Origin of the sequence: Martelella sp. NC20, assembly GCF_013459645.1 — a bacterium.
Classification (GTDB): Bacteria; Pseudomonadota; Alphaproteobacteria; order Rhizobiales; family Rhizobiaceae; genus Martelella.
The window spans coordinates 3,045,339-3,103,009 of sequence record NZ_CP054861.1 but is presented as its reverse complement, the minus strand read 5'-3'; the positions used below and the strand labels follow the sequence as shown (position 1 = coordinate 3,103,009).

The window sequence follows — 57,671 nt, the reverse complement described above, 5'->3', positions numbered from 1 at the left end:
AGTTGCACCGCGTCCGCCATCGAAAACGCCCGCAGCATGGAATAGTTGCTTATATTGACAAGTGCTGCCGAGACGAGAAACAGGCCGAAATCGGCAAGGCTCATGCCGCCCCACGCAAACCATGCCGGGATCGCGGCGATGCCTGCCATCAGCACATACATCCAGAACAGCGCCGGCACCGTCGCCTCGCTCATTGCCACCTGTTTCAACACCACGTTCTTGATGGCGAGCGCAACCGCGCCCGCCAGCGCGACGAGGCCCGCGAGCTGAAAGGTCTCCGTACCGGGACGCAGGATCAGAAACGCGCCGCCGAGACCGAGACCGACCGCGAACCACCGCCGCCAGTCGGCGCGCTCCTTCAACAGCACGATCGCCAGCGGAATGAAGAACAGCGTTTCGAGCTGCAACAGCGCCGCGGCAACCGTGAACGGCAACAGCGATAGCGACGTCACGATCAGGAAGCTGACGACGACGCCGATCGCGGCGCGCAGCACCAGCAGCCGTGGCCCGATGATGCGAAACCCCGCCGCGCCCTGGCCGAGCGCCACCGGCAGCATCATCAGCGCCGACAGGCCATATTGCATGAACATCACCACCAGCGGCGCGTGGCGGGCCGTGAGCGACTTGGAAAACGTGTCGACGAGCGTAAACGCGGCGACCCCGCAGAGCATCAGAAAGGTCGCGACAAGTCGCGTGCTGGGGCGCCGGACAGCGCTGGGAATAGACATGGCTTCTCCTGCCAAAGCGAATTTGGGCCAAAGCAATTTCGAAATGCTTCCTGGAGGAGCCCTCGTCCGCTTGACAGGAAGAACAGCGCAGGAAAAGCGCGATGGTGGGGCACAGAGCCTCGCCATCCTTGCGGAGGGGCAAGGATAGGAAAGGGCGGCGCGGAAGGCAAGCCCCCGCCTACCGCTCCGTCAGCTTGAACTCGATACGGCGGTTCTGCGCGCGCGCTTCGGGCGAGTTGCCCTCCGCGATCGGCTGATATTCCGCAAAGCCCGCGGCCACCAGCCGCTTTGCCGGAACGCCCTCGGACATCAGGTAGCGCACAACGGCGTTGGCGCGCGCCGACGACAGTTCCCAGTTGTCGGCGAACTGGCCGCCGGGCCGGATCGGCACGTCATCGGTATGGCCGTCGACACGCAGAACCCAGTTGATGTCCTCGGGAATTTCCGGAGCGATCTCGAGCAATGCTGCGGCGAGTTTGCCGAGTTCCACGCGGCCGTCATCATTGAGTTCGTCCGAGCCGGACGGAAACAGCACTTCCGACTGGAACACGAAACGGTCGCCGACAATGCGGATATTCTCGCGATCGGACAGGATCTGCCGCAGCCGCCCGAAGAAGTCCGAACGATACCGGTTCAACTCCTGCACCTTCTGTGCCAGCGCCACATTCAGCCTGCGGCCGAGATCGGCGATCCGCGCCTGCGAGGCGTCGTCCTTGGCCTCGGAGACCTCAAGCGCCTCCTCGACGGCGGCAAGCTGGGCCCGCAGCGCCGTGATCTGCTGGTTGAGAAGGGCGATCTGGTTCTGGGCCCGCGCCGAAAGCTGGCGCTCGGCCGCGAGGTCCTCGGACAGCGCGCCGATCTGCGCCTGTGCGCTGTCGCTCGCGCCGGCGCCGGCCTCCAGCAGCGCCTGCAATCTGGTGCGCGCGGCCTCCGCCGATGACAGCGACGCCTGAAGCGAGGCGATCACGTCCTCGGCATCCTGGTTGTTGCCTTTTTCGAGCGCGAGAAGCTGGGTCAGTTCCGCGATCTGGCTGTTGAGCCGGCTCAGCACTTCATCCTTGCCGGAGATCTCGCGCGTCAGGATGAACTGGCCGATCACGAACACGGTGAGCAGGAACATGATCGCCAGAAGCAGCGTGGCGAGCGCGTCGACAAAGCCCGGCCAGTAATCGACGCTGCGATTGGAACGGCGGTTGCGGGCAAGCGCCATGGTCAGCGGTCCCCGAGCTTGTCTGTCAGGCGTTGCAGGGTGCGGCGCAGTTCCTGGGATTCCTCCTGCTGCGCCTCGATCCAGTCGCGCAGCATCTGCTGCTCGTTACGCATGTTCTTGACGACGCCCTGAATGCCCTCGGCAAGCTGCGCCATCGCCGGCACCGAGCTTGCGCCCGCGCCGTTTTCGGCGATCCGGCGCAGTTCCTCCGCGATGATCTCGAACTGCTCGCTGGAGCCGCTGGCAACGCCCTCGAGCGCCGGAGCGAGGTCGGAGGTCACGTCGGTCACCGACGACAACCAGTTTTCGAGCTCCATGTAGAAGCGGTTCTGCGCGCGCCCGGCCTGAAGGTCGAGAAAGCCGAGAACGAGCGATCCGGAAAGGCCGAGCAGCGAGGACGAGAACGCCGTGCCCATGCCCGACAACGGACCCGCAAGGCCCGCCTTCAGGGCATCGAGTACATCGGAGGAATCGCCGGCGTTCGGGTCGAGGTTCTGAATGATGTCGCCGATCGAGCCGATCGTGTTGAGCAGGCCCCAGAAGGTGCCGAGCAGGCCGAGGAAGACGAGCAGGCCGACGAGGTAGCGCGAGGTATCGCGCTGCTCATCGAGGCGGGTGGCGATCGAATCGAGGATCGAGCGCAACGAATTGGTCGAAAGCGCCATGGTCTGGCGGCTGCCGATCAGCGCGCGCATCGGCGCCAGCAGTTTGGGGTCGCGCCCGACGCGGTCGGCGCTGCCGGCGGCGCGGAACGAATTGAGCCAGGCAACCTCCCGGCGCAATGCCAGCACCTGGGTAAACACCATCAGGATGCCGATCAGCAACACGCCGAGGATCAGCCCGTTGAGGCCGGGATTGGTCATGAACGCGGTATGAGCCTGACGGTAGAGTATGGCGACGCAGAAGCCGATCAGGATCAGGAAGATGACCATCGTCCAGACAAAGGACATCGGGCTCGACATTTTCAGCGCGTAGCCCGGACGCGGCGGGGCGCGCCGGTCATCATGCTCGAGTTCGAAATCCGACATATTCGCCAATTCCTCCGCTCTGCGCTCGACTTCGGCACGGCCGAAAGCGGCTGTTCCTTCAATTCCGCCTCACATGACCCTCTGTCCGAAAACGTGTCGAGGGATGTGCGAAGCGGCAGGCTTTGCAAGCTCTATTCGAAAACGACGGCGATTTGAAGGGTGCGGCGCGCAAAACCGCAAAGCGTCTATTTTTCGAGGCGACGCTGGACCTGATCGTGAAGCGCGATGCGGATCATCTCGTTGCCGGCAATGACGCTGCCGGTTTCGATGCATTGCTGACCGCCCTTCATGTCGGAGACGAAACCGCCGGCCTCGCGGATCATGATCAGGCCCGCCGCCATGTCCCAGGCATTGAGCCCCTCTTCCCAGAAACCGTCCATGCGGCCGGCGGCGACATAGGCGAGATCGAGCGATGCCGCGCCGAGACGACGGATGCCGGCGACCTCTCCCATCACGTGGCGCAGTTCGACCAGGAACTTGCCGTGGTGGCCGCGGCCGAGATGGGGAACACCGCAGCCGATCACCGCATCGGAGAGCTTCCTGCGCGCCGAGACCCGGATGCGACGGTCGTTGCAGAACGCGCCGCCGCCCTTTTCGGCCACGAACAACTCGTCGAGCGCGGGGTTGAAGATCACGCCGGCGACGATTTCGCCGGAACGCTCAAGCGCGATCGAGACGGCGAACTGGGGAATGCCGTGCAGGAAATTGGTGGTGCCGTCGAGCGGATCGACGATCCAGCGGTGCTGGCCGTCGCTGCCCTTCTCCTCGCCGCCTTCCTCGCCCAGAAAGCCATAGGTCGGCCGGGCCCGCATCAGTTCGGTATGCACGATCTTTTCGGCTTTCAGGTCCGCCTGGGTGACGAAATCGGACGGGCCCTTGACCGAAACCTGCAGGTTCTGAACCTCCCCGAAATCGCGCGTCAGGGAGCGCCCGGCTTTAAGGGCAGCCTGCACCATGACGTTGAGAAGAGCTGAACGGGCCATCGGGCATATTTCCTTGGTTCTGCGCGCCAAGCGCGGTGAGCAATGCGCAGTGCTTTGGTGATACGGCGGTTCATGATCACAGAACGCGGCTGATTTCAAGGCCTGCAGACCTAAATCGAATCACTCTGAAGCGCATCGTCTTTTGAGCGTTCGGTCTTGTTCGACGACATATCGAGCACTTCGGTACGGTTGCGCCCGGCACTCTTGGCGCGGTAGAGCGCCCGGTCGGCAAAGTCGAGCGCCGCCGCAAGCCGCGTCTCGCCAGCCGTAAAACCGGCAACGCCGGCGCTTATGGTGATCGAAAAGCGCTGGCCCTCGAACGTGAATTCCAGCTTTTCGATGGTTGTGCGGATCTGTTCGGCAACGCGGTAGCCGTTTTCGACCGAGGTCGCCAGCAGGATAATGGCGATCTCCTCGCCGCCATAGCGCACGGCGAAATCGGAACGCCGGATGCGGGTGCCGATCGTGCTCGCCACCTGTTTCAGCACCTCGTCGCCGCGCGGATGGCCATAGCGGTCATTGACCGCCTTGAAACGATCGATATCAAAAAGGATGACGCAGCCGGCCTTCGCGTCTCCCGTCGTTTCCCGATCGATCGTGAATTCGAGCTGGGCAAGGGCGCGGCGATTGTAAAGACCGGTCAACGGATCGCGGTCGGCGTTGAACTCGATATCATGCAGATAGGACGTCGCGCGTCTGGTCGATTCCAGAGCCGATCCGAGCAGGACCGTGCCGACGGTATTGATCACGATCATCGGCATACCGATCACGGCAAAAAGATCGGCAGCCCGGACGAACCCTGCCACCAGCAACGACAGGACATAGAGATTGCTGAAACAGCCGAGCAGCAGAAGAGACCGAAAGCGCAGTGTTTTCGGTCCGAACAGGGCAAAGCCGATGCCGACCGAGCCGGCCATCGCTATTCCGACGACCCCGGCGGCCACCCCCTGCCCACCGATCCATATGCGCGCCGCGGCCACGGTAGCGCTGACAAACAGGCCGGCAACCGGCCCTCCGAAGACGGCCGAGAGAACCACGAAGACCGCGCGGGCATCGAACACATAGCCGGGCTGCATTGCGATCGCATTCGTCATCGCGGCGATCGCCCCGCCGGCGAATACGACAGCGCTAGCATAGGTTCTATAACGCGGCAGGCGAACATGACGCAGGATAAAGCCGTAGCCAAGGACGATCAGCGCCCCCAGTCCAAGGCTTGTGATTAGCTCACCGACGATATCCAGGCGCCCCAAAAAATTTCCCCCAACCTCCACTGCTCACACCAATCAGATGTAGTCACAACCTGTCACTCGGGAAAATACACAATCTCACGCGCAAGGAACAGGGAAATTGATAGTCTGATGCGCGTTCCCGCGCGTTTTCCGGCACATCCGGCTAGTATCGCCGCGCCAGCGCGCGCGACCGGCGGACAGCCGCCGCCCGGGTCTCGTCGCCGAGACCGTCGAGAAGTTCTTCCATCTCCGGTTCGACAAGCCCCAGCCGCCGAACGCTCAGATAAAAGGTTGCCGCCGTCTCGGCATCCTGGCGAACCCCGATGCCCTCACGGTAGAGGTAGGCGAGCCTGCTCATCGCCGCCGGATTGCCGTTGAGCGCGGCGCGGCGCAGCCAGTCGACGCCCTGTTCGATATCGCGCGGCATCCCCTTGCCGTTGATCAGAGCCAGAGCGAGATCGAGCTGGGCGGTATCGTGCTCGCCATCGGCGGCGCGGCGCAGCCAGAAGATCGAGAGCGCCTTCTTTTCCTCCGGAAGATCGTCCAGAACCGGATAGATCTGCGACAGCGCATACTGGGCGTCGGCGATATCGGCATCGGCCGATGCCTCGAACCACGGCAGAGCAAGCTTCAGCCCGTCTGTGCCCGGATTCTGTTCGATTAGCAGGCTGCCATAGTTGAATTCGGCAAGCGGATCGCCGGCTCTGGCGGCCTGTTGCAACAGGGCTGCGCCCTTTTGCCGGTCCGCGTCCTCGCCGGAGGTCAGAAGCGCCATGCCATACCGGTTGAGCGCGAAGGGTTCGCCGCTTTCGGCCGCCATCCGGTACCATTCCAGCGAGGGACCGGCTTTGCTTTCGGCGATCAGCCGGCGTTCCACCAGTTCGCCGATCAGGGTTTCGGCGCGGGCATCGCCGCGACCGGAGCGCTGGAGCGCGGCCTCGTAGGCGGCCTCGTAGGCGCCGCGCTGATAGGCGCCATAGGCCAGATCGACAGGCCCGGCATAGGCCGGTTCGGGCGGCAGGTCGGGAAGCTCGGCCTCCGGCTGTCTGGCAAGAGCGAGGCGATAGGGCGTGGGCCTCTCGGGCTCGAGGCCGGGCGGCAGCAGCCGCCCGCCCCGGTAAAGCGAAACCCGGTCGCCGGCAACCAGTTCCGGATCGATCGCAAACTGCCCCATTGTCGCGGAAAGGCAGACGCCCGGCGCAAGCGCCAGAAACATCGCGGCGGTGATGACGGAACGAATGGTCATAGCCTTTCTAATCGTCAAACCGTGGCGCTTTTTCGTCGAGCATGGCATTGATCTCAGCCACCATGGCGGCCGGCCCGCCGGGGGCGTCGAACACGGCCTTGCCGACGGCGACGAATTCCGCGAAGGTCAGCGCAACATCGACGACGCCTGCCGGATCGCTCCCGGCCATCACGATGCAGGGAATTTCCACCATCGAGGCCCACCACTCGCCAAGATCGAGGTTTTTCGGATGCGGGCCCGCATGGGTGTCGCCGTCCAGCTTGCCGAAGAAGACATAGTCGGGATTGGCCTCGCCCACCTCCAGCGCCGCGTGGCGGTCCTTCAAACCGCCAGCGCCGACGATCAGGCGCGGCGAGAACCGCTCCATCGCATCGGCAAGCTCGCCGCGGGCCACATGAATGCCGTCGGCCCTGACGCGAGCGGCGACGCGGGTGTCGCCGGCAATCAGCGCCGCCGCGCCGTGATCCTGGATAACCGGCACCAGACGTTCCGCGCGGCTCTGGAAGGCCTCGATGTCCTCGCCATATTGCGGCAGAATGACGGAGGCCACGTCGCCGCCGCGCAACGCATCTGCCAGACGCCGTTCCTGGTCGCCGGCATCGGCGATTTCGGGCACCACCAGCACCAGCCGGCAACGATCCTGTTCGACAGTCATATCGGTCCATCCCTTTTGCGCCCGCACCGGGGGCCTCGCCATCCCCGGATAAATCCGTTAGAGCGGAGTTTCAACAGGTGCTTTGATTTCATGCTTCCCGATCCGATCTTTTATGCAGCGGCAATACCCGCGGTAATTCTCGTGGGCCTTGCCAAGGGAGGCATGGGCGGCGCCCTTTCACTGCTCGGCGTGCCGATCCTCACCTTCGTCGTCGAACCGGCGACAGCGGCTGCGATCATGCTGCCGATCCTGATCGTGATGGACATCGTGGCGCTGTGGACATGGCGCCATCACAATCACTGGCCGACGCTTGCGATCCTGCTGCCCGGCGCGCTGATCGGCACGGCGCTCGGGTGGTACACATTTTCCACCGTGCCCTTCGCCCTTACCCGCATGCTGGTCGGGATCGCGACGCTCGCCTTCGCCGGCAAGTATTTCTACGATCGCTGGAAGCCGGGCGAAAAGATCGAAAAGCCGCCCGCGCCGCAGCGACCGGTCGCCGCCACCTTCTGGAGCGGCATCGCCGGTTATACCAGCTTCATCTCGCATTCCGGCGGCCCGCCGTTCCAGATCTATACGCTGCCGCTCAAGCTGGACCCGAGAAGCTATACCGGGGCGAGCGTACGCTTCTTCGCGATCCTCAACTTCATCAAGCTGCCGCCATATTATTTCCTGGGCGAACTCGCCGCGCCCAACCTCACCGCATCGGCGAGCCTTTTGCCCTTTGCCGTGATCGCGACCATCGCCGGCGGCATGATCATCAAGCGCATGCGGATGGACGTGTTCTATCCGCTGATGTACGCCATGGCCGGGCTTGCCGGGCTGAAGCTGGTTCTGGATGGATTTTAAGGCGCGTCCGGGAAAGTCGACACCGGCTTTTCCGGACGCGCGGAAAACAACAAAGGCAAAGCGTGTTCCGGCTGAAACGCCGGAGCCGTCTATTCTTCTTCCGGCGCGCGGATCATGCCGAGCGCGATCATGTAGGTGTCGAGAACGGCTTCCTCTTCCATCCGCTCCTGCTCGTCCTTCTTGCGCAAGGCGATGATACGGCGCAGCGCCTTGGTATCGAAGCCGGTGCCCTTCGCCTCGGCGAAGACATCCTTGATGTCGTCGGCGATCGTCTTCTTTTCTTCTTCCAGACGCTCGATCCGCTCGATGATCGAACGCAACTGATCGCGCGCTATGCCGTGTGCATCGTCGGCCATGCTCAACTCCTTGTGACACTGAAAATTGTGTGGGCCCTGCCTGCCGAAAACCGCGTGTAAGGTCAAGGCCGATAATGCGGGAGGAACCGATTGTTCCACTCAATCGCGAGATCGGGCGCGAGATCCGGCGCGATATCCGGCGCGCGGTCGGGCAGCTTCGAACGCGGCCTTCTGGCCGTCCGTCGCCTCGCCTTGGTGAAGGGCCTTCCATTCCTCATAGGGCATGCCGTAGATGATTTCGCGGGCATCGTCCTTGCTGATAGGAATATTATCCTCGGCGGCGGCCTCGCGATACCAGTTGGCAAGGCAGTTGCGGCAAAAGCCGGCAAGGTTCATCAGGTCGATGTTCTGCACATCCGCGCGCGCGCCGAGATGGGCGACGAGCCGGCGGAACGCGGCGGCTTCCAGATCGCGCTTCTGTTCTTCGCTGAGCTTTTCCATGTTCGTCTCCGTCTTGCTTTCTCAGGCCCGTGAGGGAAAATGCCGCGGCACATGCATCGCATCATCGGCATTCAAAGCGGCCAAAATGGGGGCGATCCGCCCCGCCCAGAGCGAAACGCCGCCGGGCTCGGCGATCAGGTCCTGGCGCACTTCCAGCAATGCGTGGGCGATGCCCTTTTCCATGCAGTGCCGGTTCATCGTATCGCCCTTCAGCGCACCGTCATAGGGCTCGTTGTCCCCGACGATCACGCCGTCTATGGCGGCCAGCCCATCGATCAGCGGCCGGACCGCGCGCGGATCGCCGTCCCACAAGACGCCGGCATGCCATGGCCGCGCCGCGCCTTTCCAGAAGGGCGTGAACGAGTGCAGCGAGATCACCAACGGCGGCCGCCCGGAGGCCCCGGTCGCCTTTTCAACAACGGCATCGATCGTATCGTGATAGGGCCGGTGATACAACGAAAGCCGCCTTTCGCGTTCATCCGGAGAGAGCGGATGGTTTGCCGGGATGATCGCGCCGTCGGAGAGCCTCATGATCAGCGTCGGATCGTCCTCGCCGCGATTTGGATCGATCAGCAGCCGCGAAAACGTGGCCATGACGGCGGGACAGGTAAGTTTTGCGGCAAGCGCGCGCGTCAATGCCTCGATCCCGATATCATAGGCGATATGACGGTCGAACACGGAGCGATCGAGGCCGAGATCGCCGTATTCCTCAGGCACTGCGGCCATGGCGTGATCGGCCAGCAGCACCAAACCGCTGTCATATTCCCCATCTAAAATTTCAAATGCACACATGTTCGGCATGGATATCCGGTCGGAATTTGCGATAATGGGTGATGGCACACACGACCGGCTCTCGGCAAGCGTGTGTTGCGTCATTTGCCTCGCCCGCCGCGGGGCTCTATGATAACGCTGTAAATCGATTGAATGCGTACCCATCACGGATCGTCCCACGAGATCAGGCTCCCATGCTGTCAACTCCGAAACGTCTTCCCATCGCCTCCCCCAACAAAGCCTTTCAGGGGCACGGCCTGACGGTCGCCGGCATGATCGCCGCCGGCCTGTTCGCCGCGGCCTTCTGGTCGCCGCGCGCGGCGCACGCGGAATTTCGCGTGTGCAACGACACGGCCAACCTCGTCGGCGTGGCGGTCGGCTACCGGGCGGAAGATGGATGGACCTCGGAAGGATGGTGGCAACTCCCGGCCACCACCTGCGCGACCGTCGTGCCCGGCCCGCTTCAATCGCGCTACTACTATCTCTACGCCGAGGATGCCTCCGGAAGCGGACGCTGGACCGGCTATACCAACATGTGCGTCGCCGAAGATGAATTCGAAATCACCGGCGTCCAGGACTGTTTCGCGCGCGGTTACCAGCAGATGGGTTTTAGCGAATATGACACAGGGCGGGAAGAGAGCTGGACCGTTCAGCTTTCCGACACGCCCTCCACCCAGGAAAGTCAGAATTGATGAGACGTCACAGAAAAGTAAAGATTCTCGCCACGCTCGGCCCGGCCTCCTCGGAGGAAGAGCAGATCGAGGCGCTGCACAAGGCCGGCGCCGACCTGTTCCGAATCAATATGAGCCATGCCAGCCACGACCTGATGCGCACGCTGACCAAGCGTATCCGCAACGTCGAGGCGCGCTGTGGCCGGCCGATCGGCATTCTTTGCGACCTGCAGGGCCCCAAGCTGCGTGTCGGCAAGTTTCTCGACGGTAAGGTCGAGCTCGAGGTCGGCCAGACCTTCACGCTCGACGACCGCGACGAACCGGGCAATGAAAAGCGCGTGTTCCTGCCGCATCCGGAAATCCTGCAATCAGTTCAGCCCGGCCACCGGCTGCTGATCGATGACGGCAAGCTGCAGCTTCGCGCCGAAAAATGCGACGGCCGGAGCATCGAATGCACCGTGATCGCCGGCACCGGCATCTCCGACCGCAAGGGCGTCAGCCTGCCCGATACGCTGCTCGGCGTCGGCGCGCTGACGGAAAAGGACCGCGCCGACCTCGACGCAGTGCTGGAAACGGGCGACGCCGACTGGGTGGCGCTTTCCTTCGTTCAGCGTCCCGACGATCTTGCCGAAGTCCGCAAGATCGCCCGTGGTCAGGTCGGCCTGATGTCGAAGATCGAGAAGCCGCAGGCGATCGAGCGGATCGAGGAAATCATCGAGATGAGCGACGCGCTGATGGTCGCCCGTGGCGACCTCGGCGTCGAAATGCCGCTGGAAACCGTGCCCGGCCTGCAGAAGAAGCTGATTCGCCTGTGCCGCGCCGCCGGCAAGCCCGTGGTGGTCGCCACCCAGATGCTGGAATCGATGATCACCTCGCCGGTTCCCACCCGCGCGGAAGTCTCCGACGTCGCGACAGCCGTGTTCGAAGGCGCTGATGCCGTCATGCTTTCGGCAGAATCGGCCGCCGGCGACTATCCGGTCGAGGCCGTCAGCACGATGGCATCGATCGCAAGGACCATCGAGCGCGAGCAGCTTTATCCGCAGATCCTCTACGCCCAGCGCCCGCAGCCGGAGGCGACGGGCGCGGATGCGATCTCGCTGGCGGCGCGCGAGATCGCCGAAACGCTGAAGCTGACCGCCATGGTCTGCTACACCGCGTCCGGCACCACCGGCCTGCGCGCCGCGCGCGAGCGGCCGAACGTGCCGATCCTGGCGCTGTCGCCGGTGGTCAAGACCGCCCGGCGGCTTTCCGTGGTCTGGGGCCTGCACTGCGTGGTCGCCGACGAGCCGACCGATCTTGAATCCATGGTCGACGGCGCCTGCCGGATCGTGGTCGATGAAGAAATCGGCAAGCCCGGCGACCGGATCATCATCTCCGCCGGCGTGCCGCTCGGCACCCCCGGCGCCACCAACATGCTGCGCATCGCCTATATCGGCATGGATGGCCGTTCGGGCGTGTGAGGTCTTGAGGGGCGGCGGCTTAGCGGCCGCCGTCGCTCGATAGACGTGGAGTTGCGTGAGCGCCTTGCGGCTTGCTCCCAATATTCTCTCCCGCTTGCGGGAGAGATGTCGCGACAGCGACAGTGAGGGTGAAGCGGCATTTCCAAACGTGAGGGCGTCCGGGTGGATAGACTCGACCCTCACTGTCGCTGTCGCGACATCTCTCCCCTCCGGGGCGAGAAGACTGGGGGGCTTTGCGGTTAAACCGAATGCGACGGCGCTGCCCTTGAGCGGCATTTGAGTCTACGGTCTGCTTGACTTCATCAGTTCCATAAAAAAAGAATCCCCTGCCCTACAGCAACCCCAGCTCCGCCAGTTCGGCGCGCAGGTCCTCCGGCATGTCGCCGCCGCCATCGCCGAAGTCGAGGTCGCGGGGGGCGTCCTCCGGTTTGAGGTAGCGCCAGCCCTGGAAGGGTTTTCGGGGCACGGGAACGGTGTCGATCACCTGCGGCGCCAGGATGAGGTCGCAGCGCTGGATGCCCTGGCCATCGGTATGATTGGCGATGTCGAGCAGCGCCTGGCGGGCGCGGATCTGGCCGCTGATGACCCAGTAGAGCGAACCGCCATCGATTAGTTCCTCGCGACGCTTCGGCGTCATTCGCGTGGTGTGGATGCTGTGCGGCTCCTGGCCGAGCGCGATTGCCGCCATCGCGCGGCGCGACACCCATTCGCGCAGATCGTCAATGCCGGTGGCGCCGACGCAGAGTTTGAGAAGATTGAGGCTCATGCCCTCATCAAACGCCGGGGGACCGCACAGTCAAGGGTGAAGTTCGGCGGGCTTCAGCAATCCACCACATTGACGGCGAGCCCGCCGGTGGAGGTCTCCTTGTATTTTTCGTGCATGTCGCGGCCGGTCTGGCGCATGGTCTCGATGCAATTGTCGAGCGGCACGAAATGGCTGCCGTCGCCCTTCAGCGCCAGCGAGGCGGCGGTGACCGCCTTGACCGCGCCAAGCGCATTGCGCTCGATGCAGGGCACCTGAACCAGGCCCGCGATCGGATCGCAGGTCATGCCGAGATGATGTTCCAGCGCGATCTCGGCGGCGTTTTCAACCTGTTCCGGCGTACCGCCCATGGCGGCGGCAAGCCCGGCGGCGGCCATCGCGGCGGCCGAGCCGACCTCGCCCTGACAGCCGACTTCCGCGCCGGAAATCGAGGCATTGGTCTTGATGATGCCGCCGATCGCGGCCGCCGTCAGCAGGAAATCACGGACCGCGGCTGTGCCCATCGGCTTCTGGAATTCACGGAAATAGCGCAGCGTCGCCGGCACCACGCCGGCCGCGCCATTGGTCGGCGCTGTCACCACCCGGCCGCCGGCTGCGTTTTCCTCATTGACGGCCATGGCGAACATCGACAGCCAGTCATTGGCCATCATCGGGTCGAACTGGTTGGAGAGCCGCGCCTGCGACAATTTCTCGTAAAGCTTGCCGGCGCGCCGCTTGACCCGCAGCCCGCCGGGCAGTTCGCCCTCGCCCTTGAGACCGCGATCGATACAGCCATCCATCGCCGTCCAGAGCAAATCCAGCCCGGCATCGAGTTCGCCGCGCGGCATCCGCGCCTCCTCGTTGGCGCGTTTCATGGCGGCGATGCTGAGGCCGGAGCGGCCCGCCATCTCCAGCATTTCCTTCGCGGAGCGAAACGGGAAAGGCGTATTCTCATCGGTCTTTTCGGCTGCGGGAAAGGTTTTTTGCTGTTTCCACGCCGCAAGCTCGGTATCGGAGAGCACGAAACCGCCGCCGATCGAATAGTAGACCTGGCGCAGCAGGACATTGCCATCGGCGTTGAGCGCGTAAAAGGCCATGCCGTTGGCGTGGCCCGGCAGCGCTTGCCTGCGGTCGAAGATCACATCCTCGTCGCAATCGAACAGGTAGGCGGGGTGGCCCGACGGTTGGACTTTTCCGCTTTTCCGGATTGCTTCGAGAATCTCCGGCATCTCGTCCGGATCGACGGTATCCGGCCGCTCGCCGGCAAGACCGAGGATCACCGCGCGGTCGCTGGCATGGCCGACGCCGGTATAGGCGAGCGAGCCGTGCAGGCTCACCCTCAGCCTGGAAACAACGGTCCCGGCAGGCCGCGGCCAGTCGTTCGATGCGAGCAGGTCGACAAACCGGTTGGCCGCCGACATCGGTCCCATCGTGTGGGAACTCGACGGGCCGATCCCGATCTTGAAAACCTCGAATACCGACAGAAACAAACCGCCACCTCCAGATTTCGCGCCCGACACTACGCCATCTTCAGCGAAAATGGCACCGCCACGCAGGCTTTGGACCGACATGGCCCGCATGCGTCTACGACATCGCAAACCGCAGAATGTGGCGGGAGGATAGCGGAAATGAAAACAACGGCGGCCCGAATGGGCAGCACCGTTGTTCTCTTCAAATTCCGGGCCGATCAGACGGCGACGATAAGATAGGCAAGTCCGAGAATAGCACCAAAGCCGATTACAGCCCTGAGGGTCACACCCCAACAGGATTTGTGTGCGGTATCTACCATGATTACTCCGATTGACATGACCCGGCACGCCCTTGGGAGAATGCGTGCGGATGGTTACCGCTTTATTAAACTGTCACATAAACTGCAATGGGTATTCGTGGAAAATTTAGAAAATGTCCGCTTGCAATGGTAAAAGACAGGAGACAAAACGGTAACGACGCGATCGAAAACGTCGTTCGCCATCCGGATCGGACAGCCGAAAAGCGCAGGCAGAAAGTTAATGACGACAGTCGATCTATTCGCGCTTATCTTCTTCCTGGGCTGCTGGTTCCTGTTCGACAGCCTCGTCAGCGGTCGTTTCCGCCCGTTCTCCCGCCGCAGCCTGACCGAGGTGATGTCGATCCACCGCAAGCGCTGGATGCTGAACGCGCTGACGCGGGACCTGAAGATCATCGACACCCAGATCATGGCGGGGCTGCAGAACGGCACGGCGTTTTTCGCCTCGACCTCGATCTTCGCCATCGGCGGCTGTTTCGCCTTGATGGGGGAAGCCGACACGGCGCAGTCGCTGTTTCAGGACCTGCCGCTGGTGGCGCCGAGCACGCGCGCGGCCTTCGAGATGAAGGCGGGCGGGCTCGCGGCGATCTTCGGCTACTCCTTCTTCAAGTTCGGCTGGTCCTACCGGCTGTTCAACTACAACACCATCCTGTTCGGATCGTTGCCGATGATGGCGGAGACCGAACGCGACAGGGGACGGGCCGAACGGCTTGCGGCCCGGATCGCCGAGGTCAACATCATCGCCGCGCGTCATTTCAACACCGGGCTCAGGGCGATCTTTCTGTCGATCGGCTATCTCGGCTGGTTCCTCGGCCCTTACGTCTTCATGGCCACCACCGCATTCGTCTTCATGATCCTGTTGCGGCGGCAATATTTTTCGGATGCGCGAACAACCGTCATAGCAGCCCTTGAGGGCGCGGAGGAAATGTCTTGAGCGAGAATGCCAAACGGCGGATTCATGCCATCGACGCCGCGCGCGGGATCGCGCTGGTCGCGATGGCGGTCTACCACTTCACCTGGGACCTCGATTTCTTCGGCTATGTCCGTTCCGGGCTCGCGACCACGGGCGGTTGGGCGATCTTTGCCCATCTCATCGCCGGCAGCTTTCTGTTCGTGGCCGGCTACAGTCTGTGGATGGCGCAGGGCACGCGTCTGCGGATGGCCTCTTTCCTGAAGCGGCTCGGAATACTGGTGCTGGCCTCGCTGGCGATTACCATCGTCTCCTGGTTCACGACGCCGGACGCGGTGATCTATTTCGGGATCCTGCACAACATCGCCGTCGCATCGATCATCGGCCTGTTGTTCCTGCGTGTTCCAGCGCTCGTGACGCTGGCCGTTGCCATTGCCGCGGTCATGCTTCCGCATTTCGTGAGGTTCGATGTGCTGGATCCGCGCTGGCTCGCCTGGATCGGCATGGCGGCGCACCCGCCGTCCTCGAACGACTATGTGCCGCTGCTGCCCTGGATCGGACCGTTTCTCGCGGGGCTTGCAATCTCGAAGCTCTCACTCGGCTGGCTGAAACGCCAGAGGCAGATACCGAAGGGCGAGAACATTCTCACCTTTTTCGGCCGCCACAGCCTCGTCTTCTACCTGCTGCACCAGCCAATCCTGTTCGGGCTCGTCTATGGCGCGACGCTGGTGATGCCGCCCGATCCCTCCCCCGCCTATCTGTCGAGCTGTCAGGCGAGCTGCGAGCGCACAGATGATGCCGCCTTCTGCGCGTCCTACTGCGCCTGCACGCTCGACACGCTCAAGGATGAAGGCCTGCTCGGCCCGCTGATGCGCAACCAGACCACGGAGCAGGACGCGGTCGCGCTCGGCCGCATATCGATGATGTGCAGCAGCCGCTAAATTTTCAAATGGGGAGAAACGTCAGGTGCCGACGCCGATTTCAGCGAGCCGGCCAAGGCAGTTTTCCTCGGCCAGATCCAGCTCGCCCATCAGTTCGTCGATGTCGCGCCGCTTCTGGCGCAGCGATTCGCGCCAGGCCTTGATCGATTCCATCGTCTTCTTGAGCTCTTTCGTTTCGCTGGGAAGGCCATGGAACAGGGCCAGCACGTCCTTGATCTCGGAGAGCGACAAACCGATGCGGCGGCTGCGAAGGATTTCCTTGATCATCACCCGCTCGCCCTCGCTGTAGAGCCGTGTCCGGCCGCGCCGCTCGGGCTGCAAAAGGCCCTCATCCTCGTAGAACCGAAGCGTCCGGGTCGATACCCCGAACTCGCGCGTCAGTTCCGAAATCGAATAATGCCTTCTCTGCACGTTCCCGCCCCGTCATACTTTATTCAAGCAATTCTAAATGTAAGTGCCGACATAACTAGATATTAAACCACCATGTCGCAATTCCCAAAAACGAGAAAAAACCGATCACATCCGTGGTGGTGGTCACGAAAACGGACGATGATATGGCGGGGTCGGCGCCGGCCCTGTCGAGAAGCAGCGGAATCAGGATACCGGCCATGGCGGCGGCGAACATGTTGATGATCATCGCGGCGGCCACGACGCCGCCAAGCTGGGGATTGTCGAACCAGTAGCCTGCGGCAAGCGCGATCAGCAGCGCAAAGGCAAGCCCGTTGAAAATGCCGACGCCCGCCTCCCTGCGGATGATCCGCGCGGCGTTGTAGATATCGAGGTCGCGGGTGGCGAGCGCGCGCACCGTCACGGTCATGGTCTGGGTGCCGGCATTGCCGCCCATGGAGGCCACCACCGGCATCAGCACCGCGAGCGCGATCATCTTGCCGATCGATTCGTCAAACAGGCCGATCACGCTGGCGGACAGAAACGCGGTGCCCATATTGATCAGCAGCCAGCCGAAACGCGAGCGTATCGCACGGAAGATATTGTCCGACAGTTCCTCGTCGCCGACGCCGCCGAGGCGCTTGATATCCTCATCGGCCTCTTCATGGATCACATCGACGACGTCGTCGATCGTCAGCACGCCGACGAGGCGGTCATTGCTGTCGACCACGGCGGCGGAGAGAAGGTCGTACTGCTCGAACACCTGCGCCGCCTCCTCCTGATCGAGTTCGGCGGCGATCGGGTGGTTGGTGTCGTGCATGATCGCTTCGATCTTGACCTGACGCTTGGTCCGCAGGATCTGGTCCAGATAGACGGCGCCGAGCAATCGGAATGTCGGATCGACCACGAAAATCTGCGAGAAACTCTCGGGCAGTTCCTCATCCTCACGCATGTAATCGATCGTCTGACCGACGGTCCAGAACGGCGGCACGGCCACGAACTCGGTCTGCATGCGCCGACCGGCAGAGCTTTCGGGATAGTCGAGCGATCGGGCGAAGCGGATCCTTTCGGTAAAGGGCAGCTTGGAGAGAATCTCCTCGCGATCGTCGTCGGCGAGGTCCTCCAGAATGTAGACGGCATCGTCGGAATCGAGCGCGGCCAGGGCGGTGGCGAACTGTTCGGGGGGCAGCGATTCGATGATGTTGAGACGGATCGCCTCATCGACTTCCGTCAGCGCGGTAAGGTCGAAATCCTCGCCCAGCAGCCGCACAAGTTCCGGACGGTTTTCGTGGGAAAGCGCCTCGATGACATCGCCGGTTTCGGATTCGTGGCGGCCCGCGATCTGTTCGCGCAGGAAATCGACATCGCCATCGGCGATCGCCTGCTCTATCTGAGCAATGAATTCGGCGCTGACGGCGCCTTCCTCATTGTAGATTTCCAGCAGCGCGTCGCGCGGTTCGTTCTGACCCGGCAATACTTCGTCCAGATGGCTCATTTGTGATGACCTTTCTGTCTGCAACGCTGCCCCGCGCATGCGGTTCCCCCGGCGCCCATCTCTTAGTGGGTTTCGCATGGAAATGGAATCGCCGTCTGACAACCTTTTGATGACAGGGGTGTGAAATCGCCGCACGACGAACGCATTGAAGGACGAAACGGTTATTTGCTATGATTGATCATCACGGGAGGCATCCGCATGGATCAGAAGGATAGAAGAGCGTCGAAGGCGGCCGGCGGCTGGCCGGCGCTGATTGCCTCCGGCAGGTCGCTGGTGGCAAGCGGCGCGCCGCTTTCCGGCGTCCGGGCGCTGCAGAAGGCGAACCAGCCCGACGGCTTCGACTGTCCCGGCTGCGCATGGGGCGATCCCGAGCACGGCTCCTCCTTCGAATTCTGCGAAAACGGCGTGAAGGCGGTCTCCTGGGAGGCGACCGAGCGACGCGCCGATCCCGCCCTGTTTGCGCGACTGAGCGTCAGCGAACTCAGGCAGCTCGATGATTTCACGCTCGAAAATTACGGCAGGCTGACGCACCCGATGCGCTACAACCGCGAGACCGACCATTACGAGCCGGTGAGCTGGGCGGTCGCGTTTGCCGAAATCGCCGCGCATCTCAATGCGCTGGAAAGTCCGCACGAGGCGCAGTTCTACACCTCCGGCCGGGCGAGCAACGAGGCGGCCTATCTCTATCAGCTGTTCGTGCGGATTTTCGGCACCAACAACATGCCGGACTGTTCCAACATGTGCCACGAGGCCTCCGGCGTGGCGCTCTCCCGCTCGATCGGCATCGGCAAGGGCACGGTGCGGCTTGAGGATTTCGAACAGGCGGATGCGATCTTCGTGGTCGGCCAGAACCCGGGAACCAACCATCCGCGCATGCTGGGCGACCTCAGACGCGCGGCCGAACGCGGCGCCCGGGTCGTGGCCTTCAACACGCTGAAGGAACGCGGGCTGGAGCGCTTCGCCGATCCGCAGCGCAAGCGCGAGATGATCGTCAACGGCAGCGCCCGGATCGCCAGCGACTATTTCCAGCCGCGGCTTGGCGGCGACATGGCAGTGTTTCGCGGCATGGCAAAGGCCGTGATCGCGGCCGATCGCGACGCGCGCGCTGCAGGCGAAAAGCCGGTTCTCGACGATGCCTTCATCGCCGCCCACTGCGACGGTTTCGAGGATTACGTCGCCGCAGTCGATGCGACGGACTGGGCGGCGATCGAGGATCAGTCGGGGCTTTCCCGCATCGAAATCGAGAAAGCCGCGGCGATCTATCTTTCCGCCGACCGGGTGATCTGCACCTGGGCGATGGGCATCACCCAGCACCGCCATTCGGTGATCACCATCCGCGAGATCACCAATTTCATGATGCTGCGCGGCCATATCGGCCGGCCGGGCGCGGGGCTTTGCCCGGTGCGCGGCCATTCCAACGTCCAGGGCGACCGCACCATGGGCATCAACGAGAAGCCGCCGGCGGCGTTTCTCGATGCGCTGGAGCGAGAGTTCGGCTTCAGCCCGCCGCGCGACAATGGCGACAGCACGATCGAGGCGATCGGGGCGATGATCTCCGGCCGGTCGAAGGCTTTTATCGGCCTTGGCGGCAATTTCGCCCGCGCGGTGCCCGACAGCGGCTTCATCGAAAACGCGCTGAGAGGCCAGCGGCTGACGGTGCAGATCGCGACCAAGCTCAACGCCAGCCACACCATGCCCGGCGAAAACGCCTATCTCCTGCCCTGTCTGGGACGCACCGAAATCGATCTCGACAGTGCCGGCCAGCCGCAACTGGTGACGGTCGAGGATTCGATGAGCATGGTGCACGGCTCGGCCGGCATCAATCCGCCCGCCGACCCCGAACTGCGCTCGGAAATCGCGATCGTCGCGGGGATAGCCGATGCCACGGTCGGCTCCGACATCGTCGACTGGCCGGGCCTTGCCGACGATTACGACCGGATCCGCGATCTGATCGAAAGAACGATTCCGGGATTTCACGATTTCAACGCCCGGGTGCGGCGGGCGCGCGGCTTCGACCTCGGCAACAGCGCCGCCAGACGCGAATGGAACACGCCGAACGGCCGGGCCAATTTCTATACCGGCGCGCTGCCGGCGCGCACCGAATATCAGGCGCGGGCCGATGAACCCGATCGCTTCGTCCTCCAGACGATGCGAAGCCACGACCAGTACAACACCACGATCTACGGCATGGACGACCGCTATCGCGGGGTCTACGGCGAACGCAAGGTGGTGTTCGCAAACCCGGACGATATCACGGCGCTTGGCGCAAAGGCCCATCAGCGGGTCGACATCACCGGCCCGGATGCCGACGGCGTCACCCGTGTGGCAGCGGGTTTCAAGCTGATCCCCTACGACATTCCGCGTGGTTGCCTGGCGGGCTATTTCCCCGAACTCAACGTGCTTGTGCCGCTTTCGAGCTATGGCGACGAGAGCGGGACGCCGACCTCGAAATCGATCGCGGTCCGGCTGACGCTGCGCCAGACGGCGGCCTGATGGCAGAACTGCCGGAAGCTGCGGCAAGGCTCGCGGCCACGCTTTTCGAGGACGAGCGTCTTCACGGCGATTATCTCGCAAGCGCGGTGCTGGCGCTGGCGCTCCTGGACTTGGCGCGCGACAGCCGCTCGGCGGCGAAGCGGCTTTCAACCGCGCACGCGCTGGTGCTTCGCGCCGTTGCGATGCTTGGCGCCGAGCCGCCGCTCCTCACCCTTGATCGCCGCGATCCCCGTACACAGCGCCAGTTCTACGCCCCCGCGACGCTCGCTCTCTCCTTCATCGCCGATTAACCGACGCGACGCTTCCGGTCCTTCAAAAGGCGAACGCGTTTGACTACGGGCCGGCGCGATCCTATCACAGAAGGGGTCAAAAAATTGCGCGGTCGGAGCGCATGTTCTGACCGGCAAGGGAACATTGCCGAGGCAGGGCAGGACGGTTCAACTCCGAAACGGGCAAGTGCGCAACAGGGGATTTGCGATGCATTATGGTGCCAGGTCTCTCCAGCGGGCAGACCAATGGAGACGCTGAACGATGTGAGGAATGCTCGCGATCACAGCCGGACAATCCGGCTGCTCACGATACTCACAATACTGTTCTTTGGAACGCTCGCGATCGGCACCTATGCGGGCGGCATATTTCTCCGCGAGTCGATAAAGGAAGAACGACGCATCCTGGCAGAGGGCAGGCTGAGCACGTTCGGCAAAGCGCTCAGGACCATTTTCGAGGTTTCGATTCAAGGGGGGGAGACGCTTTCGGCGGCGCTCGCGGACGGCACCGACATGTCCCATTTCGAGCGCGCGACGGCGGCCTACCTGGCAACCGCGCCCTGGACGCAGGCGGTCATCCTGCAGCGCCCGGGCCAGCCTCCGCTGGTGCTTCCGCAATCCGCCAGGCAGGCTGTGCTCTCGCTGCCATTGCCGCCGAAGGGGAATACGGGCCAGCAGTTCTTCGGTCCCTACACATTGCCGGATGGCCAGAAGGGGCTCATCTACCGTATCGGCGCGGATAACGATGTCATTGAACTGGTGATCGGGTTCAGGTCCGTCCTGGAAGCGGTCGGCTTGCTGGAACTCGCCAAATCGACGCTGTTTTCGGTCGAGATCGATGGCATGGACAAAGCCGAGGCGATTGCCGGAAACGCCAATCTCAATGCCGCGGATACCGTCAATTTCTCCACCCAGATCGGCAATGCCAAATGGACGATCCGCATCCTTCCCGACCCGCTGGACGAGGGTCCGAATAACTGGAGCCGGATATTCCTCATGATCGCCGGCATCGTGGTGCTTGCGTTCCTGACCCCCTTTCTCGCCCTGATCATCCTTCTCAGGGCGCGGTTGCGCGACAACCGGCATATCCAGCAAAGCATGATGGCGATCGACAATCTGTCGCGCCATCTCGACGTTGCGCTCAACGCTTCGAATATCGGCCTATGGGAGCACGACCTCGATTCCGGAGAGCAGATCTGGGACGACCAGATCCTGAAAATCTACGGGATCGAGGGTTGGGGCAATTTCCATACGTTTGAAGAATGGCGCAGCTTCCTACATCCCGATGACCGCGCGCGGATGAAACGGTTCAGTTGGAAGGATACCGGCGACACGGGCTTTCGACAGGAATACCGCATCATTACGCCGGATGGCGTCGAGAAGTCGATCCGATCGGCCGGCAACGCCTTCCGCGATGCGGACGGACGACGAAAATATGTTGGCGTGAACTGGGATGTCTCCGCCGACAAGGAACAGCAGAAAGCGCTGACAGAAGCGAAGGCCCGCGCCGAAGCCCAGAATGCCGAACTCGAGAACGCGCGACTGCAGATGGAAAAATTCGCGCTCGAGGACCCGCTCACCGGCGTCGCGAACCGGCGGCACTTCGAAAAAAAGCTCGAAGCGGCGCAAACCGGCGGAACGCTGCGCGAGGGCACCAAGCTCGTGCTGATAGACCTCGACGGCTTCAAGACTCTCAACGACACGATGGGCCATGTGTTCGGCGACGACGTTCTGCGGTTTGCGGCGAACATCTTCACTGAAAAACTCGGCCCTGACGATTTTCTGGCGCGCACCGGCGGCGATGAGTTTGTCGTTCTGATGCCGCCGCAAAGCGATGTCGACGCCTTCGCTGACAGCCTCGCGAATGCCTTTGCGAAAACGGTGGAAATCGACGGACGCGCATGCAGGGTGGGTATCAGCATAGGCATTGCCGTCGTCGATGCGGAGCCCGTTTCAGCCAGCGACCTGCTGGTGAAGGCCGACCTTGCGCTCTACGACGCCAAGAATCGCGGGCGGGGCCGCACCGTGCACTACACCCATGACCTGATGGCGCAAACCTTTGAACTGAAACGCCTTGAGGACGACCTGCAGGAAGGGCTGGAACGCGGCGAGATCACCGCTTTCTACCAGCCGATTTTCGATAGCAGAACGTTCGAGGTCGTCGGGGTCGAGGCGCTGGCGCGTTGGCGGCACCCGCAACGCGGCCTGATGGAACCGAAAATGTTCATCGATGTCGCCGAAAAGCTGAGCCTGCTGCACCGGATCGATGAGATCGTGTTCGCAAAGACGCTCGACGTCCTGGGCCGCTGCGAGGCCGAGGGCATCGCGCTGCCGACGCTCTCCGTCAATGTTTCCGCCCAGCGTCTGCAGGACCCGTCACTGCTGCAGCAACTCAAGGCCGTCAAACTGCCGCCGGGCAAATTCCATTTCGAACTGCTTGAGTCGATCCCCTTCGATGACAGCGATAACGCGCTGCTGAAAGTCGTCAACGAAATCCGAAAAACCGGCATCGGCATCGATCTTGATGACTTCGGCTCGGGCTATGCGTCGCTGGTCGGACTGACGCAGGTCCGGCCCGACCGGCTGAAAATCGCCGGACAGCTGATCGAGCCGATCGTGCGTTCACCGGAAAGCCTGGTGATTGTCGAGACGATCGCAAAAATCGCGGAATCCTTTGAAATCGAGGTGATCTGCGAGGGCGTGCTGTCCGCGCAGCACAGGGACAAGCTCGACGCGATTGGTTGTCATTTCCAGCAGGGCTATTTTTTCTGCCGCCCGATGGATGAAGCACAGATCGTGCGATACCTCGCCAGGTGTCCGCGCTGACGGCTCAGCGCCGCTGGCCGCGCGAGACATGCATTGAGTGCATACCTTCCATGTCGATATGTCACTCCCCAAAAACATCAGGGCGCGCTATATAAGGATCAACAGGGTGATCGGAAGGCCAGATGGTCGAGCCGATACCTGGCCCGGAAACGGGTTACATATTCGAAGCAGCGTGCTCCTCCTCCCATACGCGCTTCGATGGGTTGACGACACTCCTCCTCCCAGTCGTCGACCAACGCAAATGACGCTCACCGGATCCTCCTCCCCCGGTGGGCGTTATTTTTTTGCCCTTCTCCCGACATTTGCCGGAATCATCCGGGAATCATTCCTGTCCAGAGCATCGGGCAATGCTCTAGATTCTTTAGTTTGACGCGTCGGGCGAAAAACCGGATTCCACTTTTTCGCCCGACGCTATAGCATGCGCGTCTGCGGCGACGTTGCGCGCCGTTCAGGACCCTCCAGGCGAACCAGCCTCAAAAATAATCACAGCGTCGGGACTGCATACGGAATGCGCAACCATGCGCACAAATGCATGGCAGTTGCATAAAACTTGCACAACAGCAGCTTTCGGATTCGGGTATATAGGCCTCACATAAGAAATCCGGAGCACAAGCTCCTGTCATTCACGAGGAAACACCCATGAACCCCTTCGACCTCACCATGAAATGGTTCTCCTACCGCCGCACCCGCGCCCAGCTGCGCAATCTTTCGGCTGCAGAACTCAAGGATATCGGCCTTCTGCCTTCCGATATCGACCGCGTTTCGGCTCGCGCCTTCCGCTAAGCGGCAAGCGCGCATGCCATGATCAACGGCGCCTTCGGGCGCCGTTTGCATTTGCGGCGGGTTTCCGGCGACAGCTTTGCTTGCCATTGATGGGCGAGCGATTATGTTTGTGCGACTTTCAAACCGGAACGCCTTTCATGACCGACTTCCCGCGCTTTACCGCCCTTGCCCAAAACCTGCCCGCGACCGTGCCGTTCGTGGGACCGGAGGCGCTGGAGCGCACCCGGAACTATCCGATCATCGCGAGGCTCGGCGCCAACGAAAGCGGGTTCGGCCCAGCCTCGACAGTGCTTGCGGCGATACGCGAGGCGGCGGGCGAGGTCTGGAAGTATTCCGATCCCGAACACCTGTCGCTGCGCCAGGCGCTGGCGGCCCATCTTGGCTGCGGCAGCGAGAACATCGTGATCGGCGAAGGGGTCGACGGACTTCTGGGCATGATCGTGCGCCTGCTGGTGGAACCCGGAACCGCTGTCGTCACCTCGCTCGGCGGCTATCCCACCTTCAGCTACCATGTCGATGGCTATGGCGGCCGGCGCATCAATGTGCCCTATGCCGGCGATCGTGAGGATATCGACGGGCTTATCGAGGCGGTGAGCACGAACGACGCCACGCTGGTCTATTTCGCCAATCCCGACAACCCGATGGGCAGTTTCTGGCATGCCGACGATGTCGCCCGCTTTGCCGACGCGCTTCCGGAAACCTGCATGCTGGTGCTGGACGAGGCCTATTGCGAATGCGGCCCGGCCGAGGCCTTTCCCGATATCGCGCGTTTTCTCGACCGCCCGAATATTCTCCGCTTCCGCACCTTTTCCAAGGCCTATGGGTTGGCGGGCGCGCGGGTCGGCTATTCAATCGGCGCGCCGCAGACGATCCGCGCATTCGACAAGATCCGCAACCATTTCGGCATGCCGCGGCTGAGCCTCGTGGCGGCCGAGGCAGCGCTTGCCGATCAGGCCTATCTGCAGGCCGTGGTCGGCCGCATCCGGGATTCGCGCGAGGAGATCGCCGGCATCGCGCGCGACAACGGTCTCGCGCCCCTGCCCTCGGCCACGAATTTCGTGGCGATCGATTGCGGCCGGGACGGCGCCTATGCGCGCGCCATCGTCGATGCCCTCGGCGCGCGCGGCGTGTTCATCCGCATGCCGGGCGTCGCGCCGCTCAACCGCTGCATCCGCGTGTCGACCGGCCCGCATCGCGACATGCAACTCCTTGCCGAAGAACTGCCGGCGGTGCTGAAGGCGCTCGCATAAGATACGGCGCGGCGCTGCGGCCTCGGCAAGGCGGATGAGTACAGCCTCGTTCCGACCTCACCGATCCCGGTAGCAAACGACAGCACCGCATTCAATTCTCCGGATAGCCCGCCTTGCGTTGACAAAGCTCAATGCAACTGCGGTAGCCTGGTATAAACTTGTCCCAGCGCATGGTTTGCCGATCAGCCTGACGCGATCGCAGGCAGCATTCGGTGAATCCGGGAAAACGGAGAATTATGCAGAACCGCCACAGCAACACTGAAATGGACGCCGCGCCGGTCGGCATCCCGATTTTTTCCGTGCGCGGCATTTCCAAGGTCTACCGCAGCGGCGATGTCGAGGTGACGGCGTTGCGCGACGTCGACCTCGACATCCATGCCGGCGAGATGGTTGTGCTGCTCGGACCTTCCGGCAGCGGCAAGTCCACGCTACTCAACATCATCGGCGGCCTTGACCGCGCCAGTTCCGGATCGGTGCGCTTCCGCGACGAGATGATCTCAGACTATCCCGAGTGGAAGCTCACCCGCTATCGCCGTGCCCATATCGGCTTCGTATTCCAGTTCTACAATCTGATCCCGAGTCTGACGGCGCGCGAGAACGTGGCACTTGTGGCCGAAATATCGAAAGACCCGATGCGACCGGAGGAGGCGCTGGAAATGGTCGGGCTGAAACACCGGCTCGATCATTTCCCCGCACAGATGTCAGGCGGGGAACAGCAGCGCGTCGCCATCGCCCGCGCGATCGCCAAGAAGCCGGACGTGCTCTTTTGCGACGAGCCGACCGGCGCGCTCGATTCCAAGACCGGCATTCTGGTACTCGATGTGCTTTATCGCATCAATGCCGAACTCGGCGCGACCGTCGCCATCATCACGCACAACGCCGATATCCGCAAAATCGCCCATCGGGTTGTTTACTTCCGCGACGGCGCCATTGACGGGATCGACGTCAACGAGACCCGGTTGCAACCCTCCGAAATTCAGTGGTGACCGATGCCGATTCTCGACCGCAAGCTGTTTCGCGACGTTCTGAGACTCTGGGCCCAGTTGCTCGCCGTCGCGCTGGTGCTTGCCTGCGGCGTGGCAACGCTGATCATGGCCGTCGGCGTCTACCGCTCGCTGGTCGAAACCCGCGATACTTTTTATGCGCGCTATCGCTTTGCCGATGTGTTCGCGACTGTCACCCGCGCACCCGATAATCTTGCAAGCAATATACGCGCCATTGACGGCGTGACGCTTGCCGATTTCCGCGTTGTCCATTCGGTGGTGCTGGATGTCACCGGCATGGCCGAACCCGCCGCCGGCATGGTGATCTCGCTGCCCGATAGCGGCGAACCAGTGCTCAACCGCCCCTATATCCGCGCCGGCCGACTGCCGGATCCGGAGCGTCCCGGCGAGGTGGCGGTTTCGGAGAGCTTCGCAAAGGCGCACGGTTTTTCTCCCGGCGATCATTTCGAGGCGCTGATGAACGGCAAAAAGCGCCGGCTGAGCATCACCGCTATCGTGCTTTCGCCGGAATATGTCTATGCCATCGGCCCCGGCGACATGGTGCCCGACAACGCCCGATTCGGCGTTCTTTTCATGCCCGAAACCGTGCTCGACGGGATTTTCGACATGGACGGCGCGTTCAATTCCGTCGCCGTGACGCTCGGTCGCAACGCCGACGAGGCGACGGTGATCGAGCGGCTCGACACCGTGCTCAAACCCTATGGCGCCATCGGCGCTTACGGCCGCGACCGGCAGATGTCCAACACCTTTCTGGATGGCGAACTCCAGGGGCTCGAGGCCATGGCCTCGATCATTCCTCCGATATTTCTGGCGGTGGCGGCCTTTCTGGTCAACATGGTCCTCTCGCGCCTCATCGCCCTCGAGCGCGAACAGATCGGGTTGTTGAAGGCACTCGGCTTCTCAAGTGCCGCCATTGCCGTTCACTATACCAAGCTGATCCTGATCATCGTCGTCGCCGGCATCGCGGTCGGCTTTGCGCTCGGCAGTTGGCGGGGCGTGGAGATGACGCGCGTCTACGTGCGATTTTACACATTTCCCTTTCTGGTTTTCGCCTGGAGCCTGGATGTCTATCTCCTCGCGGCCGGCGTTGCGACGGGTGCAGCGCTTCTGGGCGCGGCGCGGGTCATCTATCAGGCCGCCAGCCTGCCTGCCGCCGTGGCCATGCGCCCGCCCGAACCCTTGCACTACAAGCTTTCGTTTGTCGGACGCTGGCATCTACCCCGGCTTTTTTCCGAGCTTACGATCATGGCATTGCGAAATCTGACACGGTTTCCCGTGCGCGCAGGCCTGACCATCATCGGCATCGCCATGCCGGTCGCGCTGCTGACCGTTGGACTTGCGAGCACCAATTCGATGGACGCGATGATCAAGTCGATCTTTTTCGATACCCAGCGCCAGTTCGCAACGGTGCAGTTTAGCGACGACCAGGCCTTGGAGGCGCTTCTTGCTGTCGCGCGCCTGCCGGGCGTGATGCGCAGCGAGGGGTACCGCAACGTGCCGGTGATCATGCGCAACGGCTACCGCGAAAAACATGTTTCGATCGCAAGCGCCTCCGACGCCGACGACCTTTCCCGCGTGGTCGATCCCGACGCGGTCCGGCTTTCGATCCCCCCTCAGGGGCTGATGATTTCCGAACGCGTCGCCGAAACGCTCGGTCTTTCCCCCGGCGATATGGCAGAGGTGGAACTCGTCACTCGCAACCACCGGATCGTCTCCGTGCCGGTGACCTCGGTGGTCCAGAGCCTGCTCGGACTGTCGGTCTATATGGACGCCGCCGCGCTCGACCACATGATCGGCGACGGCAGGCGCGTTTCGGCGGCCAACATCGCCCTCGACGAGGCCCGGCTCTCCGATTTTTACCGCGCGGTGAAGGCCACGCCAAAGATCGCCGGCGTTGCGCTCAACCGGCTTTCGCTCGCCAATTTCCGCAAGACCATGAACGAAAACATCTCGATCATGACGACGATCTACGTGCTGCTGGCCGCAGTGATCACCTTCGGCATCGTCTACAACACCGCCCGCATTCTGCTTTCCGAGCGCGGGCGCGAGCTGGCGAGCCTGCGGGTTTTGGGGTTTTCACGCGGCGAGGTCTCGCAGGTTCTGCTGGTCGAAATCACCGTGTTGCTGGCGCTCGCCCAGCCGATCGGCTGGTATATCGGCTACCAAATCGCCAAAACACTCATCGCGGACCTCTCCAGCGACGTTTTCACCATTCCGTTCGCCGTCGATATCGGCAGCTATGCGCGTGCATCGATGGTTGTCTTTGTCGCGGGTATTGTTTCCGCCCTGATTGTCCGCCGCCGGATCGACCGTTTCGATCTGGTCGAGGTTTTGAAAACAAGAGAGTGACCTGATGGCCAAGTGGATCAAGAGAGGGCTTCTGGCCCTTCTCATACTCGCAATCATCGGCGGCTTTTATTACGCCATGCGCGAAAAGCCGGTCTCCATTGACGTCGCAACCGTCGAGCGCGGACCGATGGCGGTGACCATCCTTCAGGAGGGCAAGACCCGGGTGAAGGATATCTACACCATCCACACGCCGATCGCAGGCCAGATGCTGCGCACCGAATTCGAGGAGGGCGACGCGGTCGAAGCCGGAAGGAGCGTCGTCGCGCGGATTCTGCCCTCGGCCTCGGCGCTGCTCGACCCGCGCACCAAGGTTGAGCTCGGGGCCGCGCGCGACGCGACGGAGGTGGCGGTGGCCATTGCCAAGGCGGACAACATCAGGGCGGCCGCGAACCTTGAGCAGGCGGAGGATCAACTGCGGCGCTACAGGAACCTCAGCCAGCGCAACACCATCTCGGAAATGGAACTGCAACAGGCGATGACCGCCGTGAACGTTGCAAGGGCGCAGCTCGATGCCGCCGCGGCAACGGTGACCCTGCGAGAGGCCGAGTTGAAGGCCGCCGCCGCCCGCCTCTCCGAACCGCGCGCGACCGCCTATGCGCCGGAAAAGGATTGCTGCATCGATCTCGTGACGCCCGCCGACGGGATGATCCTGAAGATTTACGCCCGCAGCGCGCAGCCGGTCGCGATCGGCGCCAAGATCGCCGATATCGGCGATCCGCACGATCTCGAAGCCGTGGTGGATCTGTTGTCGAGCGACGCGGTCAGGATCGGTCCCGGGTCGAGCGCCGAGATTGTCGACTGGGGCGGCTCACCGATCGCGGCAACCGTACGGCGCATCGATCCGGCCGCTTACGAAAAGACCTCGGCGCTCGGCATCTCCGAACAGCGCGTCGACGCAATCCTCGATTTCGAGCATGTGCCCGCAGGGCTCGGCGATGCCTTCCGCATCTACGCTCGACTGACCGTCTGGCAGGCGGACGATGTCGTACAGGTCCCGATCGCGGCGCTTTTCCGCTCCGGCAATCAGTGGCAGGTTTTCCGGGTCCTGGACGACCGCGCCGAATTGACGAGCGTTACAATCGGCCAGATGAACGACGAAAGCGCCGAGATCACCGGCGGGCTTTCGCCCGGCGATCGCGTCATCCAGCATCCAAGCGACACGATCAGCAACGGCTCGCCGATCGCGGTGCGGAAGTTGTGATCGCGACCGGACATTTCCCGGAACGCCCGGCAGATGCCGCGCTTCCAGCGAAAACCGGACTGCTGTTGATCATGAACGCGCCTTCTGGCCGAACAGCACGGATTGCGCGTCCTTGTCGGTGGCAAGGTTCATCTTTTCCCGCTCGGCCTGTCCGACCGCGATGCCGGCCTTGACGGCGGGGCGGGCCATGACGGTTTCATACCAGCGCTTGAGATGCGGGAAATCGTTGAGATCCTGCCCCTGGCCCTCATGGGATCTGACCCAGCCGATCGATGCCATGTCGGCAATGGAATAGTCGCCGCCGAGATATTCGGCCTCCGCCAGCCGCCGGTCCATGACGCCATAGAGGCGGTTGACCTCATTGGTATAGCGGTTGATGCCGTATTCGATCTTTTCCGGGGCGTAATTGCGGAAATGATGGGCCTGGCCCGCCATCGGCCCGAGACCGCCGACCTGCCAGAACAGCCACTCTTCCACCGCGACGCGCTCGCGCTCGGTCTCGGGGTAGAATTTTTTGAATTTGCGGCCGAGATATTGCAGGATCGCGCCAGACTCGAACACGGAGATCGGCCCGCCGCCGGGGCCGTCCGGATCGACGATCGCCGGCATGCGGTTATTGGGCGATATCTTCAGGAAATCCGGCTTGAACTGATCGCCCTTGCCGATATTCACATAGTTCACATTGTAGGGAACGCCAGCCTCCTCAAGATAGATGGTGATCTTGTAGCCATTGGGCGTGGGCCAGTAATAAAGTTCAATCGGAGTGGTCATGAAAATCATCCTCTTCGTGTCGTAAAACCCCGTCCCAAACGATATAGATCGATCTGAAGCAGTTAAAAGACCGGTGGGCTTCACGTCAGTGAGCGCCGATCGGCGGGTAAATGCAAGGGTGACAAGATGCGCGATTACGAACCTATGGCAGCAAGGATCATCAGCCCGGACCGCCAGGAGCCGCAAGGCTTTACCGATGCGCGCGAGGCGGTGAAGGCGCTGCAGGCGCTCTATAAGCGCAACACCCGCTTTCTGATCGATGCCTTCGTGGCGCTTGCGAGCGGCGCGGCGATCGAGGGGCGGTATCGCGCCTTCTATCCGCAGATCAGCATCGAAACGGGAAGCTACGGCCTCACCGATTCTCGCCTCTCCTTCGGGCATGTAGCAACCCCCGGCGAATATGCGACCGCGATCAGCCGTCCGGACCTGTTCGAGGATTACCTCATCGCCCAGCTTTCGCTGCTGATCAAGAATCACGGGGTTCCGGTGACCATCGGCGAATCGGAAACGCCGATCCCGCTCCATTTCGCCTTCGGCGAGAATACCCATGTCGAGGCCGACCTCGCGGCGCTCGCCGACGTGCCGCTGCGCGACATTTTCGATACCCCGGACCTCAACACCACCGACGATTTGATCGCCAATGGCGACTACGAGCCGGAGCCCGGCAAGCCGCAGCCGCTGGCGCCATTTACCGCGCAACGAGTCGATTACTCGCTGGCGCGGCTCAGCCATTACACGGCGACGAGTTCGGCGCATTTCCAGAACTTCGTGCTGTTCACCAACTATCAGTTCTACGTCGACGAGTTCTGCGCCTTTGCCCGCGAGACCATGGCGAATGGCGGCGATGGCTATACCGCTTTCGTCGAGCCGGGCAATGTCATCACGCTTCCGGGCGAGGTCGAGCCGGAAGAAGGCCGCGGCAGCGCGCGCCTGCCGCAAATGCCCGCCTATCATCTGAAACGTGGCGACAATTGCGGGATAACGATGGTCAATATCGGCATCGGGCCATCCAACGCCAAAACGATCACCGATCATATCGCTGTGCTGCGCCCGCATGCCTGGCTGATGCTCGGCCATTGCGCGGGGCTGCGCAACAGCCAGAAGCTCGGCGATTATGTGCTGGCCCATGCCTATGTCCGCGAGGACCATGTGCTGGACGACGACCTGCCGGTCTGGGTGCCGATCCCGGCGCTTGCGGAAGTGCAGCTCGCGCTGGAGGAGGCCGTCGCAGAGGTGACCGGGCTCGAAGGCTACGAGCTGAAGCGGGTGATGCGCACCGGCACCGTGGCGACCATCGACAACCGCAACTGGGAGCTTTCCCCCCAGAGCGGGCCGGTCAAGCGGCTGTCCCAGTCGCGCGCGATCGCGCTCGATATGGAATCGGCGACGATCGCCGCCAACGGCTTTCGCTTCCGGGTGCCTTACGGCACACTTCTGTGCGTTTCCGACCGGCCGCTGCATGGCGAGTTGAAACTAGCCGGCATGGCGACCGCGTTTTACACCACCCAGGTGCGCCAGCACCTCCATATCGGCATCAAGGCGGTGCAGAAGCTCGCGGCGATGCCGCCCGAAAGGCTGCATTCACGCAAGCTCAGAAGCTTCTACGAGACGGCCTTTCAGTAAACCGGATCAGGTAAGATCGCTATCGGCGGGCACGATGACATGCAACGCGCCCGGATGCTGTTCGATCACCGCGTGACCGATCACCTCGATCAGATCGCCATCGAGCGACTGATCCATGTCGGTGGAGGCAAAATCGAGCGTAATCCGTTCGGCCTCGAACAGCGTGACATTCTCGCTATCCTCGAGATGCCCGGTCAGGTAGTCCATGGCGAAGCCCACCATGTTGTCGAAATCGCTTGCCTTGACCAGATAGACGCCGAGCTTTCCGCCCTGCGGACGGTCGGAAAACGGTACGGCATTGTTGTGAATGCGATTGTTGGAGACGCCGAGCAGGGCAAAGCTGCCCTCGCCATCGCCGTGGTCGCTCTGGTAGCGCACACGCACGTCCGGCACCGTCCTCAGCGTATCGAACCAGGCGCGGGTGCTGGCTGAAATCTTGCCGAGGCGCGAATCATAGTCGAGCTTTTCCCGGTTCCTGATCATCGTGGCATGGAGGCCGGCGGAGAACTGATGGATGAACGGCCGGTCGTTGATCGTCGGCATGTCGACGCGCACCGGCCTGCCATTGGCAAGCTCCTCCAGCGCTTCCTCGATATCGAACGAAATTCCAAGGCTGCGGGCGAAAAGGTTCATTGTGCCGGCGGGCACCACGCCCAGCAGCTTATCCTTGCCGTGCAGGAAACCTGCGGCGAGCGACACGGTGCCATCGCCGCCGCCGACGATCATGCCGTCGAAACCGGAACCTTCGGCAGTCTTCTCGATTGCCTGCTTGACCCCTTTTCCCTCGACAATATCGCAGTCGAATTCATGGCCCGCAGCGGTGAAGATCTCGGTGGCCAGTTTGTGGAACGCGTCCATGTCGGTAGTCTTGAACGTGCCGCCATCGCGGTTGAAGATGCCCTTGAGACGCATTCGGGTTCCTTGAAAAGGTTGTCGCACACCAACGCCGGATACAATGCGATGGTTCCGGCCCGGCGCCTACATGTTCGGGTAGACCGGCCCCTCCCCGCCCTGCGGCGGCGTCCAGACGATATTCTGGTTGGGATCCTTGATGTCGCAGGTCTTGCAGTGGACGCAGTTCTGGGCGTTGATGACGAATGTCTCCTCGCCGTCCTTTTCCACCCATTCATAGACCCCTGCCGGACAGTAGCGGCTGGACGGGCCGGCATAAATCTCCAGTTCGGAACGCTTCTGGAGGTCCATGTCCTTGACCTTGAGATGGACCGGCTGATCCTCCTCGTGGTTGGTGTTGGACAGGAACACCGACGACAGCCGGTCGAAAGTCAGCACGCCGTCGGGCTTGGGGTAGTCGATCGGCTTGTGTCTGGCCGCAGGCTCCAGCGCCTCGGCATCCGTCTTGCCGTGCCTGATCGTGCCGAAGAGCGAGACGCCGAATAGGGTGTTCATCCACATGTCGAGACCGCCCAGCGCAATGCCGGCATAGGTGCCGAATTTGGACCAGAGCGGCTTGACGTTGCGGACCCGCTTCAGGTCCTTGCCGATGGCGCCCTTGCGCCAGTCCGCCTCGATCCCGGTGACCTCATCATTGCTGCGGCCGGCCGCAAGCGCATCGGCGATATGTTCGGCGGCGAGGATGCCGGACAGAACCGCATTGTGCGAACCCTTGATGCGCGGCACGTTGACGAGGCCTGCCGAACAGCCGATCAGCGCGCCGCCGGGGAAGGAAAGCTTCGGCACCGACTGGTATCCGCCCTCGGAAATCGCGCGCGCGCCATAGGAAAGCCGCTTGGCGCCCTCGAAGGTGGGCGCGATCGCGGCATGGGTCTTGAACCGCTGGAATTCCTCGAAGGGGTAAAGATACGGGTTCTTGTAGTTGAGGTGCACGACGAAGCCGACGGCAACCTGATTATCCTCCAGATGATAAAGGAAGGAGCCGCCGCCGGTTCTGCGATCGAGCGGCCAGCCGAAGGAATGCTGGACCAGACCGGGCTTGTGATTCTCCGGCTTCACCTGCCAGAGTTCCTTCAGGCCGATGCCGTATTTCTGCGGCTCGCGGTCGGCATCGAGCCCGAACTTCGCGATCAGCTCTTTGGCCAGCGACCCGCGCACGCCCTCGCCGATCAGCACGTATTTGCCGTGCAACTCCATGCCGCGGGTATAATTCGGGCCGGGACTGCCGTCGCGTCCTATGCCCATGTCGCCGGTGGCGACGCCCTTGACCGCGCCGTTCTCATCGTAAAGGACTTCGGTAGCGGCAAAGCCGGGATAGATCTCGACGCCAAGGGCCTCGGCCTTTTCGCCGAGCCAGCGACAGACATTGCCGAGCGACACGACATAATTGCCATGATTGTTCATCAGCGGCGGCATCAGGAAATTGGGCAGCGCAACCGAGCCCGCCGGACCGAGCAGCAGGAACTGATCCCTGGTCACCGGGGTCTTGAAAGGATGCCCCTCCTCATCGCGCCAGCCGGGCAAGAGCCGGTCGATGCCCGAGGGATCGACAACCGCCCCGGAAAGAATATGGGCGCCGACTTCCGCGCCCTTTTCGAGCACGACGACGCTCAACTCCTCGTTGACCTGCTTGAGACGAATCGCGGCCGCAAGCCCGGCCGGGCCCGCCCCCACGATCACCACATCGAAATCCATGCTTTCGCGTTCAGGTAAGTCTTCGTTCATGCGTATCCTCTTTCCCAACCGGCCTCGTCCGGCGCGCCGACAAGGTATCGTAATGATTGCAGCATTTTCCAGCAGCAAATGAGGCGATTCTCAATAAAACCGATTTGATCGACGCGCGGGTTTGCGTCCGATAGTGATTGAATCACGACGGCGCGAAGGGCTATGGTGCGCCAACCCCAACTGGCCTCAAGGCCGTTCGATCCCGTATGCTGTTCAACAAGGAGTTCGTCATGGATCTCGGTATTGCCGACAGGAAAGCCATCATACTCGCTTCCTCGCGAGGCCTTGGCGCCGGCATAGCGGAGGCGCTGGCTAAAGAAGGCGCGCATGTGCTGCTGTGCGGCCGGACGGAAGACCGCCTGGCGCAGAACTGCAAGGTGATCAACGACACGACTGCGGGCAAGGCCGATTATGTTGTCGCCGATCTCGGCGAAGAAAATGTGGTCGAAACGCTGGTCGATGCGATTGCGGAAAAGCTCGGCGGGGCAGACATCCTGGTCAACAATTCCGGGGGGCCGACGCCTGGAACCGTGGCCGACATGACGCCGGAAAAACTCGACCGGTTCTTCAATTCCATGGTTGCCCCCATTATCGCGCTGACCAACCGGCTGGTTCCGCACATGAAGGAAAAGGGCTGGGGCAGGATCGTCACCGTAGCCTCAGGCGGCGTGCAGGAGCCGATCCCCAACCTCGCGCTTTCCAACACGCTGCGGTCCGCCCTTGTCGGCTGGAACAAGACGCTCGCAAGCGAAGTCGCCGCATCCGGCATCACCGCCAATCTCCTGCTGCCGGGCCGCATCCACACCGACCGGATCGACGAACTGGACTACGCAGCCGCCGAGCGCACCGGCAAGCCCCTTGTCGAGGTGCGCAAGGGCACGCTTACGGCGATACCGGCGGGCAGGCTCGGGCGGGTTGAGGAGTTCGCGGCAATCGCCGCCTTCCTGTGCTCGCAGCAGGCCAGCTACCTGACCGGCAGCCTGATCCGCTGTGACGGCGGCGCCACGCGCGGCATCTGACGGAACCAACAGGAGCATCATGACGATCGCCAGCGCGCTGACAGCCCGGGAAGCAGCAGCCCTCCTCAGCTTTTACGCCGATGCCGGCGTCGATGCGATGATGGAGGATGAAGCAACCGACCTTACGCAGGCCGCAGCCGACAAGGCCGAGACCGCACGGGCGGAGCCTGCAGAACGGGCAGCTCCCGCAAAAACGCCGGCGCGCGCTCCCGAGCCGCCGCGAACCGCAACCGCCGCCCAAACCACCATCCCCGACGACAAGGCGGTTTCCGATGCGGTCTTTGCCGCCGAGAGCGCCCGTTCGCTTGCCGAGCTCGCCGATGTCCTCCGGGGCTTCACGGGCTGCAATCTGAAACAGAATGCCCGCTCCACGATCGTTCTCGAAGAGATGCCGAAAAGCGGTATCCTGATGGTCTGCGGGTTTCCGACCGGCGAGGATGACAAGGCCGGCGCCGCCCTTTCAGGTCCCGCCGGCGGATTGTTCGAGCGCATGCTGGCCGCGATCGGGCTGTCGCGCGCCGATATCGGCGTCACCACCGCGCTGCCGTGGCGCACGCCCGGCGACCGCGCGCCGACCGCCTCCGAGGCCCAGATCTGCCAACCGTTCCTCGAGCGCCAGATCGCGCTGGCCGAGCCGAAGCTGCTGGTGACGCTCGGCAATTTCGCCTGCCGCATGACGATCGACCCGCACAAGACCGTGTTCGATCTTCGCGGCAGCTGGCACCGGAAGGAGATCGGCGGGCAGAGCTTCGAAACGCTGGTGACATTCTCGCCCTCGGAACTGCTGGCAGCGCCCAAGAACAAGAAAGAGGCGTGGCTGGACCTCCAGGCCCTGCGCGCCAGACTCGGCTGACTGCCCGTTTCTTCACCAGTCAGTTAATGCCGGCATGCGCGCACCGCATAGCAGCCCCCCGGCAGGTCCCATTGCCGCGATCGCGCGAGTCTGAGATAACACATCATGTCTTGGGAGGATCCACAGGAACCAAGGCAGATGAAACCTCTTGACGATATGGACGCCACTCTGATGCAGAACACACGCCTTTCGCTCGAGCTCGGACGTTCGACCAATGGTTACCATGGCCAGCGCGGCATTGACCGGGCGATTGCCAAGGGTTTTTCCAAGCTCGTCGGCCACCACGATGCCCGCGCTCTGCGCCCCGCACCGCGCGCGCTCGGCGCCTGAGAACAAGCGCCTTTCCGGGAAAAAGCAAGGCCTGCGGGTCAATGCCGATCCCGACAATTCATGATGCATGAGTCGGCCGCAACGCCGGCTCTTTTTTATATGGCGATACCGGACTTAACTGTCATAGGTGATTTCGACGGTCGTGCCGCTTGCGACGCCGGAGTTGACGGAAAAGCCGAGATCGAGCGAGGCAGCCGCCTTCTGAGCCTCGACCAGCCCGGTATGCGAGATGCCGAGGGCGAGTTCCGGTTGCCTGAAGACAGCCTCCAGTTCCTGCTCGCTGAGCCCGCGCCCGATATCGACGAATTTGACGATGAAACCCTCGTGCCCCTCGAGCGACAGGCTGATCCTGGCCTCGCAATAGGGCGGCGACACGGCGATGATGCGCTCGACCAGATGTTCGAACATCCCGGTCAGCATGTCTTCATCGAGGCGGACATGATGTTCGCGGTCATCGATATCCGTGACCAGCAGCAGGCTCTCCGAGATCGCCTCGCCGCGATGCCGCCCAATGGCTGACGACAGACATTTGGCCGGAGAGATCAGCGGCAAATCCGGGTTCCGCTCCCGCTCGTCTTTTACCGACTCGAACTCCGCATAGATATCTCGCCGCCTGGCTTTCCAGCTTGCCCGCGAAGACATCTCCGCCGGAACATCAGCATGGGTATTCTTGTTAGCGCTATCAGCCTTATCTGCAGCAACGTCTCTGGCATTTTTCTCCAAATGGTCCTGAGCGGGCCTGGTCGACGCAGCCAGCGACTTATGGGATTGCGTATTCTGCGGCTGGTCCCGTTCCACCTCGTCCAGGGCGACACGACGTGCATGATTATTCCAGGGCATGTGGCTCGAAAGCGGTGCGGTTACGGCTTTCGGCGGTTGTGACGGCGGGTCGGATCGCATCTGCTGCCGCGCCGGCTGATCCTGCTCCCGGACGAAGGATACGCCATCGACTTTCGGCGTCAACGGCGGTTGCGGAGCAGCGGACGCGCCGCCGGGCGTTGCGACGACACAGACGCCGTCACGGTGGCGCATCCGGGCAAGAGAAAGGTTGATGATGCGCGACGGTACGGTCACGAGATCGGCCCGGACCTCCTCCAGCCTGTTGCCCGGCTCATCGCCAAGGACGCGTGCAAGCGCAAGATCGATACGCGCCGCTCCATGGGTATCGAACAAGGAGGCAAGTCGCGTCCCGTTCAGGTCGCGTTCGCCGGCGTCTACATCAAAAAGCGCCAATGCGGGTTCATTCGCAAGTTCGATCACCCCGGCGGCATTCAACAGCAGCACACTTTCGGGCACCCGATTCAGCGTCTGCACGACCCGTGTGTTGTCCGCTTTACGCGAGAACTCGGAATTCATTTAGCGCACCCGATTATTTTACCAATGCCGGTCCATATCGGCCCGACCCCAAAGGTTTTCAACCTTGCAGCAGATACCGCAGGCAAAACCCGGAAATTCAAGCTATTATATTAACGCGGCTGGGTAAATTGTGTCTTAAGCAAGAAATTTCGCAGGAACGCGCGATAATCTGTCGCCGCACTGCGCCCGGGAGCCGCACGGCACCGCCTTCCGACGCATGTTCGCCTCACGTCAAGAATTCGAAGGCCTCGTCGATATGATGGGATTTTACGGCCTGCCAGCGGCAATATTCGTCGATGAACAGCTTGTCGATCCACATCTCGCTCTCGAACGGCAGCCGGCTCCATCCAAGCACGCCGGTTTCGCCGGCCTTGCTCAGTATCCGCTGCAGATGGGTGCGCGATATGAAAATCTGCTCGGAAAGCCGGCGCGCATTGATCGGCGGTATAAGATAGCGTTCGTCTTGCGGCGCGCCCGCGCCGATCTGCGAAACGATATGATCCATCACCATGCCGCCCGATATGGTGTTCTGCAGAAGGGCGACGCGCGGCGGCGGCTGACGCCAGGCGGGATCGTTGAGGCAGTTCCAGGCAAGCCTGGGTTGGACCGAGAAAACGAGGTCCGGCCGCTGCATCAACATCGACACGCGGTTCTTACCGTCGATGCGATCGAGCATCGTCAGGTTGAGCGCCACCCATTCCATCAATGCCGTACTCACGACCTCGGTGGGCCTCCAGTAGCGTGGACGAATGCTGCGACTATCGGGGTCGATGTTCAAAAAGCCGTATTGGACGGATTCGTTGATGAAGGCGCGGATCGTATTCGGGCTGGCAATCCTGAACGGCGCCAGCACCTCGATCAGACGGTTCACCGTCAGGCCGCCGCCATCGCCCCAATAAAGCGCAAGCGCCGTCTGCGAAATCAACCACCGGCGCTGGGAGGCGAGATTGGCGCCGAGCCGCTGGTTGGTATGGTAAACGTCCGCCAGAGCTTCACCATAATATGCAAGGGACGGCAGGAAACTGGGGTGCGAACAGATGATATCAACGGAAAGGGGCATGTTGTATTTGAATCCAGGGGCATCATCTCAGCCGGAGAATATGTTCCGATTGATTCCTTTTTTTGAAAAACTTAAGGATATCGCGACCAAAAAGACAGTCGCCTTTTACGGCATGGCGGTTGCGACATGGCCGGGAAAATCCTATAGGCCGGGCATTGACACTGGCCGATCTCCGAGGAGAGCCATCGAAATCCGTAACGGTCGGAGCTGATCGATCATGTTTGCCAGCCTGTTCTCAATCGCCAGCCTGATGCTGTCCACCTTCCTGATGATGGTGGGATACGGGTTGATGAACTACCTGGTGCCTGTGCGCGCCGTTGCCGAAGGGTGGTCGCCGCTGCTTATTTCGCTGATCGCGACCGGCTATACGGTGGGCTTCACGCTGTCGTGCATCGTCACGCCGACGCTTGTGCTGAGGGTCGGCCATGTGCGCGTCTTCGGTGCGCTTATAACGCTTCTGACGGCGGCAATTCTTGCAAGCGCGCTGATGGTGGAATGGCAGGTCTGGACGGTTTTGCGCGCGGTCGCCGGCTTTGCCGTTGCCGGCTGCTATCTGGTCATCGAAAGCTGGCTCAACGAACGCGTGACCAACGAGACCCGCGGAACCATGTTTTCGGTCTACATGATCGTGACGCTGGCCGGCGCGATCGCCGGGCAGTATCTCGTGCCGCTCGGCGATCCCCAGAGCACAACGCTGTTCATCGTCTGCGGGATCCTGTTCGCGATCTCGATCCTGCCGACCGCGCTCTCGACCGCGCAATCGCCGGCCCCGATCGCCAAGGTGCAACTCGGTCTCGGCAAGCTTTACCAACGATCGCCGGTCGCCTTCATCGGCGCCATCCTTGCCGGTATCCTGTCCGGCACATGGAGCAGTCTCGGCGGCGTCTATACCACCGGCAGCGGGCTTTCGACGGCGCAGGGCGCAACGCTGCTCGCCTGCGTTCTGGCAGGCGGCGCGCTCGGCCAGATCCCGATCGGCAGGATATCGGACCTGACCGACCGGCGCTACGTCATGGCGGCCTGCGGCGTGGCCGGGGTGATCTCGGCCTTCGCGATGTTCTTCATGACCCCCCTGACGCCCAACCTGCTTTACTTCACCGCGTTTATCGTCGGTTCCATGCTCTATCCGATCTATGCGCTGAATGTGGCGCATGCCAATGACCGCGCCGATCCCAGCGAATATGTCACGATTTCGAGCTCGCTGATGGTGCTTTACGGCCTCGGCACGGTCGCCGGGCCGCTGATCGGCGGCGGCGCCATGGAGCTTGCAGGTCCACGCGGGCTGATGCTCTATCTGGCCGTCGGCTTTGCGATCTACGGCGCTTACGCCGGCTGGCGCGTCCTGAGAGGCAATCCAACCGTCAGCCCCGAAGACCGCGCGGACTTCCATGCGATCGCGGTACCGATGCGCGGCACCGACGCCGCCGGCAGTCTGGCTGTCGATTATGAGGAAGAATACGACCCGACGAGCTTCGACGAAACGTCCCGTACGGGATGAACGCGGCCGTTCAGTTCGGGGTTTGCGAGGATGACACGCGACGCAGGTTCCGGCGCTCAAGGCCGAGCTTGTGCTCGCGGTAGATGATGAATATGCCGGCGCCGACGACGAACACCGAGCCAGCCATCGTGTTCAGGGTGGGAATCTCTCCAAAGACGAAGAGCGAGATGAGTATCCCGAAAATGATCGAGCTGTAATCGAAGGGCGCGATGGTGGAGGCGTCGGCGAAACGGTAGGACTCCGTCATCATGATCTGCCCGACGCCGCCGAACAGGCCGGAAAGAACCAACAGCATCAGCGGCAGCACCGCAAGATCGCCCCATCCGAACGGCAGGGTCGCAAGCGAGATCAGGGCAGCAAAGGTGGAGAAATAGAGCGCGATCGTCGGCCCCGTCTCGGTCACCAGCAATCTGCGCACCTGAACCATGGCCAGCGCGCCAAGACACGCGCCGGCAAGCACCATGACGACGGCAAGCGCCTCCGTCTCGCCGATGCCGCCCTGGCGAAACAGCGTCAGCTTGGGCCACGAGATGATCAGCACGCCGATCATCCCGACGGCCACCGCCGACCAGCGATAGATCCGCACCACCTCGCCCAAGAGCAGCGCCGCGAACACGACTGACAGCAGCGGCAGGGCATAGCCGAGCGCGATCACTTCCGGCAACGGCAGGTGCATGAGGCCGTAAAAACCCATGCCCATGGACGTGATGCCGATAAGACTGCGCAGGAAATGCCCGACCGGCCGGCTGGTCCTGTAGGCGCCCCTGAGCTCGCGCCGCCAGGCGAGATAGACGAGGATCGGCACGATACCGAAAAGCGAGCGGTAGAACGTCACCTGCCCCGGCGCGATGCCGCTGCCGGCGAGCTTGATACAGGTCTGCATGCACAGGAATGCCAGTATCGAAGATAGTTTGAGGATGATCCCGCGCAGGGGATCGTCGGGCGCATGTGGCATTCCAGGGGGGTCTTCCCGTTCGACAGGTCTTGGAACACCCATATGCCACCTGGCGCGGGAATACACAAACTCTCCGCCGCGCGACGGAGGATTTGCTTTTTTGAACGTTCAGCGCTTTCTTAGCGCTCAAATCGCGCAGGCGCGCTGAAGGAGAACGAGGTTACAATGCATACGGATCGAACCGTCTATCTGAAAGACTATCGCCCGACCGACTTCATCATCGAAACCGTGGATCTGATTTTCGAGCTTGGCGAAGAACTGACGACGGTGGGGTCCCAGATCCGGATGAAGCGGCGGCCCGGCGTCTCGCCCGATACCCCCCTGGAGCTTGTCGGCGACGGCCTGCACCTTGCCGGTCTCGCGCTTGACGGCAAGCCGGTTCTGCCCGAGCGCTACGCGTGTACCTCAGACCATCTGACAATCAGCGACCTGCCTGCCGAGGACATGTTCACGCTGACGGTCAAGACCAATATCAATCCGACCGCCAACACCCAGTTGCTGGGCCTTTACCGCACCAACGGCGTCTATTCGACGCAGTGCGAGGCGGAGGGCTTCCGCCGGATCACCTATTTCTACGACCGCCCGGATGTGCTGGCGGTCTACACCGTGACCATCATCGCGGACAAGGCGAAGAACCCGCTGCTTCTGTCCAACGGCAATCTCGTCGAGGAACGCGATCTCGGCGACGGCCGGCATCTGGCGAAATGGCACGATCCCTTCAGAAAGCCCTCCTATCTGTTCGCGCTGGTGGCGGGCGATCTGGCGATGATCGAGGACCGGTTCACAACGATATCAGGGCGCGCGGTCACGCTTCGCATCTACGTCGAACACGGCAAGGCGGAGCGCGCCGGCTATGCGATGGATGCGCTGAAACGCGCCATGAAATGGGACGAGGAACGGTTCGGGCGCGAATACGACCTCGACATCTTCATGATCGTCGCGGTCTCCGACTTCAACATGGGCGCGATGGAAAACAAGGGGCTCAACATCTTCAACGACCGGCTGATCCTCGCCGATCCGGAAACCGCGACCGATGACGACTATGCCCTCATCGAAGCGGTGGTCGCCCATGAATATTTCCACAACTGGACCGGCAACCGGATCACCTGCCGGGACTGGTTTCAGCTCAGCCTCAAGGAGGGACTCACCGTCTACCGCGAGCATGAATTCTCGGCCGACCAGAGGTCGCGGGCCGTTGTGCGGGTGGATGAGGTCAGGTTCCTGCGCGCGCATCAGTTCCCGGAGGACGGCGGCCCCCTCGCCCATCCGGTGCGTCCGACGCAATATCTGGAGATCGATAATTTCTATACGACCACGGTCTACGAAAAGGGCTCCGAAGTCTCCCGCATGATCGCGACGCTGCTCGGAGAGGATGGTTTCAGGAAGGGGCTCGACCTGTTTTTCGTCCGCCATGACGGCGGGGCGGTGACGATCGAGGATTATCTGAAATGCTTCGAGGATGCGACCGGCCGGGACCTGTCGCATTTCGCGCTATGGTACCATCAGGCAGGAACGCCGGTGATCACGGCGCGCAGCCTCTATGACGAGGGCGAGGGACGGCTGGAACTCACGCTTTCGCAGAACACGCCGCCGACGCCCGGGGAAAGCGACAAGAAGCCGCTTCATATTCCCCTGCGCGTCGGGCTGATCAGCCCCAATGGCGACGGCATGGAACCGTCGGCGGTGAGCGGTGGAGAACGCACCGGCGATGTGCTGCATTTGACGGAGAGAGAACAGACCTTCGTGTTCGAGGGCCTAGGTGCGAAACCGGCGATTTCGCTCAACCGCGATTTTTCCGCGCCTGTGAGGGTTCGGTTCGACCAGTCGCGCGAGGATCGGCTCAAGATCGCGGGGGCGGAAAGCGATCTGGTGGCGCGCTGGGACACGATCAACGGCCTGGCGCTGGAGGTTCTCACGCGCGCAACGGCGGCGGTCAGGGCCGGACGGCCCGTGGATACCGACAACGCCCTTGGCGAAGTCCTGGTCGAGACGGCGGAGGACGGCAAGCTTGAGCCTGCTTTCCGCGCGCTTGCGCTGACGCTGCCGGGCGAGCTCGATATCGGCCGCGAGATCGGCGAAGACGTGGACCCGGACGCAATCCATCTCGCCCGCAAGGCGGTATTTTCCGCCATTGCCGGCTCAGGACGCGCGTCTTTCGCCCGGCTGGTGGAGGAATTGCGGGAGGACGGCGATTTCAGCCCTGATGCCGCCAGTGCCGGGCGTCGGGCGCTGCGCAACGCAGCCCTTGCCTATCTCGCCGATGCCGCGCAATCGCCGCTGCCGGCGCGACAGGCCTATGACGCGGCAACCAACATGACGGATATGATCGCGGCGCTTCGGATACTGGCGCACCAGTTTCCGGGCAGCGACGAAACCAGGGCGGCGCTCGCCGATTTCCGACAGCGTTTCGATGGCGAACCGCTGGTGCTCGACAAGTGGTTTTCCGCTCAGGCGACCGTTCCCGGCGAAGCCACGCTGGACCGGGTGGCCGAACTGATGGGCGACCCTGCTTTCGACGAAGGCAATCCCAACCGCGTTCGCGCGTTGATTGGCGCTTTCGCCTCTTCCAATCCCACCGGGTTCAACCGGCCGGATGGAGCCAGCTACCGGTTCTTTGCCAACTTCATCCTTGCAACGGACCCGCGCAATGCCACGCTCACGGCGCGGATGATGACCGCCATGCGTTCGTTCCAGTCGCTTGAGGCAGGTCGACGCCAAAAGGCGCGGGAAGAGATTGAACGCATTGCTGGCCATGAAGACCTTTCCCGCAACCTGCGCGACATCGTCAACCGCATGTTGAAAAGCTGAGCGGGGGCTTGCAAAAAAATCCGTTCGGAGTCCTTGCCTGTGTAACCCGTTGCGCTATCAAGCCGTTTCACGCAGGAAGAGGAAGAGTGCAGAAACACAAAAAAGCCTTTTTATGCTTATGGTTAACAAAAGGTTCTCGGGAGGCGCTGGACAAGGCGAATCACGTTTGATTCACTAGGGCAGATTCGCAAGGGCGGTTTGCCGAATCACACGAGGGAACCAGACCAATGAAGAGATCGGACATGTGGGAGCGTCCCGCGGTCAACGGGAAGTTGCGCGCCTATGCTGGGACACGGCAAGCGGTCGCTGCGACGCAGCAGGCGGGATTTGCAGGACTTGAAGGCCTGCCTGTCATCAACCGGCCGGTCATCGAACGGATCCTGAAGAAGTCGATTCCCCTCCTCATCATCGCCTTTCTCATCAGTGTGGCCGCGGCGCGCGGACTGTCGTTGATGTCGAGCCATGCCCGGATGGAAGATGCGGTTCGGCAGGCAACCGAGTTGACGTCGGCCATGGCCCTTGCCGCGCTTGAGGATGAGCCTCAGCTTTTCGATCCGGCCAGTGCTGTGGCAACCGCCAAGGAACTGGGCGCGCTGGTCGCGGCCGATTCCGATACCGACCTTGTCGCAATCGACACGTCAGGCGCTGTACTGGCGGCGACTGGCGACAGCGAGAACCTGATCGGCCGTTCGCTTGCCGACGTCTTTCCCGAACTCACCTCCGCGCGCCACAACCCGTCTTCGAGCGGCGTCGTGGAAACCCACATCGATGGCGTCCCCTATCAGGTGTCCATGCATCTGGCGGGAACCGATGGCGGTATGGTGATCGCGCTGCATTCGATGCAAGCGATGAACGCGCTGTGGCGGGCGGAAATCAATCTCAACGTCACGCTGTTCGCGGCAATGGCGCTGCTGCTGCTGGTGGTGGTCTATGCCTATTATGCCCAGCTCAACCGTGCCGATCAGACCACCGACCTGATGGCGGAAATCGAGGCGCGGCGCGATGCCATGCTAGCCAATGGCGAAACGGGTCTCTGGTCGTTCGATCCGCATGCAGGCATTGCATTTCTCGATGGCTCCGCCGCCTCGGCCCTTGGCCTTGGATCGGCGCCGCGGCAGCTTGCCCTCAGGCGTTTGCTTGCGCTCATCCATCCCGACGACCGTCGCGGCTTCTTTCGCCGGCTCAGGCCGGGGGACACAGGACTGATCGAGACGGGTTTCCGCATCCGCCAGCATGACGGCCAGTATGCCCGCATCGATATCCGCGCCCATGCCGGCCAGACCGGCGGCAAGATCGCCGTCAGCGGCACGGCGATCCGCACGGCCGGCGCGAGCCGCCGCGAAATCGAGGCGGCGACAAAGCGCGCCAGCCTGTATCAGACGGCATTCGACGCAATGCCGCAGGCGCTGGCGCTCTGGGGCAAGGATGGCCGCCTTGAGCTCGCCAACGCCAGCTTCACGACAGCCTACGGCGTGAAAGCCGGCGCCCGCCGCGACAGCCTTGTCGCAGACGAGGCGGTGGTGATCCGCCGCGTCTGCCGCGAGGATGCCGTATCGAGCGAGATCAGGACGCGACTGGGGCAATGGCAGGCCGTCAGCGAGAACCTGCTGCCCGGCGGCGCGATGCTCACCGTGGGCTCCGATATCACGGCATTCAAGAGCGACGAATGCCGCCTCCAGAGCGAGCAGGCGCGCCTGCTTGAAAAGGTGGCCGCCCTTGCCGCCGCGCGCCGCAGCCTGGAACTCAAATGCGCCGCGCTCACTCGGGCGCTCGGTCGCGACATGACAGACCGATATGCCGGAGAGATCGGACTTTCATCCGAAACAGGCGCTCCCCAGACGGGAACCATCATCCGCAAAACGGTCGCGTAAGTCTTCTTACACGAGCGGCAGCAGCTTTTTGAAGATCGAACGCACCTCATCAGCCGTGTCGGTGATCAGCGCTTCCAGCGCTTCGATATCAGGACAATCCGAACGTTTGCACAGCCGATCCAGAAGTCCCGCGGGCGCGGTCGCCGGGCTGAAGCCCGTCGTCAGGCAGGCCCGGGTCAATTGGGCGATATCGGTGTAAAGCGCGAGCGCCTTGCGGCAGATTTCCAGATCGCCCGCATCCATCAGGTCAGGCCCGAAACGGATCAACACGTCATCCGTGCTCATCGCCTCGCCGCCGCCGGCCTTTTCACGCGGCTGATCGGAGGCGAGATGGCAGAACTGGGCGAGAAATTCGATGTCGATCAGGCCGCCCGCGATCAGCTTCAGATCCCAGATGCTCTTCGCCGGTTTTTCACGCTCGATCCTGGCCCGCATCTCCGCGATATCGCGCGCAAGCGCTGCCCGGTCGCGCGGCTTCACCAGAGCCCGATCGATGACGGTAGCCATGTCCGCCATCAGCGAGGCATCGCCGCAGAGAGGGTGGGCCCTCGACAACGCCATATGCTCCCACGTCCAGGCCTCGTTGAGCTGATATTTCTCGAAAGCGGCAAGCCGGGTCGCCAGCGGCCCGGCATTGCCGGAGGGCCTCAACCGCATATCGACCTCGTAGAGCACACCTTCAGCGGTGGGGGCGCTGAGCGCTGCCACCAGCCTCTGCGTCACGCGCGCGAAATAACGCGGAGCATCGAGCGATTTCGGTCCATCGGAGGCGCCGAGCGGATCGTCGCAATCGTAAAGCACGATCACATCGACATCCGAGCCCGCCGTCAGCTCCGCACTGCCGAGCTTGCCCATGGCCAGCACCGCGACCCGCTGTCCTTCAAGCTTGCCATGGGTCTGCGCGATCTCCGAAAGAACGCCCTCCAGCGCCTCATCGATTGCAAGCGTGGCGAGCACGGTCAGCGCCCGGCCGGCGGCAAAACCGCCGGTCGCCCCGGTGAGCAGACGAATGCCGATGAGGAAACGCTGTTCGGCGGTGAATATCCGGAGGCGATCGAGCCGTTCCTCATAGATTTCGGCGCCGGTCATGAAGGCTTCGAGGCGGCCCGCCAGATAATCCCGCGTCGGGATTTCCGTGAGCAACGCCGGATCGAGCATGCCATCGACGATGTGGGCGCGCGCGGCGATGATCTCGGACAGGCGCGGCGCGGCGGACATGATCTCGACGAACAGCAGCAGCAGGTTGGGATTGCTCTTCAACAGCGAGAAGAGCTGAATGCCGGCGGGAAGGCCGGAAAGGAAGCGATCAAACCGGAGCAGCGCCTCATCCGCGCGCCGGCTGGCGCCGAAGGCGGAGAGCAGATCGGGCATGATTTCGGTCAGCCGCTGGCGGGCCTTGGTGCTCTGGGTGGCGCGATAGCGGCCGTAATGCCAGGTGCGGATGGTGCGGGCGATATCGGCCGGCCGCTCGAACCCGAGCTTCGAAAGCGTTTCGAGCGTACCGGGATCATCATCCTCGCCGGTGAAGACGAGGTTGCCGGTCGCACCCGAAAGCGTCAGCTCCCGCTCGAACAGCCGGGCATAGCGCTTCTCGACCGTCCTCAGGTTCGCCACAAGCGCTGCGGCGAACGCCTCGGTCGTGCGATACCCGCTCATCCGGGCGATCCGCAGCAGTTCGGCATCATCCTCCGGAAGGATATGGGTCTGTTCATCGCGGACCATCTGGATACGATGCTCGACATTGCGGAGGAACCAGTAGGCAGCCTTCAGCTCATCTGCGGTCGACTTGTCGACCCATCGGGCCTGATGCAGGGCATCGAGGGCATCGACGGTGCGACGGCAGCGCAATTGCGGCATGCGCCCGCCGGCAATCAATTGCTGGGTCTGGGCGAAGAATTCGATTTCACGAATACCGCCGCGCCCGAGCTTGACGTTGTGACCATGGACGGCAACAAGGCCGAAGCCCTTGTGCGCGTGTATCTGCCGCTTGATCGCGTGGATATCGGAGATCGCGGCATAATCGAGATATTTGCGGAAGATGAAAGGCGTCATCTCGGCGAGGAATGCTTCACCGGCCGCAATATCGCCCGCGATCGGCCTCGCCTTGATGTAGGCGGCGCGCTCCCAGTTCTGGCCGCGGCTTTCGTAATAGATCAGGGCCGCCTCGACCGGGATTGCAAGCGGCGTGGAGCCGGGGTCGGGCCGCAGACGCAGGTCCGTCCGGAATACATACCCATCCCCGGTGCGCTCCTGCAGGATGCGAACAAGCCGCCGCATAAGCCGGGGGAAAAGCTCACGGGCGTTATCGGGATCGATGATGATCTCGGCGGCGGCATCGAAGAAGACGACGATATCGATGTCGGAGGAGTAGTTGAGCTCGTTTGCGCCGAGCTTGCCCATGCCGAGCACGACGACGCCGGAGTTTTCCGAAGGGTGTTGCGCGGACGCCAGCTTGATCTTGCCTTCGCCGGCCGCAGAGGCGAGCAGGTGATCGAGCGTTGCAGCAACGGCGGCGGCCGCAAAACGGCTCAGGAGATCGGTGATGACTTCGACTGTGAGGATACCGCCGAGATCGGCGAGCGCGGTGAGGAAGGCGACGCGCTGCTTGGAATGGCGAAGCCGCGACATGATCCCGCCATCGCCCTGAGTGCCGCCTTCGGCAATCCAGGCATTGCGCGCCTGTTCGATCTCAGCCTCGATCCGGGGACGGATCGGCTCATCAGTCCGGCAAAGAAGCTCAGGCTTCGAGCGGAAGGCGTCGTGGAGAAAAGGGGAAAGGGTGAAAGCGGCCGCTATAAAGGCGGTCAGCGGCGCTTCGGGATCGGCGAGCACGGCGGGAAGTTCATGGGCATCGACGGCCTCGGCAAGCTCCGCCGTTACCGCTTCGGCGGCCGCCTCATCAAGTGCAAAGATGCGCCCTGCCGCAACGCCGGTCAAACGCCCTTCGATCTCCTCCATAGCTTCCTCCGCAACTTCTTTTCTCCGCCTTAGCATTGACCGGGCGGAAGCAAAAGCCACTCAACGCGGACGATTGAGTGCGAGCGGAAAGCGAAGGATAGCGGCAAGGCCGCCATAGCCCGGAACATATTGCCCTGCTTCGGCAAGCAGAAATGTGCCGCCATGCATATCGGTAACCGCATCGACCATGGAGAGGCCGAGACCGGTGCCCGGCTTTGTGCGGCTTTCGTCAAGGCGGAAAAACCGCTGTTTGACGTCCTCCATGTGATTGGTCGGAATGCCGGGTCCGTTATCGGCAACCACGAACACGGCCTGCGCCCCCTCGCGCTTGAGCGACAGGAAAATGCGCGGCTCATTCTCCGAGGCCGAAGCGTATTTGATGGCATTGTCAAGAAGGTTGAAAATCGCCTGCCCGATCAGCTCCCGGTTGCCGTTTACCGAAAGGTCCTGCTCGATTGCGATATCGAGCGTCATTCCGGCCTCTTCGGCCACCGGGCCATAAAGTTCGGCGCTGTCCTCGACGATTGCCGACAGGCTTACCGGTGACATCTCCGCCGCGACAGCGCCCGCCTCGACCCGTGAGATCATCAACAATGCATTGAAGGTGCGGATGAGCTGGTCGGATTCGGCGATGATGCCTTCGAGCGATGCACGCCGTTCCTCGGCATCCTCGGCGGCAGCGGCATCCGCCGCCTTGTTGCGCAGGCGGGTCAGCGGGGTCTTGAGGTCGTGGGCAATGTTGTCGGAAACCTGCCTCAGCCCCTCGTTCAACCGCACGATCCGATCGAGCATGAGGTTCAGCGAATTGGAGAGGCGGTCGAACTCGTCGCCGGAACCGGTTACCGGAAGGCGCTGCAACAGATCGCCGGCCATGATCTTGCCGCTCGCCGCCGACATCCTGTCCATGCGTTTCAGCGCATTGCGACCAATGGCAAACCAGATCACCAGCGCCCCGACGCCCATGATGATGAGCGCGAGAAGCAAAGCCTGCCTGACGACGATATGCAGCCGCTCTGGATCGCCCAGATCGCGGCCGATCATGAGCTTCATGCCATTGTCGAGCGCGATCACATAACCGATCGCCAGGCTGTAACGGTCGCCGCTGTTGTTTTCGGCAAAGCCTTCATAGCGGAAGGGGGTGTCGAGCCAGCCCGAATGCTCGAGAACGCCGGGTTGCAGGGAGGCGACGTTGCTTGCCAGGATCTCGCCCTGCGGACTGGCTATGACATAGAGGTTGGCGCCGGGCTGGCGGGCGCGCCGTTCGATCGTGTTGAAAAGCCGGCGAATGCCGCCGCTTTCAAACGAAGCATCGAGCTGGGCGATCTCACGGTGCAGCGAATCCCGCATCTGCCGCTCGACCAGCCTTTCGGATACGGCTGTGACATAAAACACCATCACCGCCGCGCAGAGCCCGAACAGCAGAATGTAGACGACGGAGAGGCGCACCGCCGTCGACCTGAACAGAAGCTTGAGTCGCCCCTTCATCCGCTATGCATCATGCTTGATCATATAGCCGGAGCCACGAATGGTCTTCAGCAGCGGTTTGTCGAAATCCTTCTCGATCTTGGCGCGCAGGCGCGAAACATGCACATCGATCACATTGGTCTGCGGATCGAAGTGATAGTCCCACACATTTTCCAGAAGCATGGTGCGGGTGACGACCTGCCCGGCATTCTTCATCAGATATTCCAGCAGGCGATATTCGCGCGGCTGAAGCGTGATCTCGCGTCCGGCACGCCGCACTTCATGTGAAAGCCGATCGAGTTCCAGATCGCCAACCTTGTAGAGCACATCGTGATCGGGCGCGCCCTTGCGCCGACCGAGCACTTCGACGCGCGCCAGAAGCTCGCTGAAGGCATAGGGCTTGGGAAGGTAGTCATCCCCCCCTGCCCTGAGACCGGTCACCCGGTCATCGACCTGACCGAGCGCGGAGAGTATAAGCACCGGCGTGTTGGTGCCGCGCGCCCTCAGCGCCGATATCACCGACAGGCCGTCGCGGCGCGGCAACATGCGGTCGACGACGAGAACGTCGTATTCATTTTCGCTCGCCATAAACAGACCGCTTTCGCCATCGCCGGCATGCTCACAAGCAATACCGGCCTCGCGAAAGGCCTTGGTCAGATAGGCGGCTGCCTCCAGATCGTCTTCGATGACAAGTACACGCATGCCGGGGACCATATCGCCATCGGCGTCTTTGTGACAAGCAGGGTCAACCGGCTCTTTGGAAAACATGTGACGTCTCCTGAAAACGGAAAAGGCGCATGCTTCCGCTATGCGCCTCCTCCGGTACTGAAAGGGGATCAGCCGGCGTCTTCAGCGTCGGTCTCCGTCGGCAGCGCGGTAAACATGCTGCCGTTTTCGGTCTCGACCTGGAACAGCGCCTGCTTGCGGCCCTGATCGGCCGCATCCTTGACCTGCTTCAGGATATCCGCCGCAGTGCTGACTTCCTTGTTGTTGACGCTCAGGATCTTCTGTCCCGCGGCCATGCCTTTGGTCGCAGCGTCGGAGTCTGGATCCACGGCCGTGACTGTCACGCCCTTACCATCGTCAGCGGGGCGAACCTCGATGCCAAGCTGCTTCATCAGCGAGCTTTCCATCGGTCCGCCGAGGCCGTCGGCGGCGGCAAGCTCATCGTCGCTCGGAAATTCGCCGAGCTTGACGTCGATCGTCTGGGACTTTCCGTCACGCCAAACCGACAGTTCGACGTTGTCGCCGGGCTCCATCATGCCGATCATGCGGGAGAGCGAACGGGCATCCTCAATGACGTCGCCATTCACGGCGGTGATGACGTCACCCTGTTTCAGACCGGCCTTGGCGCCGGGGCTGTCGCTGGTGGGTTCCGAGACGAGCGCCCCTTCGGGTTTGGCAAGCCCGATCGATTCGGCAATGTCATCGGTGACGGGCTGAATGCGCACACCAAGCCAGCCGCGTTCGACAGTACCGTCCTGAATGAGGTCGGCAACGACGTCCTGCGCCAGATGCGCGGGAATTGCGAATGCAATGCCGACATTGCCGCCGGACGGCGAGAAGATCGCGGTATTGACGCCGACGACTTCGCCACTGAGGTCAAATGTCGGACCGCCGGAGTTGCCGTGGTTCACTGCCGCATCGACCTGGATGTAATCGTCGTAGGGACCGGAGGCGATATCGCGGCCGAGCGCGGAAACGATGCCCGACGTAACCGTGCCGCCGAGGCCGAACGGATTGCCAACGGCAACGACCCAGTCGCCAACGCGCAGGTTCTGATCATCTGCGAACTTTACATAGGTGAATTCGCGATCGGCATCGACCTTGAGCACAGCGAGGTCGGTGCGGGGATCAGTTCCGATCAACTTTGCGTCGTATTCGGTCCCGTCATCCATACGCACCGAGAAAGCATCGCCTTCCCGCACAACGTGGTTATTCGTCACGAGATAACCGTCTTCAGAGACGAAGAATCCGGACCCTTGAGCAACCGGGCGTGGGCCGCCCTTGCGCGGCTGCGGCGGCGGGGAGGGCTCGTTCGGTGCGCCGAAATCGTGGAAGAAACGCTTGAGGGGGTGGTCATCAGGCAGATTGTCGAAACCGCGGCCGCCAAACCCGAAACTGCCATCCTGCTGGGCAACGGGCTGTACATTGCTTTCAACGACCACGGAAACAACCGCGGGAGAGACCGCTTCGACGACATCGGCAAATCCCGGAACCTCCGGAGCCTGAACATGGACGGGGTCCGCGAGCGCTTCCGTCACCGTCAGGGGAGCGCCGGCGGAAAACAGCACGGCGGCAACACCCGCAGCTGCCGAGGCTTTCAAGAGTGACCTGAACTTGTTTGGTCCGGTGGGCTGCTGGAACATAGCTCTACTTTTCCTCTAGTGTCGATGGTTGAATGATTTCATATCGAATAGAGGGGACTATAAAAGCTTGGACCTTACAAAACGCTGTCCGCGAGATGACGGATTGTTAATGGTCTTCCCCGTCTGACAGAATCGTCTCCAGCCGCGCCTCCTCGTCCCGGGAAAGCGGCCTGTCCGCTGCACGACGGCTGAGTGCAAGCCGCCACAAACCGATTGCGCCCAATACGATCAGGAGAGCCGGCGCGCCCCAGAGAAGCCAGGTCTGCGGCGAAAATCGGGGCTTCAGCAAAACAAACTCGCCATAGCGCGAAACGACATAGTCAACGACCTCGTCGTCACTATCGCCGGCTGTCAGCCTGTCGCGGACCAGAAGCCGCAGGTCGCGCGCGAGATCGGCGTTCGAATCGTCAATTGACTGATTCTGACAGACCATGCAGCGAAGCTCAGCGGATATGTCTCTTGCCCGCGCTTCAAGTGCCGGATCGCTCAGCATCTCGTCCGGCTCGACGGCGGCAACCGCCATCGGCATCAGCACGGCCACAAGCAACACCACAAGCCGCATCATTCGGCGGCCCTTACGGCTTGCGCAATCTGCGGACGTTTCCGGCTGAGTACCGGAGCGCCGATCCGCAAACGTCGATCCGAAAGCGACACGATTCCGCCGACGGTCATCAGCACACATCCAAGCCAGATACACAGAATGAAAGGCTTCCACCATACCCGCACGACCCAGGCCCCGTCCTCGCGCGGATCGCCAAGCGAAATATAAAGCTGGCTGAAACCAACGGTCATTATACCCGCCTCGGTGGTCGGCATATTGCTCGACGAATAGACCCGTTTTGCCGAATGAACCATTCCGGATTCGGTCCCGTTCGCGCTGATGGCGAAGCTGCCCCGTTCATCGGTGTAGTTGGGACCGCGTACAGTCTCGATTCCCTCGAAGGCGACGGAATAGCCGCTCAACTCGACCTCGGAACCGGGCGCCATCTCAAGCACGAGTTCCGTTTCGTAGAGCGAAACTGCGAGGATGCCCAATACGCTTACCCCCAGACCGAAATGCGCGAGGGCCGCACCGAAGGCCGATCGCGGCAAGCCCTTGAAGCGCGGCCATGACTTCGAAAACGGCAAACGGAAAAACCCCGAGCGGGTCCAGATATCCGCGACCGCTCCGAAAATAAGCCAGAAAGCAATCGCTATTCCGGGCATGGCCAGAACCGGGCCGCCATCATGGAAATACACGAAAGCCGCCCCGCAGATCAATGCCAGTACCGCAGCAGCCATAAGACGTTCCGAGGCGGCTTTGAGATCACCTCTTTTCCACGAGAGCATCGGGCCGAAGGGCACGGCAAGAAGCAGCGGGATCATCAATATCCCGAAGGTCAGATTGAAGAACGGAGGGCCGACCGAGATCTTGTCACCGGTCAGCGTTTCCAGAAAGAGCGGATAAAGCGTCCCGATCAGAACCGTACCGGCTGCCACTGTCAAGATCAGGTTGTTGAACACCAGCGCGCCTTCCCGCGACATCGGCGAAAACAGACCTCCGGACTTCAAAAGCGGCACCCGCAGGGCAAAAAGCGTGAGAGCGCCGCCAATGAAGATAACGAGTATGGCCAGAATGAAAACGCCTCGGGTCGGGTCTGTCGCAAATGCGTGAACTGATGTGAGGACGCCGGAGCGAACCAGAAACGTTCCCAGAAGGGAGAGCGAGAACGTCAGGATCGACAGCAACAGCGTCCATATCTTCAGGGCTTCCCGCTTCTCCATGACCAGAGCGGAATGGAGAAGTGCGGTGCCCGCCAACCACGGCATGAAGGACGCGTTTTCCACCGGATCCCAAAACCACCATCCGCCCCAGCCAAGTTCATAATAGGCCCAGTAGGAACCCATCGCGATACCGGCAGTCAGGAAAAGCCAGGCAAGCAGCGCCCACGGCCGCACCCAAAGAGCCCAGGCTGAATCGATCCGGCCGCTGACGAGTGCGGCGACCGCGAACGAGAAACAGACTGAAAAGCCGACATAGCCCAGATAGAGAAGCGGCGGATGAATGGCGAGGCCGATATCCTGCAGGATTGGATTGAGCTCCCTCCCTTCGGCGGGAACCGGGAAAACACGGCTGAAGGGATTGGAGGTGAAAAGAATGAAAAGAATGAAGGCAGTGGCAATAAGGGCCTGAATGGAAAGCACATTGGCCCTCAAATCCGCCGGCAGATTGCGACCGAAGGCCGCCACCAGGGCGCTGAAAAACGTCAGGATCAGCAGCCACAGCAACATGGAGCCCTCGTGATTGCCCCATACGCCTGAGAACTTGTAGATCAGCGGCATCAGGGAATGAGAGTTCTCCCAGACATTGCGCAGGGAAAAGTCGGAGACGAGATAGCTCCTGATCAGAATGGCAAACGACAATGCCACCAGCGCGAAAAGGCTCAACGTGCCGCTGCGCGCAACGCCCATCAAGGCCACGTTCCGGGTGCGCGCGCCGAGCAGGGGCAGCGTTGCAGTCACAATCGCAACCGCCAGAGCGAGGATCAGCGCATAAAGTCCGAGTTCAACGGTCACGGTTTCGCGCCCTCCTCGCCTTCCCATACCCCTTCCGCTTTCAGCCGGTCGGCGACTTCCTTGGGCATGTAGTTCTCGTCATGCTTGGCGAGAACGGTGTCGGCACGAAAAATGCCGTCCGGGCCCAGCCGCCCTTCCGTCACCACGCCCTGCCCTTCACGGAACAGGTCGGGCAGAATTCCTCCGTAGTGTACCTCGACCGAAGCACTGCCGTCGGTGACTGCAAACGCTACATCCGCCCCTTCCGCCCGATGGACCGAACCGTCTTCGACAAGGCCTCCCAGCCTTATCCGCGTATCGGGTCCAACCGGGTTTGTAGCAAAATCGGAGGGCATGAAAAAATACGAGACGCTGCGGCTCAACGCAAAAAGCACAAGCAGAACCGCGATCGCGATAAAAGCCACCCCGCCGCCGATGACGGCGAGCCTCTTCTGCTTGCGCGTCATGATTTTCCTCCAGAAAGCGCAAGTTCCGCGGCCAGCGCTTCGATCTGCATCCCGGCTGCGCTTTCCGCGCCGAAAAAAGCCAGCGCTGAGTTCAGAGCCGAGATCGCATCACCCTCGCGACCCAGCACCGCATAGGAGCGGATCAAACGCATCCAGCCATCAATATCGTCAGGCTCCCGTTCAAGCCGCTCCGCGAGCCCCGACACCATTCCCTCGACCATTTCAGTGCGTTGTTGCGGCGACAGCGAGGCCGCGGCTTCGATATCCTGCTGATCGGGTCCGGGTATCTGCTCTTCCTCCTGCCCCAACTGGTCGCGATTGAATGCGATATGCCGCGCCACCACATCGCGCCCGGCCGCGGTTTCCGGCATTCTCTCAAGCAGAGCGACGAACAGATCGAGCGCGTCCTCGTAGTCTCCTGCCTGCTCGGAGGCCAATGCGATATAATACCCTGCTCTTATATTGCCCGGTGACACATCGTCGAGCTGCCTGAACACCTCGACTGCCTCATCGTCCACGACACCCGAGCCAAGCGCCACAAGCGTCTCGCCCAAACCCAGAAGCCGCTCCGGACTGGGACCGGAAATCCGTATTGCATTACTGTAGGCTTCATGGGCGCGCTGGAATTTGTTCTCGCGCAAATATACCGGCGCGATCACATCCCATCCCCTGCCATCACCGGGATTTTGCGCAAGGTGCCTCTCGACCTGCGCGACAAGCACGGCAAGCTCCGGATTTTCAGCATTCAAGCGGGCAGCCAAGGGATAATCCTTCGCGCCGGGAGCGCCGAGAAGGGGATAGACAAGCCCCGCCCCGGCCAAGGCAGCAAACACGACTGATGCCGCAATCAATCGATGGCGCAGTGCAATAGACCGGCCAACCACGGATCGGTCCGCAGACTTTGCTTCCGCGGCGATCAACCTGCGCCCGATTTCCGCTCGGGCCGAAGCATAAGCCTCGTCATCGATACGGCCGTTTTGCTTTTCCCGCTCGAGTTCCTGCAGTTGCTCACGGTAAATTAAGTTCGACCCGGCGGC

General features: G+C 62.2%; 48 protein-coding genes (2 of these 48 cut by a window edge). 20 read left to right on the top strand and 28 right to left on the bottom strand.

Going from position 1 to position 57,671, the window contains the following annotated elements; all coding sequences use genetic code 11:
• From HQ843_RS14735 to HQ843_RS14705, 7 genes are all read right to left on the bottom strand, one after another.
• A protein-coding gene (locus HQ843_RS14735) for a DMT family transporter (RefSeq protein ID WP_180897612.1) crosses the window boundary here: on the bottom strand, positions 1-728 show its 5' portion. The gene continues 148 nt to the left of window position 1, outside the view; 728 of the gene's 876 nt are visible here — the first part of the coding sequence; the start codon lies at positions 726-728; its stop codon lies off the left edge, out of view.
• Positions 729-906: 178 nt separating this feature from the next.
• A complete protein-coding gene (locus tag HQ843_RS14730; RefSeq protein ID WP_180897613.1) occupies positions 907-1,938 on the bottom strand; it encodes a peptidoglycan -binding protein in 1,032 nt (343 codons plus the stop codon).
• Positions 1,939-1,940: 2 nt separating this feature from the next.
• Positions 1,941-2,975, bottom strand: a complete 1,035-nt coding sequence (locus HQ843_RS14725) for a flagellar motor protein MotA (protein WP_371822022.1) — start codon at positions 2,973-2,975, stop codon at positions 1,941-1,943.
• Between the two features lie 176 nt (positions 2,976-3,151).
• Positions 3,152-3,949 (bottom strand): inositol monophosphatase family protein, encoded by a 798-nt coding sequence (locus tag HQ843_RS14720; protein ID WP_180897615.1) that lies wholly within the window; start codon positions 3,947-3,949, stop codon positions 3,152-3,154.
• A 110-nt stretch (positions 3,950-4,059) separates the two neighbouring features.
• Positions 4,060-5,199: a GGDEF domain-containing protein gene (locus HQ843_RS14715; RefSeq protein WP_180897616.1), complete on the bottom strand. Its 1,140-nt coding sequence runs from the start codon at positions 5,197-5,199 to the stop codon at positions 4,060-4,062.
• Between the two features lie 142 nt (positions 5,200-5,341).
• A complete protein-coding gene (locus tag HQ843_RS14710) occupies positions 5,342-6,424 on the bottom strand; it encodes a tetratricopeptide repeat protein (RefSeq protein ID WP_180897617.1) in 1,083 nt (360 codons plus the stop codon).
• Positions 6,425-6,431: 7 nt separating this feature from the next.
• A complete protein-coding gene (locus HQ843_RS14705; RefSeq protein WP_180897618.1) occupies positions 6,432-7,079 on the bottom strand; it encodes a thiamine phosphate synthase in 648 nt (215 codons plus the stop codon).
• Between the two features lie 90 nt (positions 7,080-7,169).
• On the opposite strand from HQ843_RS14705, the gene HQ843_RS14700 reads away from it, so the two are divergent.
• Positions 7,170-7,928 (top strand): sulfite exporter TauE/SafE family protein, encoded by a 759-nt coding sequence (locus tag HQ843_RS14700; protein ID WP_180897619.1) that lies wholly within the window; start codon positions 7,170-7,172, stop codon positions 7,926-7,928.
• An 89-nt stretch (positions 7,929-8,017) separates the two neighbouring features.
• Here HQ843_RS14700 and HQ843_RS14695 read toward each other — a convergent pair whose 3' ends face one another.
• From HQ843_RS14695 to HQ843_RS14685, 3 genes are all read right to left on the bottom strand, one after another.
• A complete protein-coding gene (locus HQ843_RS14695) occupies positions 8,018-8,284 on the bottom strand; it encodes a DUF2312 domain-containing protein (protein WP_180897620.1) in 267 nt (88 codons plus the stop codon).
• Positions 8,285-8,383: 99 nt separating this feature from the next.
• Positions 8,384-8,725, bottom strand: coding sequence for a DUF1244 domain-containing protein (locus tag HQ843_RS14690; protein ID WP_180897621.1), 342 nt, complete (start codon positions 8,723-8,725; stop codon positions 8,384-8,386).
• Between the two features lie 21 nt (positions 8,726-8,746).
• Complete coding sequence (locus HQ843_RS14685) at positions 8,747-9,526, bottom strand: N-formylglutamate amidohydrolase (RefSeq protein ID WP_180902185.1); 780 nt, start codon at positions 9,524-9,526, stop codon at positions 8,747-8,749.
• 242 nt (positions 9,527-9,768) lie between these two features.
• Here HQ843_RS14685 and HQ843_RS14680 point away from each other — a divergent pair, with 242 nt between their 5' ends.
• Both HQ843_RS14680 and pyk read left to right on the top strand, forming a co-directional pair.
• Positions 9,769-10,188 (top strand): DUF1036 domain-containing protein, encoded by a 420-nt coding sequence (locus HQ843_RS14680; RefSeq protein ID WP_180902186.1) that lies wholly within the window; start codon positions 9,769-9,771, stop codon positions 10,186-10,188.
• Positions 10,188-11,627 (top strand): pyruvate kinase, encoded by a 1,440-nt coding sequence (pyk, locus tag HQ843_RS14675; RefSeq protein WP_180897622.1) that lies wholly within the window; start codon positions 10,188-10,190, stop codon positions 11,625-11,627. The genes HQ843_RS14680 and pyk overlap by 1 nt, the downstream gene beginning before the upstream one ends.
• A gap of 331 nt (positions 11,628-11,958) precedes the next feature.
• Here the strand turns inward: pyk and HQ843_RS14670 are convergent, their stop codons facing one another.
• Together HQ843_RS14670 and HQ843_RS14665 are read right to left on the bottom strand one after the other, a co-directional pair.
• A complete protein-coding gene (locus HQ843_RS14670; RefSeq protein ID WP_180897623.1) occupies positions 11,959-12,393 on the bottom strand; it encodes a DUF1489 family protein in 435 nt (144 codons plus the stop codon).
• A 53-nt stretch (positions 12,394-12,446) separates the two neighbouring features.
• Positions 12,447-13,859, bottom strand: coding sequence for an L-serine ammonia-lyase (locus tag HQ843_RS14665; protein WP_180897624.1), 1,413 nt, complete (start codon positions 13,857-13,859; stop codon positions 12,447-12,449).
• A gap of 519 nt (positions 13,860-14,378) precedes the next feature.
• Between HQ843_RS14665 and HQ843_RS14660 the strand changes: the two genes are divergently transcribed.
• Positions 14,379-15,089: a DUF599 domain-containing protein gene (locus HQ843_RS14660; protein WP_180897625.1), complete on the top strand. Its 711-nt coding sequence runs from the start codon at positions 14,379-14,381 to the stop codon at positions 15,087-15,089.
• Positions 15,086-16,006 (top strand): DUF1624 domain-containing protein, encoded by a 921-nt coding sequence (locus HQ843_RS14655; RefSeq protein ID WP_180897626.1) that lies wholly within the window; start codon positions 15,086-15,088, stop codon positions 16,004-16,006. Before HQ843_RS14660 ends, HQ843_RS14655 begins: the two co-directional genes overlap by 4 nt.
• A gap of 21 nt (positions 16,007-16,027) precedes the next feature.
• Here HQ843_RS14655 and HQ843_RS14650 read toward each other — a convergent pair whose 3' ends face one another.
• Together HQ843_RS14650 and mgtE are read right to left on the bottom strand one after the other, a co-directional pair.
• Positions 16,028-16,417: a MerR family transcriptional regulator gene (locus HQ843_RS14650; protein WP_180897627.1), complete on the bottom strand. Its 390-nt coding sequence runs from the start codon at positions 16,415-16,417 to the stop codon at positions 16,028-16,030.
• 55 nt (positions 16,418-16,472) lie between these two features.
• Positions 16,473-17,888, bottom strand: coding sequence for a magnesium transporter (mgtE, locus tag HQ843_RS14645; protein WP_180897628.1), 1,416 nt, complete (start codon positions 17,886-17,888; stop codon positions 16,473-16,475).
• 198 nt (positions 17,889-18,086) lie between these two features.
• Here mgtE and HQ843_RS14640 point away from each other — a divergent pair, with 198 nt between their 5' ends.
• From HQ843_RS14640 to HQ843_RS14605, 8 genes are all read left to right on the top strand, one after another.
• Positions 18,087-20,381 carry an FdhF/YdeP family oxidoreductase gene (locus tag HQ843_RS14640; RefSeq protein ID WP_180897629.1) on the top strand — a complete coding sequence of 765 codons (2,295 nt, stop codon included), beginning with the start codon at positions 18,087-18,089 and terminating at the stop codon, positions 20,379-20,381.
• A complete protein-coding gene (locus tag HQ843_RS14635; RefSeq protein ID WP_180897630.1) occupies positions 20,381-20,671 on the top strand; it encodes a hypothetical protein in 291 nt (96 codons plus the stop codon). The genes HQ843_RS14640 and HQ843_RS14635 overlap by 1 nt, the downstream gene beginning before the upstream one ends.
• A gap of 225 nt (positions 20,672-20,896) precedes the next feature.
• Positions 20,897-23,473: a putative bifunctional diguanylate cyclase/phosphodiesterase gene (locus HQ843_RS14630; protein WP_180897631.1), complete on the top strand. Its 2,577-nt coding sequence runs from the start codon at positions 20,897-20,899 to the stop codon at positions 23,471-23,473.
• A 639-nt stretch (positions 23,474-24,112) separates the two neighbouring features.
• Positions 24,113-24,256, top strand: coding sequence for a DUF1127 domain-containing protein (locus HQ843_RS14625; RefSeq protein ID WP_180897632.1), 144 nt, complete (start codon positions 24,113-24,115; stop codon positions 24,254-24,256).
• A 137-nt stretch (positions 24,257-24,393) separates the two neighbouring features.
• Positions 24,394-25,506, top strand: a complete 1,113-nt coding sequence (locus tag HQ843_RS14620; protein ID WP_180897633.1) for a pyridoxal phosphate-dependent aminotransferase — start codon at positions 24,394-24,396, stop codon at positions 25,504-25,506.
• A gap of 263 nt (positions 25,507-25,769) precedes the next feature.
• On the top strand, positions 25,770-26,492 hold the full coding sequence (locus HQ843_RS14615; RefSeq protein ID WP_210275355.1) for an ABC transporter ATP-binding protein: 723 nt from the start codon (positions 25,770-25,772) through the stop codon (positions 26,490-26,492).
• A 3-nt stretch (positions 26,493-26,495) separates the two neighbouring features.
• Complete coding sequence (locus tag HQ843_RS14610) at positions 26,496-28,859, top strand: ABC transporter permease (RefSeq protein ID WP_180897635.1); 2,364 nt, start codon at positions 26,496-26,498, stop codon at positions 28,857-28,859.
• Between the two features lie 4 nt (positions 28,860-28,863).
• Positions 28,864-30,060: an efflux RND transporter periplasmic adaptor subunit gene (locus HQ843_RS14605; protein ID WP_246710113.1), complete on the top strand. Its 1,197-nt coding sequence runs from the start codon at positions 28,864-28,866 to the stop codon at positions 30,058-30,060.
• 69 nt (positions 30,061-30,129) lie between these two features.
• On the opposite strand, the gene HQ843_RS14600 is transcribed toward HQ843_RS14605, so the two are convergent.
• Positions 30,130-30,831 carry a glutathione S-transferase N-terminal domain-containing protein gene (locus tag HQ843_RS14600; protein WP_180897636.1) on the bottom strand — a complete coding sequence of 234 codons (702 nt, stop codon included), beginning with the start codon at positions 30,829-30,831 and terminating at the stop codon, positions 30,130-30,132.
• 126 nt (positions 30,832-30,957) lie between these two features.
• Here HQ843_RS14600 and HQ843_RS14595 point away from each other — a divergent pair, with 126 nt between their 5' ends.
• Positions 30,958-32,454, top strand: coding sequence for an AMP nucleosidase (locus HQ843_RS14595; protein ID WP_180897637.1), 1,497 nt, complete (start codon positions 30,958-30,960; stop codon positions 32,452-32,454).
• A gap of 6 nt (positions 32,455-32,460) precedes the next feature.
• On the opposite strand, the gene HQ843_RS14590 is transcribed toward HQ843_RS14595, so the two are convergent.
• Both HQ843_RS14590 and HQ843_RS14585 read right to left on the bottom strand, forming a co-directional pair.
• The gene (locus tag HQ843_RS14590; protein ID WP_180897638.1) at positions 32,461-33,366 is read right to left on the bottom strand and encodes a diacylglycerol/lipid kinase family protein; all 906 of its coding nucleotides are present in this window, start codon (positions 33,364-33,366) and stop codon (positions 32,461-32,463) included.
• A gap of 66 nt (positions 33,367-33,432) precedes the next feature.
• A complete protein-coding gene (locus HQ843_RS14585; protein ID WP_180897639.1) occupies positions 33,433-35,091 on the bottom strand; it encodes an electron transfer flavoprotein-ubiquinone oxidoreductase in 1,659 nt (552 codons plus the stop codon).
• Positions 35,092-35,321: 230 nt separating this feature from the next.
• On the opposite strand from HQ843_RS14585, the gene HQ843_RS14580 reads away from it, so the two are divergent.
• The 3 genes from HQ843_RS14580 to HQ843_RS14570 all read left to right on the top strand — a co-directional run bounded on the left by HQ843_RS14580 (position 35,322) and on the right by HQ843_RS14570 (position 37,293).
• Positions 35,322-36,110: an SDR family oxidoreductase gene (locus HQ843_RS14580; RefSeq protein WP_180897640.1), complete on the top strand. Its 789-nt coding sequence runs from the start codon at positions 35,322-35,324 to the stop codon at positions 36,108-36,110.
• Positions 36,111-36,129: 19 nt separating this feature from the next.
• Complete coding sequence (locus tag HQ843_RS14575) at positions 36,130-36,963, top strand: uracil-DNA glycosylase (protein WP_180897641.1); 834 nt, start codon at positions 36,130-36,132, stop codon at positions 36,961-36,963.
• Positions 36,964-37,101: 138 nt separating this feature from the next.
• A complete protein-coding gene (locus HQ843_RS14570; RefSeq protein WP_180897642.1) occupies positions 37,102-37,293 on the top strand; it encodes a hypothetical protein in 192 nt (63 codons plus the stop codon).
• 114 nt (positions 37,294-37,407) lie between these two features.
• Here HQ843_RS14570 and HQ843_RS14565 read toward each other — a convergent pair whose 3' ends face one another.
• The gene (locus HQ843_RS14565) at positions 37,408-38,607 is read right to left on the bottom strand and encodes a hypothetical protein (RefSeq protein WP_180897643.1); all 1,200 of its coding nucleotides are present in this window, start codon (positions 38,605-38,607) and stop codon (positions 37,408-37,410) included.
• Between the two features lie 268 nt (positions 38,608-38,875).
• Complete coding sequence (locus HQ843_RS14560) at positions 38,876-39,709, bottom strand: hypothetical protein (protein ID WP_180897644.1); 834 nt, start codon at positions 39,707-39,709, stop codon at positions 38,876-38,878.
• Between the two features lie 217 nt (positions 39,710-39,926).
• Here HQ843_RS14560 and HQ843_RS14555 point away from each other — a divergent pair, with 217 nt between their 5' ends.
• Complete coding sequence (locus tag HQ843_RS14555) at positions 39,927-41,207, top strand: MFS transporter (protein WP_180897645.1); 1,281 nt, start codon at positions 39,927-39,929, stop codon at positions 41,205-41,207.
• A gap of 10 nt (positions 41,208-41,217) precedes the next feature.
• Here the strand turns inward: HQ843_RS14555 and HQ843_RS14550 are convergent, their stop codons facing one another.
• A complete protein-coding gene (locus HQ843_RS14550; protein ID WP_180897646.1) occupies positions 41,218-42,162 on the bottom strand; it encodes a DMT family transporter in 945 nt (314 codons plus the stop codon).
• 165 nt (positions 42,163-42,327) lie between these two features.
• Between HQ843_RS14550 and pepN the strand changes: the two genes are divergently transcribed.
• Positions 42,328-44,970, top strand: coding sequence for an aminopeptidase N (gene pepN, locus HQ843_RS14545; RefSeq protein ID WP_180897647.1), 2,643 nt, complete (start codon positions 42,328-42,330; stop codon positions 44,968-44,970).
• Between the two features lie 242 nt (positions 44,971-45,212).
• Complete coding sequence (locus tag HQ843_RS14540) at positions 45,213-46,841, top strand: hypothetical protein (RefSeq protein WP_180897648.1); 1,629 nt, start codon at positions 45,213-45,215, stop codon at positions 46,839-46,841.
• Between the two features lie 6 nt (positions 46,842-46,847).
• Here the strand turns inward: HQ843_RS14540 and HQ843_RS14535 are convergent, their stop codons facing one another.
• The 8 genes from HQ843_RS14535 to ccmI all read right to left on the bottom strand — a co-directional run.
• On the bottom strand, positions 46,848-49,799 hold the full coding sequence (locus HQ843_RS14535; RefSeq protein ID WP_180897649.1) for a bifunctional [glutamine synthetase] adenylyltransferase/[glutamine synthetase]-adenylyl-L-tyrosine phosphorylase: 2,952 nt from the start codon (positions 49,797-49,799) through the stop codon (positions 46,848-46,850).
• Positions 49,800-49,859: 60 nt separating this feature from the next.
• Positions 49,860-51,284 (bottom strand): sensor histidine kinase, encoded by a 1,425-nt coding sequence (locus HQ843_RS14530; RefSeq protein ID WP_180897650.1) that lies wholly within the window; start codon positions 51,282-51,284, stop codon positions 49,860-49,862.
• Positions 51,285-51,287: 3 nt separating this feature from the next.
• Positions 51,288-51,977, bottom strand: a complete 690-nt coding sequence (locus HQ843_RS14525) for a response regulator transcription factor (protein ID WP_180902188.1) — start codon at positions 51,975-51,977, stop codon at positions 51,288-51,290.
• A 122-nt stretch (positions 51,978-52,099) separates the two neighbouring features.
• The gene (locus tag HQ843_RS14520) at positions 52,100-53,632 is read right to left on the bottom strand and encodes a Do family serine endopeptidase (RefSeq protein ID WP_180897651.1); all 1,533 of its coding nucleotides are present in this window, start codon (positions 53,630-53,632) and stop codon (positions 52,100-52,102) included.
• Positions 53,633-53,738: 106 nt separating this feature from the next.
• Positions 53,739-54,197, bottom strand: a complete 459-nt coding sequence (locus HQ843_RS14515; protein WP_180897652.1) for a cytochrome c-type biogenesis protein — start codon at positions 54,195-54,197, stop codon at positions 53,739-53,741.
• A complete protein-coding gene (locus HQ843_RS14510) occupies positions 54,194-56,188 on the bottom strand; it encodes a heme lyase CcmF/NrfE family subunit (RefSeq protein WP_180897653.1) in 1,995 nt (664 codons plus the stop codon). Before HQ843_RS14510 ends, HQ843_RS14515 begins: the two co-directional genes overlap by 4 nt.
• Complete coding sequence (gene ccmE / locus HQ843_RS14505) at positions 56,185-56,634, bottom strand: cytochrome c maturation protein CcmE (RefSeq protein WP_180897654.1); 450 nt, start codon at positions 56,632-56,634, stop codon at positions 56,185-56,187. The genes HQ843_RS14510 and ccmE overlap by 4 nt, the downstream gene beginning before the upstream one ends.
• Positions 56,631-57,671, bottom strand: the 3' portion of a protein-coding gene (gene ccmI / locus HQ843_RS14500; RefSeq protein ID WP_180897655.1) for a c-type cytochrome biogenesis protein CcmI. Its footprint extends 96 nt past the window's final position; the window shows 1,041 of its 1,137 coding nt (coding positions 97-1,137); its start codon lies beyond the right edge, outside the window — the gene reads right to left on this strand; it ends in the stop codon at positions 56,631-56,633. Before ccmI ends, ccmE begins: the two co-directional genes overlap by 4 nt.

What these genes read in the sequence shown, in the direction of transcription:
- HQ843_RS14730 (WP_180897613.1), bottom strand. Translation starts at nt 1,938, where the DNA reads ATGGCGCTTGCCCGCAACCGCCGTTCCAATCGCAGCGTCGATTACTGG.
- HQ843_RS14720 (WP_180897615.1), bottom strand. Translation starts at nt 3,949, where the DNA reads ATGGCCCGTTCAGCTCTTCTCAACGTCATGGTGCAGGCTGCCCTTAAA.
- HQ843_RS14710 (WP_180897617.1), bottom strand. Translation starts at nt 6,424, where the DNA reads ATGACCATTCGTTCCGTCATCACCGCCGCGATGTTTCTGGCGCTTGCG.
- HQ843_RS14705 (WP_180897618.1), bottom strand. Translation starts at nt 7,079, where the DNA reads ATGACTGTCGAACAGGATCGTTGCCGGCTGGTGCTGGTGGTGCCCGAA.
- HQ843_RS14700 (WP_180897619.1), top strand. Translation starts at nt 7,170, where the DNA reads ATGCTTCCCGATCCGATCTTTTATGCAGCGGCAATACCCGCGGTAATT.
- HQ843_RS14695 (WP_180897620.1), bottom strand. Translation starts at nt 8,284, where the DNA reads ATGGCCGACGATGCACACGGCATAGCGCGCGATCAGTTGCGTTCGATC.
- HQ843_RS14690 (WP_180897621.1), bottom strand. Translation starts at nt 8,725, where the DNA reads ATGGAAAAGCTCAGCGAAGAACAGAAGCGCGATCTGGAAGCCGCCGCG.
- HQ843_RS14685 (WP_180902185.1), bottom strand. Translation starts at nt 9,526, where the DNA reads ATGCCGAACATGTGTGCATTTGAAATTTTAGATGGGGAATATGACAGC.
- HQ843_RS14680 (WP_180902186.1), top strand. Translation starts at nt 9,769, where the DNA reads ATGATCGCCGCCGGCCTGTTCGCCGCGGCCTTCTGGTCGCCGCGCGCG.
- pyk (WP_180897622.1), top strand. Translation starts at nt 10,188, where the DNA reads ATGAGACGTCACAGAAAAGTAAAGATTCTCGCCACGCTCGGCCCGGCC.
- HQ843_RS14670 (WP_180897623.1), bottom strand. Translation starts at nt 12,393, where the DNA reads ATGAGCCTCAATCTTCTCAAACTCTGCGTCGGCGCCACCGGCATTGAC.
- HQ843_RS14660 (WP_180897625.1), top strand. Translation starts at nt 14,379, where the DNA reads ATGACGACAGTCGATCTATTCGCGCTTATCTTCTTCCTGGGCTGCTGG.
- mgtE (WP_180897628.1), bottom strand. Translation starts at nt 17,888, where the DNA reads ATGAGCCATCTGGACGAAGTATTGCCGGGTCAGAACGAACCGCGCGAC.
- HQ843_RS14640 (WP_180897629.1), top strand. Translation starts at nt 18,087, where the DNA reads ATGGATCAGAAGGATAGAAGAGCGTCGAAGGCGGCCGGCGGCTGGCCG.
- HQ843_RS14635 (WP_180897630.1), top strand. Translation starts at nt 20,381, where the DNA reads ATGGCAGAACTGCCGGAAGCTGCGGCAAGGCTCGCGGCCACGCTTTTC.
- HQ843_RS14630 (WP_180897631.1), top strand. Translation starts at nt 20,897, where the DNA reads ATGGAGACGCTGAACGATGTGAGGAATGCTCGCGATCACAGCCGGACA.
- HQ843_RS14625 (WP_180897632.1), top strand. Translation starts at nt 24,113, where the DNA reads ATGAACCCCTTCGACCTCACCATGAAATGGTTCTCCTACCGCCGCACC.
- HQ843_RS14620 (WP_180897633.1), top strand. Translation starts at nt 24,394, where the DNA reads ATGACCGACTTCCCGCGCTTTACCGCCCTTGCCCAAAACCTGCCCGCG.
- HQ843_RS14615 (WP_210275355.1), top strand. Translation starts at nt 25,770, where the DNA reads ATGGACGCCGCGCCGGTCGGCATCCCGATTTTTTCCGTGCGCGGCATT.
- HQ843_RS14610 (WP_180897635.1), top strand. Translation starts at nt 26,496, where the DNA reads ATGCCGATTCTCGACCGCAAGCTGTTTCGCGACGTTCTGAGACTCTGG.
- HQ843_RS14605 (WP_246710113.1), top strand. Translation starts at nt 28,864, where the DNA reads ATGGCCAAGTGGATCAAGAGAGGGCTTCTGGCCCTTCTCATACTCGCA.
- HQ843_RS14600 (WP_180897636.1), bottom strand. Translation starts at nt 30,831, where the DNA reads ATGACCACTCCGATTGAACTTTATTACTGGCCCACGCCCAATGGCTAC.
- HQ843_RS14595 (WP_180897637.1), top strand. Translation starts at nt 30,958, where the DNA reads ATGCGCGATTACGAACCTATGGCAGCAAGGATCATCAGCCCGGACCGC.
- HQ843_RS14590 (WP_180897638.1), bottom strand. Translation starts at nt 33,366, where the DNA reads ATGCGTCTCAAGGGCATCTTCAACCGCGATGGCGGCACGTTCAAGACT.
- HQ843_RS14585 (WP_180897639.1), bottom strand. Translation starts at nt 35,091, where the DNA reads ATGAACGAAGACTTACCTGAACGCGAAAGCATGGATTTCGATGTGGTG.
- HQ843_RS14580 (WP_180897640.1), top strand. Translation starts at nt 35,322, where the DNA reads ATGGATCTCGGTATTGCCGACAGGAAAGCCATCATACTCGCTTCCTCG.
- HQ843_RS14575 (WP_180897641.1), top strand. Translation starts at nt 36,130, where the DNA reads ATGACGATCGCCAGCGCGCTGACAGCCCGGGAAGCAGCAGCCCTCCTC.
- HQ843_RS14570 (WP_180897642.1), top strand. Translation starts at nt 37,102, where the DNA reads ATGAAACCTCTTGACGATATGGACGCCACTCTGATGCAGAACACACGC.
- HQ843_RS14560 (WP_180897644.1), bottom strand. Translation starts at nt 39,709, where the DNA reads ATGCCCCTTTCCGTTGATATCATCTGTTCGCACCCCAGTTTCCTGCCG.
- HQ843_RS14555 (WP_180897645.1), top strand. Translation starts at nt 39,927, where the DNA reads ATGTTTGCCAGCCTGTTCTCAATCGCCAGCCTGATGCTGTCCACCTTC.
- HQ843_RS14550 (WP_180897646.1), bottom strand. Translation starts at nt 42,162, where the DNA reads ATGCCACATGCGCCCGACGATCCCCTGCGCGGGATCATCCTCAAACTA.
- pepN (WP_180897647.1), top strand. Translation starts at nt 42,328, where the DNA reads ATGCATACGGATCGAACCGTCTATCTGAAAGACTATCGCCCGACCGAC.
- HQ843_RS14540 (WP_180897648.1), top strand. Translation starts at nt 45,213, where the DNA reads ATGTGGGAGCGTCCCGCGGTCAACGGGAAGTTGCGCGCCTATGCTGGG.
- HQ843_RS14535 (WP_180897649.1), bottom strand. Translation starts at nt 49,799, where the DNA reads ATGGAGGAGATCGAAGGGCGTTTGACCGGCGTTGCGGCAGGGCGCATC.
- HQ843_RS14530 (WP_180897650.1), bottom strand. Translation starts at nt 51,284, where the DNA reads ATGAAGGGGCGACTCAAGCTTCTGTTCAGGTCGACGGCGGTGCGCCTC.
- HQ843_RS14525 (WP_180902188.1), bottom strand. Translation starts at nt 51,977, where the DNA reads ATGGTCCCCGGCATGCGTGTACTTGTCATCGAAGACGATCTGGAGGCA.
- HQ843_RS14520 (WP_180897651.1), bottom strand. Translation starts at nt 53,632, where the DNA reads ATGTTCCAGCAGCCCACCGGACCAAACAAGTTCAGGTCACTCTTGAAA.
- HQ843_RS14515 (WP_180897652.1), bottom strand. Translation starts at nt 54,197, where the DNA reads ATGATGCGGCTTGTGGTGTTGCTTGTGGCCGTGCTGATGCCGATGGCG.
- ccmE (WP_180897654.1), bottom strand. Translation starts at nt 56,634, where the DNA reads ATGACGCGCAAGCAGAAGAGGCTCGCCGTCATCGGCGGCGGGGTGGCT.